Genomic DNA, 53,847 nt, shown 5'->3' with positions numbered 1-53,847 from the left:
AGGCTTGTAGCAAACCTAAGCGAACTACTAATTCAGTGATAATGACCAAGTCGTTATTCACGTCAGCTTTCTAGATTAAGAATTTGCCTGGCGGCCATAGCGCCGTGGAACCACCTGATCCCATGCCGAACTCAGAAGTGAAACGCGGTAGCGCCGATGGTAGTGTGGCATTCGCCATGCGAGAGTAGGACACTGCCAGGCACTCAATTTAAGAACCCCGCTCGATGAGCGGGGTTTTTAATTGGCTGAAATTCAGTAATTCGTCTGATAATTGACCCATCTGATCTCTTCTCCTCTGTTCTTATTGTTACTCTTCGCTGTTTTCTGGTTCCACAAATAGCCTGATGTTCCGCTTGGTACTCTTTCTTCGCTGAACCGCTGTCGCTTTGTTCGGTGGCTCTGGTGCCGCCATAACCCGTGAATCCTATGATCGCTTATACGTCGTGATCTCTTGCTTGGGATCTCTACTTCCTGAGTTAGCTGCTCCCTCTTTTTAAGCCGCAACCCCATCGTCCCTGCTTTTCTATTATTCCGAAGAGGGGTTATTGGCGGTACCAACATGCTGGAGCCGTGGTCGCTGCGTTGGGTCGTTGTTGTTTGGGGCAATAAGGAAATGGGAAGGGATGCTCGCAGGAACGCAGAGGTTCGAGGTTGATGGGGGATTTTCTGGTAGTTATTGAGCCTGCAGGAGTGAAGATTAAGGAGGGTGATTTGCTGAGTGCTAGGGGGAGTGGCAAGTCGTAGGCAAATAAAAAGCCCATGCAACATGGTTGCATGGGCTCGGTATGAATGGCGGAGGAGGTGGGATTTGAACCCACGGATGGTCGCCCATCGCCGGTTTTCAAGACCGGTGCATTCAGCCGCTCTGCCACCCCTCCGCAGCAGTGCGGCGAATATTACCATGCTGATCCGGCTTGTAAATCCCCGTCCGGTTCGATTGCTGGTTAATTGCGCTAAATGACATGAAAAAGTGGCAATCAGAGCGTATCAAGCGCTTTTTTGGCCAGATAGCTTGACTTGAAAACAGACTCAACCACTATAGTGGCCTCTATCATATCCTCTGCAAGATAACGTTATGACTATTAAAAATGCCCTGTTTTGCGCGCTGGCTGGTGTGACCCTGCTGGCGACGCCGGTACATGCAAGCGAGCTGACCAAAAGCGATGTCGAACAAATCGTTCGCGACTATCTGGTCAAGAACCCCGAGATCCTGGTCGAGATGTCCAATGCCCTGCGTGCCAAGCAGGAGAGCCAGCAGGCCGAGAGTGACAAGGCGCTGATCAAGGCTCACTCCAAGCAGCTTTATGCCAATCAGGATCCCGAGATGGGGAATCCGAAGGCGTCGCTGACCATTGTGGAGTTTTTCGATTACAACTGCGGTTACTGCAAACGGGCCCATCCGCTGGTCAAGAAGCTGATGGCGGAAGATAAAGATATCCGTTACATCTACAAGCAGTTCCCCATTCTGAGCGAGTCCTCCTACTTCGCAGCCCGTGCTGCGCTGGCGGTCCAGCTGGGTCAGCCTGACAAGTACCAGGCGTTCCACGAGAAGCTCTATACCCATCAGGGCCCGCTCGCTGATGAAGCACAGGTCAAGAAGGTGGCAGAAGAGGCCGGTGTTGACTGGAGCAAGGTGGAGGCCAAGATCAAGGATGGTAGTATTGACCAGAACCTCGGTACCAACCGTGCGCTGGCTGAAGCGCTCGGTATCTCCGGTACCCCGGCCTTCATCATCGGTGATCAGATCCTGCGCGGTGCCCCCCGTGATCTGGCCAGCCTGAAGGGGTTTATCAAGGACGTGCGTGCCGGCAAGAGCATTCAATAAGTAGTTGTCATGGTCGAGGACCCAGCGCCCCGGCCAGATACAGAAAGAGGGTCGGTATCACTACCGGCCCTCTTTTTTATTATGTCCTTTGGCACAAGTGGTCGTCGCGAAAGGACCATAACAACGTGCTCAGGACCCGGCCTGTTGGCCTCAGTAACAAGTATTAGCAGAGTCGTTCGGAGTCTATTGATAAATATTTCGCCTTGCAGAGGCGTGTCGTGAGCATTGCTTAATTCCGGTCAAGATTTTTTCTGCTGCTTGCCTTAGAATCGCCGCCCGTTGCAGGAGAAACCCCTATGTTAGTTGATATTTTACGGCTGGTTTTTATAGCCGGAGGCCTCGTATTTGTCTTCATGCTGGTGCAAGCCTGCTGGCGGAAGAAGCAGAGTGGATCCTTTGAGGCGACCCCCTTCTGGCCGGTGGCATTGATCGGTGGGGTTGCCAACTTCCTCGATACCCTGGGGGTGGGCAGCTTTGCGGTAAAGACCGCCTGCTACAAGCAGTTCAAGCTGATCGATGATCGAGTGCTGCCGGGTACCCTCAATGGGCAGTGCGTGCTGCCGACCGTGACTCAGTCGCTGATCTTCGTCGGCGCAGTAGCGGTGGAGCCGCTGACGCTGATCAGCATGATGATGGCCGCCGCAGTGGGCGCGGCCTGGGGCGCTCGCCATGTGGCCTCGTTTGATCGGCAGACCATCCGGTTGGTGATGGCTATCTCCTTGCTGGTCGTCGCAGGGCTTATCTTTGCCGGTCTGCTGGGTCTTTTCCCTGTAGGCGGTGATGCGATGGGGCTCAGCGGCTACAAGCTGGCGATCGCCCTGCTTGGCAATTTCATCTTCGGAGTGCTGATGAATGTCGGTATTGGCCTGTTTGCTCCCTGCATGACGCTGGTTTATCTGCTGGGGATGAATCCGCTGGCGGCGTTTCCGATCATGATGGGCTCCACCGCCGTGCTTAGCGTTTTCTCCGCAGGCACCTTTATCCGTAAAGGGGCATTCGATGCCAAGGCGGTGCTGGCGGTAGCCATCTTTGGCCCCATCGGTGTGATGCTGGCCGCCATGCTGGTCAAATCCATGGATATGGAGATGCTGAAGTGGCTGGTTGCCTTTATCGTCATCTATACCTCCTGGACCATGTACGCTTCCTGGCGGGCGGCGCGTCGCTCCCCTGTGCAGCTGACGGTGGAGAGCGCAGGCTAGCCTGTACCAGTGCCGCTTCGGCCTTGGCTCCCAGAAAGACATAGAGGCCAAGTGCCAGCAGCAAACCCACCGCGCACCCCATTACCCCGACCGCAGGCCAGAGCAGCTCGCTCTGGCCGAGCGAGCCTTTGAACAGCAGCAACAGCCCCTCGATGGAGACCGCGATCAGAATGGCGGCGATAAAGCGGGTGATGGTGCGGCGAATGGCGCTGTGGCGGAAGATATCCTTATGCAGCAGTACCTCCTCTTCCAGAATAGTCTTGCCCAGATCGAACACCGCCAGTGCCAGCGTCAGGAAGATGATGGAGCTAAAGGCGCCGAGCTGGTTCTGCTGCTCGCCGCACAATAGCTGGTAGAGCTGCTCCAGCCCGTGCCAGATCAGGGTGGCGACGATCAAAAACAGCGCCATGCTGAGCACCACATAGACCGCCTTGAACCAGGGCATGGCGCTGCGGCGCTCCCTGTCCCCCATCAACCAGCCAATCAGCTGATTCAGACAGACGGTGATCTCTCGTCCTTGCCCCTGGACGATAAGGTACAGCCGGTTATGGGCGGCCGGTGCCGCAGGCTGGATGCACATCGGCCCCTGATAGTGGTCAATGCTGACGACAAAGGGATACCCCTTGAGCGAGACAAGGGGGGCGCTGAGCAGCCCCTGCAGTAGCGGGGTCAACTCCTCCTGATACTCCTGATAGCGCCGCAGCACATCGATGGGGCTCATCTCTGCCATATGGACCTCGGTGACGTGGGCTCTTGTGGTGAATGTGCAAATTGTGGGCCTGCTTTATGACAGGGATGGCAGGGCAAGTTGCACCAGAGGATGACAAATCGGTGGATGACGAGGGGGTAATGCACCAGAAATGGGCGTATTGCCGCCCTGTGTGGTGATGGATCTGTAATAGAAAAGGGCCCATGACGGGCCCTTTGCGACAACCAGCGGCGATTTAGCCAGCCAGCTTGGCGAAGCTGCGCTCGGCGGCAGCCAGGGTATGTTCGATCTCCTTGTCGCCATGAGCCAATGACAGGAAGCCCGCCTCGTAGGCGCTCGGCGCCAGATAGACGCCCTCTTCCAGCATGAGATGGTAGAAGCGCTTGAAGCGTTCCATATCGCAGCGAGTGACCTGCTCGTAGCGGGTGATTTCGTTCTCGTCGGTGAAGAAGAAGCCGAACATGCCGCCCACATAGTTGATGGCGAGCGGGATACCGTGTTTGGCGGCGGCCGCTTTCAGTCCCTCGGCAACACGCGCAGTCTTGGCGCTCAGCTGCTCATAGAGGCCCGGCTCCAGCAGCAGATCCAGCATGGTGAGACCGGCAGCCATGGCCACCGGGTTGCCGGAGAGAGTCCCCGCCTGATAGACAGGGCCGGTCGGGGCGATGTGCTGCATCACCTTCTTCTTGCCGCCGAAGGCGCCTACAGGCATGCCGGCACCGATGATCTTGCCAAGGGTGGTGAGATCCGGGTCGATGTTGTAGTGACCCTGAGCACCGCGCAGGGAGACGCGGAAGCCGGTCATCACCTCGTCCAGGATCAGCAGGGCACCGAACTCGTCACAGATGGCGCGCAGCCCCTCCAGAAAGCCGGGGACCGGCGGGATGCAGTTCATGTTGCCTGCGACCGGCTCGACGATGATACAGGCGATCTCGCTGCCGTACTGGGTGAAGGCTTCACGCACCGAATCCAGATCGTTGAAGACGCAGGTCAAGGTGTGTTTGGCGAAATCGGCCGGAACGCCCGGGCTATTGGGCTGACCCAGGGTCAGGGCGCCGGAGCCGGCCTTGACCAGCAGGGAGTCGGCGTGGCCGTGGTAGCAGCCCTCGAATTTGACGATCTTGTCGCGGCCAGTGTAGCCACGGGCCAGACGGATGGCGCTCATGGTGGCTTCGGTGCCGGAGTTGACCATCCGCACCTGCTCCATAGAGGGGACGATCTGGCGCACTTTCTCGGCCATCAGCACTTCGATCTCGGTCGGCGCACCGTAGCTCAGCCCCTTCTCAACGGCCTTGATGACGGCGGCCTTGATGGCCGGGTGGTTGTGACCCAGCAGCATGGGGCCCCAGGAGCCGATGTAATCCACGTAGGCATGACCATCCACATCATAGAGATAGGCGCCATCGGCGTGATCGATGAAGCGGGGCGTGCCGCCGACCCCATTGAAGGCGCGGACCGGTGAGTTGACGCCACCCGGAATGGTCTGGCGGGCCTGTTCAAACAGCTGATCTGATTTTGACATGGATCATCCTTAATGGGATTTTGGTCGTCACACAAGGGATTGCAGCCGATTGAGACTCGGCAGGCCGGAGCATCAGGAGTATGCTTTGCGCTCTCGCCACCCGGACTCTCGGTCTGCTCCCGTGACAAAAATTTAACGGGCCGACTATAGCAGAAAGCCCCAGCCCTGGGCAGCCGAGCAACGCGCCGGGTGATCCTGATCTCAGCTAGCTGACGATATGGTTTTTCCAAGTTGGTGTAACAAGATGGCGCAACAAGCTCTCTCCTCTGAAGCCGATACCTCTTCGCGGGGGCCGCTTTCCCGCATTATCCGGCAAGACAAGATGCCCTTGCTGGTTCTGTTGCTGGCGGCGCTGGTCGGCACCCTGGCCGGACTGGTGTGCGGTCTGTTCGAATCTGGTGTCCACTGGCTGGCAGAACAACGTATCGCCTTGCTGGCAGACCGTCCCTGGTGGCAGCTCGGTCTGCTTGGCTTTGGCTTCAGCGCCTTGCTGGGATTTGTCGGTTACTTCCTCACTCATACCTTTGCCCCGGAAGCGGGCGGCTCCGGCATTCCCGAGATCGAGGGGGCGATGGACGATCTGCGCCCTGTTCGGTGGTGGCGGGTGTTGCCGGTCAAGTTCTTCGGCGGCATCTGCACCCTGAGTTCCGGCATGGTGCTGGGGCGGGAGGGGCCTTCGGTACAGATCGGCGGCAACCTCGGCAAGATGGTGGCGGATATCTTCCGGCTGCCCAAGGAGCATGGCCATGCCCTGTTGGCCGCCGGTGCGGCGGGCGGTCTGGCGGCAGCCTTCAATGCGCCGTTGGCAGGCATCCTGTTCGTGATGGAGGAGATGCGACCGCAATTCCGCTACTCCTTTCTGGCCATCAAGGCGGTGGGGATCTCCGCCATCATGGCGACCTTGATGTTGCAGAACATGAAAGGCCAGGGGGCGGTGATCACCTTGCCTCACTACGATGCGCCAGCCCTCAAGGCGCTCTGGCTGTTCCTCTTTATGGGAGCCACCTTCGGGGTGCTCGGTTTTGTCTTCAACAAGCTGGTGCTGGCCTGTCAGGATGGCTATCTGGCGTTGCATCAGAACAAGCGCCACCGTTTTGTAGCCATTGGCATGCTGGTCGCCGGAACGTTCGGTGTGCTGTCGCTGTTTGCTCCTTCGGTGACGGGCGGCGGCACCGAGCTTATTCCTCATCTGATGGGGGATGAGTATGCGATGGCGACCCTGTTCCTCATCTTCTCGGTGCGGTTGGTTGCGACCCTCATCTGCTTCTGCTCCGGTGCCCCGGGCGGGGTGTTTGCGCCGACCCTGGCATTGGGCACCCTGTTTGGCGTGGTGTTCGGCCATCTGTTTCATGCGGCGTTTCCGGAGCTTGGCATCGAGCCCGGCGCCTTTGCCATCGCCGGAATGGGGGCGCTGTTTGCTGCCACCGTGCGCGCCCCCATCACCGGTATCGTGCTGGTCACCGAGATGACCGACAACTATCAGCTGATCCTGCCGATGATGATTACCACGGTCGGGGCGACTCTGGTTGCCCAGTGGCTGGGTGGCCGACCCATCTATTCCCAGATCCTGGAGCGAACTTTACGGCTCGCCGCGCGTCAAAAGCGGGGTGATGGCAGTGCCACGGCCAGTTAATTTTTCCCTTTATCGCCTTTGGCCCCGGTCAGGGCGGTATAGTGAAGGGAGAGGCGCTGCCGTAAATAGCGTGATAACGGGATGAGGGGCTATGTCCAATCTATTGAAGTTATTGGTCGTGTTAGCCGTTGGCGGGCTCATTGGTTACTTTGTCGGTAACCGTCAGGAGCTGGCCCAGAGCAGTCTGTTGGTGGTACAGCAGGAGACGCTGGATCGTCAGGGCAAGGCCATCGGCCAGCTCAAGACCGAATTGGGGGTGAAAGATACCCAGTTGGCGACCCAGAAAGCGGCCTTCGAGCAGTTGCAGACCACCTTGAAGAGTCAGGAGGCGCAGGTGCAGGAGCTCAAGCGCCAGCTGGCCTTTTTCGAGCGGATCATGCGCCCCACCGGCGAACAGGTGGGGGTAGTGATCGACAACCTGACTCTGCAGGAGACCAGCATTCCCGGTCGCTACCACTACCGTCTAGCCCTGACCCAGCCCGCCAAAAAGCGGGAGCTGTTCCGTGGTCAGGTGCAGATCCGGGTCGAGGGGAGCCTGGCCGACAAGCCGAAGACGCTGACCGGTCGCGATCTCGGAATGAAGGTGAGCGAGTGGCGTTATGCCCTGCGTTATTTCCAGCTGCTGGAAGGGAATTGGCAGTTGCCGGAAGGCTTTGTGCCGGATCGGATCCGTGTCACCATCAACAAGGATGGCAGGCAACCGGCGCAAGAGCTGCTGGTTGAGTGGGGCGAGGTGATCAAGCCGCTGGTCGCCGCGCCGCCTGCTCCGGTTCCCGCTGCCGGTTAAACGTGGTGAATACTTGAACTGAATGGTCGGGTATTGGATAATTTCGCGGTTTCCATGTTTGTGGATCTAATGGTTGTGAGGTCAGTAATGAGTGCAGTAGCAGAAGCCCCGCTGCCCATCCAGATGACGGATGCGGCGGCCAACAAGGTGAAGAACCTGATCACCGAGGAAGAGAATCCCGAGCTGAAGCTGCGGGTATACATCACGGGTGGGGGCTGCTCCGGTTTCCAGTATGGCTTTACCTTTGATGAGAAGATCAACGACGGGGACACCGTAGTCGAGAAGAATGGCGTCACCATGGTGATCGATCCCATGAGCCTGCAATATCTGGTAGGCGGCAGTGTGGATTACACCGAGGGTCTGGAAGGTTCGCGCTTCACCGTGACCAACCCCAATGCCACCACGACCTGTGGCTGCGGCTCCAGCTTTTCCATCTGATCGGCGTTATCGGTCTGATGAAACGGCTCTCGGCAACGAGGGCTGTTTTTGTTTGTGGTGATCAGTGCGCTCCATCAAACAGCATTTCTCTGAAACAACAAAGGCGCCTTGATGGCGCCTTTGTTGTTTGCAGGATGGCTTAGCGGGAGCTTGCCGCCGCGACCAGCGGGACCCGGTTCACTGCCTTGCCCATGTAGGCGAGGGTGATGGTCACAATGATACAGGTGAAGCTCAGCCACATGTAGGGGAGGTAGTCGAGGGTGGCCACTCCCAGTACCCCGGCCATGAAGATGCCGTTGTCGCTCCAGGGCACCATGCCGCAGGTGAGGGTGCCGCCAAACTCGGCGTTGCGAGAGAGGTTCTTGCGCGCCAGTCCCAGTCGGTCGTAGTTTTTGGCCATGATCTTGGGGGTCAGGATCAGCGACACATACATGGCTGAGCCAAACACGTTGGCCAGAAACGCGGTACCGATGGTGTGGCTGGTCAGGCTGCCGACGCTGTTGATGCGCTTCTCGAAGGCGCTGGCGATCACTTCCAGAATACCGACCTTCTCCAGCAGGCCGCCAAACCCGAGACCGAAGATGATGACCGCGACCGAGCCCAGCATGGACTCCATGCCGCCGCGCCCGAGAATGTTGTCGATAAAATCGATGCCGGAGGTGATGGCAAACGGACTATAAGCCGAGTGCATTGCCTTGACCGGATCCATGCCCTGGAAGGCGATGGCCCAGATCAGGCCCAGCAGGGCGCCGAAGCTGATCACCGGGAAGGCGGGCTTGCGATTTGCCAGCAGGCCCAGCACCAGCACCACCGGCACTATGGCCAGCGGAGTGATGTTGAACTGGTTGTCGAGAGCCTCCATCACCAGATTGACCTGCTCCAGGCTGACATTACCCGAATACTGCATGCCCACCACGGTGAACAGCACGGCGGTGATGACATAGGAGAGCAGGCTGATAGGCAGCATCCCCTTGATGTGTTCCACCACGTCGACGTTGGACATGGTCGAAGCCAGCACTACTGAGTCGGAGAGCGGAGAGAGCTTGTCACCGAAGTAGACGCCGGAGAGCACGGCACCGGCTACCAGCGGCGCAGGCACGCCGAGGCTGTGGCCGATCCCCATCATGGCGATGCCGGCCGTGGCGGCAGAGCCCCAGGAAGTGCCGGTGGCCAGCGAGGTCAGGGAGCAGATGATCAAGGTTGCCAGCAGGAAGATGGACGGGTGAATCACCTTGAGGCCGAAGTAGATGATGCTGGGGACTATGCCGCCAGCAATCCAGGTGCCGACCAGAGCACCGACGGAGACCAGGATAAGGATGGCCCCCATCCCCTTGGCAACGCCGTCAACGGCAGCCTGCTCCAGGGATTTGTAATCGTGGCCGAGTTTGATGCCAAGCCCCATGATGACGAACCAGGCGATGAACAGCGCCAGCTGGATCGGCAGATCGAGCACGCTGGTGAACGAGAATGCCAGGGCCAGGAAAATGGCCAGACAGGCAAACACCTGTGCCATGCCCGGTAGTCGGATGTGGTTTTGTTGGTTTTGCATAGATACTTCCTAAACTCTTGCTCGCCAAGGTCACTCCCTCTCGTCCTGTGGATACATCGATCCCGAGGAGGCAACCCAAAAAGAGGCCGCAATCTACCACAAACCCGGCGGGTTAAAGCCCCATCAAATTGGCAAAAATGCACATTTGATTGAAAAAATCACAAATTAGTTGATCTCATAACCCGTTTTTGAGCGGCCTGTTGACACAAAGGGCCACATACGAAGCTTGCCCGTGACGCCACTTGCATCCCCAGCAGATGAAGATGATAATTATTATCAATTGTTGATTGGGGAGAAAACAATGCGCTGGATATTGCGGGGTATGATGTTGCTGGTGGCGGTGGCCGTACTCGCATGGGGTCAGGATAAAGAGTACGGCATCTGGAGTGCCGGTTTTCTGCTGGCTGCCTGGGTGATACTGGAGCCCGGATTGCGGCCCGCCTTGATCTTGCTGCCAGTGGCCGGGTTGACCGGTATCGTTACCCTGCTCTGGCAGCAGCCCTGGTTATGAGCTTTTGACGGGGGCCTGCTTGATCTTCTGCTGTGCCACCTTGAGCGATTCGACCACCAGCTTCTCCATTTCGGTGCGCTTGGCGTCGGTCAGGAAGTAGATCATGTCGACATTGTGGCGAATATAGTGGGCCGGAAGCTGGTTGAGGGTAAGGCAGCAGAGGTCGGCCATCTGATCGCTGTTGAGCTTTTGCTGCAGCCCCTGTTTCTCAATCTCCTTGAGCACCAGATGTTCGTAAAAGTTGTGAATGTCGGTATCCAGTATCATATGCGTTCCTTGGCATGACGATGAGCGGGGAGTCGTCAAAAGCATAGCCATAACAAGGAGTAAAAACAAAAGGCCCATCACTTTCGTGATGGGCCTTTTGTGTAATGAATGGTGCGAAGAGAGGGACTCGAACCCTCACATCCGTGGGACACTAACACCTGAAGCTAGCGCGTCTACCAATTCCGCCACCTTCGCACACTGATTTTCTCCAGCTGGTTTTTAAATGCGGTTGGAGCGCATTGCTCTGTGTTTACATGTCAGAAGCATGGTGCGAAGAGAGGGACTCGAACCCTCACACCCGAGGGGCACTAACACCTGAAGCTAGCGCGTCTACCAATTCCGCCACCTTCGCACATTCGGGTTTCCAGTCTGGATTTACATGCTGTCTGGATAAAGCATGGTGCGAAGAGAGGGACTCGAACCCTCACATCCGTGGGACACTAACACCTGAAGCTAGCGCGTCTACCAATTCCGCCACCTTCGCACATTGTGTTACCAGTTTTGATTTACATGCTGTCTGGAGAAGCATGGTGCGAAGAGAGGGACTCGAACCCTCACACCCGGGGGGCACTAACACCTGAAGCTAGCGCGTCTACCAATTCCGCCACCTTCGCACATTCGGGTTTTCTAGTTGGATTTACATGCTGCTGAATCAGCATGGCAGTATTGGTGCGAAGAGAGGGACTCGAACCCTCACATCCGTGGGACACTAACACCTGAAGCTAGCGCGTCTACCAATTCCGCCACCTTCGCATCACTGCGGAGGGGGATTCTATAGAGTTTTGGGGGAGCGTCAACAGCCAAAGGGGACTTTTTTCGCTGTTGACGCCCAAAGTGGCGCCAAGGGTACAAAACTTCAGCAATTAGCTGACGTTTGGCATTCAGTAACGGCCCAATGCGCTCTGATACATCCGTTCATACTGAGTGACCGAGTCAGGCCAGTTGAAGCGGGTACTCATGGCATTGCGCTGCACCTTGGCAAAGCGCTCTTTGTCCTGCAGAAAATAGAGCAGGCTGCGACGCATGGTATCGAGCAGGATAGCGGCAGTCGGATCGTTGAAGCAGAAGCCGGTGGCATGCTCGGGATCTGCATCCCAATCCACCACGGTATCTTTCAGACCACCCACGGCCCGCACCAGTGGCAGGGTGCCATAGGCGAGACTGTACATCTGGTTGAGGCCGCAAGGCTCGAACAGCGAGGGCATCAGGAAGAAGTCGGCACCGGCTTCGACCAGATGAGCCAGCCGATCGTCATAGGTGTTGATGAAGGCGAGCTTGCCCGGATAATCCCGGGCCATGGTTTGCAGTTGCGTGGCGAGCGCAGGATCGCCAGAGCCGACGATCACCACTTGTACCTGATGGTGGAGGAATTTCTCCAACGCAGGGAGCAGCAGGGGAACGCCCTTTTGCTCGGTCAGGCGGCAAACCATGCCGTAGATGGGCAAGTCCGCCACGGCCAGCCCCGCCTCCTGTTGCAGGCTCTCTTTGCAGATCTGTTTGCCAGCCATGTTGTCGATGCTGTAGGTCGCAGGCAGGAATTCGTCGAACTCAGGATCCCAGTCCTTGTAGTCGCAGCCGTTGAGGATGCCGCAGAGATCCGCCGCCCGTTGCTGGAAGATATGTGCCATGCCGTGGGCGCCGAGGTGAGTCAGCAGCTCCTGGGCATAGTTGGGGCTGACCGCATTGATCTTGTCGGCGTAGAGCACCCCGCATTTGAGCAGATTGACGTGGCCGTAGTCGTAGTTGATGCGGCGTTCGTAGTCGGCGATCTCGGGCATGGCCCAGAACTGCTCGCGGCCAAACACCCCCTGAAACGCCGCATTGTGAATGCTGATCACGCTGCGGGTCTGCTGGAAGAAGGGGTTGTGAGCGTGGCGGGTTTTCAGCAGCAGTGGCAGCAGGCCGGTGTGCCAGTCATTGCAGTGGGCGATATCCGGGGCAAAGCCAAGCTGCTCGCAGGCATGGAGGGCCGCAGCCGAGAAGAAGGCAAAGCGCTCGCCATTATCCGGATAGGCCTGATTGTTCTCGGCGTAGAGCTGGGGACGATCGAAATATTGCGGGCAGTCGAGCAGATAGACGCAGACGCCATCCAGCTCCATCTGGTAGATGCGATAACCGATATCCGGCAGCCCAGGGTGGGTTGGCAACCAGCGTGACGCCACTAATCTGGCCTCATCCCGTCGCTTTATCGTCTTGTAGAAGGGCAACATGATCCTGACATCATGCCCCTTCTGGGCCAGGTACATCGGCAGGGCTCTGGCGACATCGGCCAGGCCCCCGGTCTTGACCAGCCCCTCAACCTCCGAGGCAACAAACAGGATTTTCAGTGGGTTAATAGCCAACTCTTGCTCCCTTAGGTACCACCACGATACCGCCTTCGGATACGGTAAATCGCTCTCTATCGTGGTCCAGATTTTCACCGATAACGGTGCCGGGCGCAATTTCAACATTTTTATCAATGATCGCGCGCCGGATGGAGCACCCTTCACCAATCTTCACATCCCCCAGCAGCACGGACTCACTGATATGGCTGCACGCGCCGATATTGCAGCGGAAACCGAGGATGGAGCGCTGGATCTGGCTGCCCTGAATGAAGCAACCGGCGGAGATCAGCGAGTTGGCGATCTTCACCTTGCACTCGTCGCTGTCGATGAAGGTAGCAGGCGGCAGCGCCGGATAGTGGGTGTGCAGGGGCCACTTGCGGTTATAGAGGGAGAAGGGGGGATTGTCGGCCACCAAGTCCATGTGCGCTTGCCAATAAGAGTCGAGGGTGCCCACATCCCGCCAGTAGACGTGCGGTTTCTCGCCGGGGATGACGTTGGTGCTGTAGTCATAGACATAGACGGGGGCGCGCGGGTAGAGGCTCGGGATCACATCCTTGCCAAAGTCGTGGCTGGAGTTCTCCTCGGCGGCATCCCGCTTCAACTCGCGGCAGAGCGCATCGGTCTCGAAGATGTAGTTGCCCATGGAGACCAGCGCCTGGGCCGGATCGCCGGGAATGTGCTTGGGCTGCTTCGGCTTTTCCTGAAAGCCGATCATCCGCCCTTCGGTATCGACCTCGATCACCCCGAAGGCGCTCGCCTCTTCGATGGGCATGCGCAGGGCGGCGACTGTCATGGCGGCGTTCTTCTGCTTGTGGAAGGTGACCATCTGGCTCACATCCATCTTGTAGATGTGGTCGGAGCCGAAGATGCAGACATGATCCGGTTCGGCCCGCTCGATAAAGCCGAGGTTCTGGTAGATGGCGTCGGCGGTGCCGTCATACCAGCGTTTGCCCATCCGCATCTGGGCCGGGATGGGATCGATAAAGCGGTCGGTGATGCCGACGATATTCCAGCCCTTCTTCATGTGCAGGTAGAGGGACTGGGATTTGAATTGGGTCAGTACATAGATGCGCAGAAAGTCGGCGTTGACGAAGTTGTTGAGGACAAAGTCGATCAGCCGGTAGCTGCCACCGAAGGGGACGGAAGGCTTGCTGCGGGTGGTGGTCAGAGGCTGCAAGCGAGTACCTTCGCCACCAGCCAGGATCATGGTCAAAATGCCTGCCATCGTATTTCTCTCCCTGAATTAACAACATGAAAAGGTTTTCAATGTTCGGTATAAAAACACCCCTAAAGGGGTGGTTTTTATCGTGTGCTTAATACCTTATCAGATGCCGGATGGCGCTCTCTAGCTGTTTTATTGTGCGGCTTACACTTATTTACATTTTGCTCAGATAGACCTTGAATTTGGCATCACTGCTGATCACTTCAGTCCGTTTGAAGTGTGTCTCCAGTATAGGCTGGTAGCGCAAGAAGGCGTTGGCAACAATGGTCAGCGAACCATTTGGCAGCAAAAATTCCGGCGCCTTGGTCAGGAACTGCTCGGTTGCCGCATAGAAGGTTTTGAGACCCGCATGGAATGGCGGGTTGGAGACGATGTGCTGGAAACGGGTGGAGATATCCGAATAGACATCGGAAGCGGTGACCTTGCCCTGCAGACCGTTGATCGCCAGGGTGCGGCGGCTCGATTCGAGCGCCAGCGCGCTGATATCCACCATGTTGACCCGCAGATCCGGATTGCGCTTGGCCAGCACAGACCCAATCACCCCGGCGCCACAACCGAAATCGAGCAATTCGCCCGTCATCGGTGGCACGGCGGCCAGCAGCATCTGGGTGCCGAGATCCAGCTCGGCGGCGCTGAAGACGCCGGGCAGTGCCAGCACGGTCAGCTCGGTATCACCGGCCTTGCACTGGTAGCGGCCAAACCAGCTATCCAGATCGAACGGGGCGACCGGTTTGCTCAGCTCGCCATGATAGAGCGAGCAGCGGCGCGCCGAGTCACGTTTGATCGGCTTTTCGCCATAGGGGGCCAGCAGCTTGTCGGCGCCATTGATGCCGCCGCGGTTTTCACCGGCGAGGAAGAGATCGGCACCCGCTTCCAGCAAGGGGGTCATCATGGCCAGCAGATATTGTGCCTCAGCCTTGGCCTTGGGCATCAGCAGCAACAGGGCATCGAAGCGGGGGGCGCCACCGAGCTGGTGGTCGAACAGGATAGCCTCGCCGAGGGCGGCCTGCTGGCTGCGGTAGTAGCAGTAATCGGTGGTAAAGACGGTCAGGGTCCGGGCCAGGCTCGCCAGCTGGCGGGGGTAGTCATCCTCCAGCGCGCCACAGACAAGTAGCCGCTTGCCGACAAAGAGGGCTTGGTTTCGTTCCAGCATCTGGCTGACGGCACTGATAGGGCTGCTCATCGGGTCTCTCCACGCAATTTTGGGCGGCCATTATACATAGCCCCTTTCGCCTTGACATTTATGCCGTGTTCCCGAAATATGCCCAGACACCATTTTTTGACCAGAGATGACGAAATGCGGTTCAACGGGTTGAAACGAAAGCACAAAAAAAGCCTGAAATTCGGGCCTGCCGACGTTCGCGCGTAACCTCTCATCCCTGAGAAGCTTCAAACCCCGGTTGCGCACATCGTACCGGGGTTTTTTATTGCCATATGCGCGTCATTTAGGAGAAGGAGATCCCATGTTTCAAGGTTCAATCGTTGCGTTGATCACCCCGTTTCGACAGGGAAAGCTGGATGAAGAGGCGCTGCTGCGTCTGGTGGAGTGGCATATCGAGCAGGGCACTCACGGCATTGTGCCGGTGGGCACCACGGGGGAAAGTCCGACCCTGACCCACGACGAGCACTGCCGGGTGGTGGAGCTGGTGGTCAAACAGGTCGCTGGCCGTATTCCGGTGATTGCCGGAGCGGGCTCCAACAATCCGGTCGAAGCCATCGAGTACACCCTCCATGCCGAGCGGGTGGGGGCTGATGCCACTCTGCATGTGGCCGGTTACTACAACCGCCCCAATCAGGAGGGGCTCTACCACCACTTCAAGGCGGTCCACGACGCCACCGCCAAGCCGATCATTGTCTACAACATCCCGCCGCGCGCCATTGTCGATGTGCAGCCCGCCACTCTGGCCCGTCTGGCCGAGTTGCCGCGCATTGCCGGGGTGAAAGATGCCACCGGCGACTTGGCGCGCCCCTGGACCGAGCGCCAGCTGATCAAAAAGCCTTTCGCCTGGCTCTCCGGTGAGGATGCCACTGCGGTTGCTTACAACATCGGCGGTGGTCAGGGCTGTATCTCGGTGACCGCCAACGTGGCGCCCAAGCTGGTGGCCGAGGTTCAAAGTTTGGCGCTGGCTGGCAAGTGGCAAGAAGCGCGTGAGCTGCAAGACCAGCTGATTCCGCTCCATCAGGCGATGTTTGCCGAGCCGAGCCCGGCCGGTGCCAAATATGCCGCTTCCCTGCTCGGTTTCTGCAGCGAGGAGTGCCGACTGCCGGTGATGCCGCTGTCGGAGGCGACTCGCGAGCGCATTCGCAGCGCCATGCAGCAGCTCAACCTGCTGTAATGCAAAACGGGTGAGCCAAGGCTCACCCGTTTTGTTTTCGGCTTTTGTTTCCGGTCTTTATTTCCGACCTTTAGTACCGGTATGGCCACGCTCAGGCTGCGTGATGCAGCCGTGCGGCGATGGCCAGCTGCAACTCGACATACGCCGGATAGGGGAAGAGATCGGCCAGCTCGGCAGGCCACTCGTCATGCTCGTCCGACTGGGCTTGCAGATGGGCTTGCAGGTTGGTCAGGGCGGGTAGCCAGCGCGCTGGTTGTGGCAGCGCGGCCGCACTGCGGGCGACCAGATCGATCCCCTGGTACAGGGCCGCGAGTGCCTGCTGTTGAATGCCTTTATCCTGAGGATGCTCCAGCCAGAGCTGCTCGTGATGCTGCCAGTGGCGCAGCCCCTCGCTTACCCCCGTTATACCATCCATACCTTCATGTTCGACCAGCGCCTGCAGAGCCAGCGGTTTGCCGAGCCCGGCCAGTCGATAGCCGCGCTGGGCCTTGGATTGGGCGCCAAGGCGCAGCCCGCCGATCCTGGCAAGGCGCCGGGCCAGTGCAAACAGCGCCGCGGTAGCGCCTGATTTGAGCTCCAGTTCCAGCTCGTTGATGGTGGTGTTGCCCTGACTGCCGACTATCTCTCCCTGATCCCAGGCCAGCTCAATCTCGGCCCCCTCGAAGACGATCAGCCAGTGGCGGCGCAGGAAGTCGGTGCGAAACTGGGCGACCAGCTGCTGCTGAATGTGGTCACGCTCGGTCAGGGTCGGCCAAATTTCATCGGGAAAGGCCGAGAGGGTCGGCAGATCGCCGCTGACAGGGGCGTTGTACTCGGGTCTGGCATGCAGGCCGCCCACCACCTGACCGCGGCATTTGATGGTCTGTTCGGCAAAGGCATCGCAGCGGCGAATGCGCAGTCCCATCTCCAGCTGGCGCAGAGCCAAGGTCGGCGTATCGAAATAGACGTTGCCGAGCTGCTGTTGTGACGATTCTTTAATCTCAAGAGAATTCAGCAGGTTGGATAACTCGGCTTGAATGTCGCGGGCGACAAAAAACTTTATCTCGATCTCAGTTTGCATAGTCATTCCGGGCTGGCAGGCAACTTTGGGGGGCAGGATTCGGGTCGCGGGGATATAATGCCCGCGAGACGACTAGATTAATTCGCGGTTTAATTGAGGGCGCAGTTCGGTTACCATGCGCGCCTCATAAAATCGTATCGAGTGTTTTTTCACCGACACAGGTTTGGCCATGCCAGTAAATACTATTTTGGGGCTTTTTGCCAAGTCCCCCATCAAGCCGCTGCAGAAGCATATCGTCAAGGTTCACCAGTGCTCCCAGCAGTTGGTTCCCTTCTTTGACGCCGTTGCCGAAGACCGTTGGGAAGATGCCGAGAAGATCCGGCAGCAGATCGCCCAGCTGGAAAAAGAGGCAGATACCCTCAAGCGTGAAATCCGTCTGAAACTGCCTCGCGGCCTGTTCCTACCGGTTGCACGTACCGACCTGCTGGAGCTGTTGACCCAGCAAGACAAGATTGCCAACCGTGCCAAGGATATCTCCGGCCGCATGCTTGGTCGTCGCATGGAGTTCCCCGCCGAAATGCGGACGGATTTCATGGCTTACCTCAAACGTTGTATTGATGCGACCGCTCAGGCCGAGAAAGCGATCGGGGAGCTCGACGAGCTGCTCGAGACCGGCTTCAAAGGACGGGAAGTGGAAATGGTTGCCGAGATGATCCATCAGCTGGATCTGATCGAGGACGATACAGACACCATGCAGATCGGACTGCGCCAACAGCTGCAAGCTGTTGAGCACAATTACAATCCGATCGATGTGATGTTCCTTTACAAGATCCTCGAATGGGTAGGTGACCTGGCAGATCAGGCCGAGCGCGTAGGCGCCCGTCTGGAACTGATGCTGGCTCGTTCGTAATCGACTGACTGGGTAAACACTACTAATGGACATTATCGCGAATTACGGCACCACTCTGGTGCTCGTGGCGGCCTTGTTCGGCTTTTTGATGGCTTGGGGCATTGGCGCGAATGACGTGGCCAACGCCATGGGAACATCGGTCGGCACCAAATCCCTGACCATCCGTCAGGCGATCATCATTGCCATGATCTTCGAATTTGCCGGTGCCTATCTGGCCGGTGGCGAAGTGACGGCCACCATCCGTAACGGCATCATCGACAGCAATGCGTTTGTCGATAGTCCGGACCTGCTGGTGCTCGGCATGATAGCCTCCCTGCTGGCGGCCGGCGCCTGGTTGATCCTCGCCTCCTACTTCGGCTGGCCTGTTTCCACCACTCACTCCATCATCGGCGCCATCGTCGGTTTTGCGGTGGTGAGCATTGGCCCGGAAGCGGTGCAGTGGAGCAAGTTTGGCGGCATCGTCGGCTCCTGGGTCATCACCCCGGCCATCTCAGGTGTCATCGCCTACTTCATGTTCATCAGCGTGCAGAAGCTTATCTTCAACACCGATGATCCCCTGAACAACGCCAAGCGCTATGTGCCGTTCTACATGTTCCTGACTGCGCTGGTGATCTGTCTGGTGACCATCAAGAAGGGGCTGACCCACGTCGGTCTGCACCTGAGCGATGGCGAGGGCATTCTGCTCTCCATCGCCATCTCCATCGCAGTGGCGTTTGCCGGCTGGATCTACATTCGCGGTCAGAAGTACAACCCGCAGGATGACAGCAAGATGCACTTCGCCAACGTGGAGAAGGTGTTCGGCATCCTGATGGTGATCACCGCCTGTGCCATGGCCTTTGCCCACGGCTCCAACGATGTGGCCAACGCCATTGGCCCGCTCTCTGCGGTGGCCTCTATCGTGGCTTCCGGTGGCGAGATTTCCAGTCAGGCAGCCATTGCCTGGTGGATCCTGCCCCTCGGCGGTATCGGTATCGTGATCGGTCTGGCGACCATGGGCGAGAAGGTGATGGCGACGGTCGGTACCGGCATCACTCACCTGACCCCGAGCCGTGGTTTTGCCGCCCAGCTGGCGACTGCCGCGACCGTAGTGATTGCCTCCGGTACCGGTCTGCCCATCTCCACCACCCAGACCCTGGTCGGTGCTGTGATGGGTGTCGGTCTGGCGCGCGGTATTGCGGCGCTGAATCTGGGGGTACTGCGCAACATCGTGGTCTCCTGGATCATCACCCTGCCTGCCGGTGCCATTCTGGCTATCGCGATCTTCTACGTGCTGCAGGCCTGCTTCTCCTAATCGAAGCGGCATTCAGCAAAAAGCCCGAGTCATCGACTCGGGCTTTTTTATTGTGCGCGGGGGAGAGGTGCTGCTCCCTTTGCAATCTGCCTTAGAGGCTGGCGCAGATCTGCCACAGATCGTACTGTATAGCGGCGGCGGTCACTTCCCGACCCGCCCCCGGCCCCTGGATCACCAGTGGGTTGGTGCGGTAGCTGTCGCTCTCGATGGCGAAGATGTTGTCGCACGGCAAGAGGTTGGCAAACGGGTGATGGGGCTCCAGCGCCTCCAGTCCGACCCGCGCCTTGCCGTCATGCTCAAAGCGGGCGACGTAGCGCAGCACCTTGCCGAGGCGCTTGGCCCCTTCGAAGGCGGTCTGGATCGGGCCATCCAGCTCTTTCAGTCTGTCCATGAACTGATCGGCGGTCACCTTGCGCAGCGGAACGGGCACCAGATTTTCCAGCTCGATATCGGCGGAGTCGAGCTCAAAGCCTGCTTCCCGCGCCAGAATAAGCAGCTTGCGCCGCACATCCTGACCGGAGAGATCTTCGCGGGGATCCGGTTCGGTCAGGCCGTGCTGCCACGCCTCGTCCACCAACTCGGAGAAGGGGCGGGTGCCATCATACTGCTGGAACAGCCAGGAGAGGGTGCCGGAGAAGATGCCGGAGACCCCCTGAATGCGGTCGCCGCTCTGGCGCAGCATCTGGATGCTGGACTGGATTGGCAACCCGGCACCCACGGTGGCGTTGTAGCGCCACCGCACCTGATGGTCGCGGCAGGTTTGCTTGATGCGCTGGTAGAACTCGCTGTCGGCGGCACCGGCAAACTTGTTGGCGGCGATGATGTGAATGCCGAGCTGGGCAAAATCCGGGTAGTAGCGGCTCACCGTTTCGCTGGCGGTCATGTCCAGCGCAATCAGCGCATCGAAGCTGTGCTGTTCAAGTTGGGAGAACAACTCCGGCCAGATCAGCGGCTTGGGATTGAAGTTGTCCTGTACCTTGAGGGGGTTGAGCCCCTCTTCATCGAGCAGGCCCCCTTCCGAGCTGAACACCCCGTAGAGGGTGAGCGCCAGATTGAGCTCATGTTCGAGCCGTGCCTTTTCGCGGGCATAGAGGCTCAGCCAGTGGCCGCCGATATTGCCCTTGCCGAACACCACCAGTCCGACCCGGGTCGGGCGGCTGAACAGGGCGCTGTGCAGGGCGATGAGCAGCGGCTCCAGCACTACCTGACGCAGCACGGCCACCAGACTCAGGCCATCTCGGGCCACCTGTACGAACTCCAGTGGTTGATCTGCCAGCAGCTGATAGAAGCGATGACACTGTTCTGCGTTGTCGGTGACACCGGCGCCGACCAGCGCCACCAGACTGACCCCCTCTTTCTGAATGAGGCCGGTGAAGCTCCCTTGCAGCTGGAAGTCGCGCAGCAGCTCGAAGGCGCCTTGTGCCACTTCGAGGGTGTAGGCGAGGCGCAGGATCCGGCGATCCGGCTGGCGCTGCAGGGTGAGCGGGTTGAGGCGGTGGCGGGCCAGATGGGCCTCGATGGTGGCCACCGTCTGCTCATAGTTGGTTTGCGGCAGCACCTTCAGCTCGATGAGGGCGATCTGATCCACTGAGGAGACGATGCGGGCGCCACCGGAGCGGGGGGCGCGGCGCAGGATGTGGGTGCAGCCCTCGTCCGGGTTGTAGCTGCAGCGCAGGGTGAGGCGTTGGCGGCTGTCGGCCACCGGTTGCAGGGTGCGCGAGTGCAGCACCGAGGAGCCGAGACGGGCCAGCTCGTTGGCTTCCGCGAGGCTCAGCCGCTCCAGCAGGCGCGCTTCCTTCACCCGGCGCGGATCGGCGCTGTAGACACCGGCCACGTCGCTCCAGATGGTGGTGGATTCGCCGTCCGCTAGCAGTGCCAACAGGCTGGCGCTGTAGTCGGAACCGTTGCGACCGAGCAGCAGGGAGCGCCCCTCCATGTCGGCGGCGATAAAGCCGGTTACCACGATGCGACCGGCATGCTCCGCCAGTCGCGCCTTGAGCAGCTCGCTGGAGAGGGCGGTATCCACCTTGACCAGAGCGCCATCCTCGGCGCGCAGGAAACTGCGGGCATCGAGCCAGATAGCCTTGTCGCCGCGGCTGGTGAGCAGGGCTGCCAGCAGGCGCGCCGACCACACTTCGCCAAAAGCGAGCAGGCCGTTGCGGGCGAAGCGATCAAACTGTCCCTCCAGCGTTTTGGCGATCAGCTGCATGTCGTCGGCCAGCTGCTTGCTCAGATCGAGCTGCAGTTCACCCTCCAGCAGGCCGTCGATCAGGCTCTGCTGATAGGCCTGCAGGGCCGAGATGGCTTCACCGGCGGCTTCGTCCCCCGCTTCGGCCAGCTCCACCAGCTGGATCAGCCGGTTGGTGGTCTTGCCTGCGGCGGAGACCACGATCAGTTCATCCCCGCCCACCTGTTGTTCAACGATACTGGCGACCCGGCGATAACAGACCGGATCCGCCAGACTGCTTCCACCAAATTTGTGGACGTGACGCCGCTTCAATCCTGCTTCTGTGGCCACCGCGATCTCTCCTTGTTGCTGCTGTTCCATTACTTCGCTACCTGTTCTGCCTGCTGCGCCTGTTCAAAAGCCTGAGCCAGATCGGCCACCAGGTCTTCACCGTGTTCAATACCGACCGACAACCGCAGCAGCTGGGCGCTGATGCCTGCTGCCTGCTGCGCCGCCGTGGTCATGGCCCTGTGGGTCATGCTGGCCGGATGGGCCACCAGACTCTCCACCCCGCCGAGGGACTCGGCCACCGAGAAGAGGGTGAGGGCCGCGAGGAAGGCACGAATGCCCGCTTCGCTGCAATCGAGTTCAAAACTTAGCATGGCGCCGAAGCCGGACTGTTGACGGCGCGCAATATCGTGGCCCGGATGGCTCGGCAGGCTGGGGTGATAGATGCGTTTCACCAGCGGCTGCTGTTGCAGGAAGGCGAGGATGCGATCGGTGTTCTCCTGATGGGTGCGCAATCTGGGGGCCAGAGTGCGCAGACCGCGCAGGGTGAGGTAGGAGTCGAACGCCCCGGAGGTGAGCCCCAGACAGTTGGCCCACCACACCAGCGACTCGGCCAGTGCTGTCTCCTTGGCAATCGCCACTCCGCCCACCACGTCTGAGTGACCGTTGATGTACTTGGTGGTGGAGTGCACCACCACGTCGGCACCGAGGGCCAGGGGTTGTTGCAGCAGGGGGGAGAGGAAGGTGTTGTCCACCACCACCTGTGCACCCACCTCGTGGGCGGCGCTGGCGATGGCGCTGATATCCACCACCCGCAGCAGCGGGTTGGAGGGGGTCTCGACCCATACCAGCGCAGGCTTTTGCGCCAGCGCGGCGGCCAGAGCGGCCTCGTCACCCTGATCGACAAACTGCACCCGGTAGTGGCCCTTGGCCGCCAGATACTCAAACAGACGCCAGGTGCCGCCGTAGCAGTCGTGGGGGGCGATCAGCAGATCCCCCGCCTTGAGCAGTGCTGTGGTGACCAGATGGACGGCACCCATGCCGGTGCCGGTAACCACGGCGCCAGCGCCCCCTTCCAGCGCCGCCAGCGCGTCCGCCAGATTGGTGCGGGTCGGATTGCCGGATCGGGCATAATCGTATTGACGGGGCTCGCCAAAGTCGGCAAAGGTGTAGTTGCTGGAGAGGTAGATAGGCGGCACCACGGCACCGTGTTGCTGGTCTGTCTCAATCCCGGTGCGAACCGCCAGGGTGGCCTTGTGGGTCATATCACTCTCCTTGATGTCTCTTCACACGCCGGCATCTTGCTGCCACGCGCCATCCCGCCATTGCGGGCTCATGGACAATCACACTACGCCAGCTTAAAAAAGCCGTCAACACTTCCAGACGTCTAAATGGCTTTGCTGTTGGATTGCCATTAATTTCCTTAAGGGTTAAAATCCGCGCTCACGGCTAAATGAGAACAGGTGAGTCATGGGAACAGAGTGGAACGGCGACTACGTCAGCCCCTACGCGGAACACGGTAAGAAGAGCGAACAGGTCAAGAAGATTACCGTCTCGATCCCGCTCAAGGTGTTGAAAGTGTTGACCGATGAGCGCACCCGCCGTCAGGTGAACAACCTGCGTCATGCGACCAACAGCGAGCTGCTCTGTGAAGCCTTCCTGCACGCTTTCACCGGCCAGCCGCTCCCTTGCGACGAAGATTTGCGCAAGGATCAACCGGACAGCGTCCCGGCCGAAGCGCGCGCCATCATGGAAGCGCTGGGCAAAGAGATCGAAGATTTCGACAAGGAATAACCCCCAATGACGCGGCCCTGGCCGCGTCATTGCTATCTGCCATGTCCCGCTTCAGCCTGCGCCACTATCACCACCATGTCTGCAGCCATAGTCACGACTTTGCCCAGCTGGTGATCCCCCTCGACGGCCCCCTCGAGATCGAGGTGCAGGGCCGGGGGCGCCGGCTTGCCCCCGGTTCTGCCTGCATCATCGCTCCCGGCGAGCGGCACGACTACGCCGCCGATCCGGCGCTCTCGTTTCTGGTGCAGGAGAGCGACTGGCTGCCCGGCGATCTGGCGGCCCGCCCCTTTATCGAGCTGGATGAGCCCCAGCGCCACTACCTCGCTTTTCTGCACAGCATGGTGGCCGAGGGGCGGCAGGTGGCGGGTATGGAGCAGGTGTGGCTCTCCCTGCTGGCGGAAGGGCAGGGGATGCAGAGCGCTGCCACACCGCGCCTTGCCGCCCGCATCCTCAAGGTGCAGCGCCATATTGAGGCCAACCTCGCCGCCCCGCTGACCAATCAGCAACTCGCCGCCATCGCCTGCCTTGGCCAGAGCCAGTTCAAGCTCGCCTTTCGCCAGCAGCTGGGGGTGAGCGTCTCCCACTACATTCGCAGTCGGCGCATGGCACTGGCGCGAACCCTGCTTGCCGGTACGCAACTGCCCGTTGGCGAGATTGCCAGCCGCTGCGGTTACCAGAATCAGGGGGCCTTCAGCGAGCGCTTCCTGAGTGAGACCGGGCTCACTCCGTCCCTCTGGCGCCAGCAAAACGGCCACTTGCCATAACGAAACGGCTGATCGCCGAAGACGGGATGCTCTCTTTGGGCCATGCTGCGGGTCATGCAAGGTGCATGATAAACAGGAGCCGAAATGGAGACGATTAGCTGGCAGGATTTCGAGATGGTGGAGCTCCGGGTGGGCACTCTGGTGCGGGTCGAGCCGTTCCCCGAGGCGCGCAAACCGGCCTACAAGGTATGGGCGGATTTTGGCCCTGAACTGGGGATTCGCAAGAGCAGCGCCCAGATCACCGCTCTCTACCAGCCAGAGCAGCTGGTGGGCCGCCAGATCATCGCCGTAGTCAACTTCCCGACCAAGCAGATCGGCCCGTTTCAGTCGGAGTTTCTGCTGACAGGTTTCTATCGGCCGGATGGCGCCGTAGTGATGGCCATCCCCGAGCAGGCGGTGGAGAACGGCGCCAAGCTGGGCTGAGTTCACACCCGAACAGAGACAAGATAGGCGACCCCAAGGTCGCCTCTCTTTTTTGGTTTCTGCTGCGAGTCGTTACTTCAACAGGCTGAAGATCAGCGCCGATACCGCCAGCGAACCGGTCAGCAGGATAAAGCCGTTGGTCCAGCCGTGACGGAAGCGGGCCAGCGCCTCCACCTTGTAGATGGCAATCACCGGCATGATAAACAGGATCATGGCGATGACCGGGCCGGAGAGGGTCTCCATCAGTCCCAGAATGCCCGGGTTGATGACGGCGGCACCCCAGATGGCGAAGAACATCAGGGCGATACCCAGTTTGTCCGCCTTGGCCAGCGGCAGACCGGTGGGCTTGGCGATCAGGCTTTTCAGGCTTTCGCGGGCACCAAGGAAGTGGCCGAGGAAGGAGGAGCTGATGGCGATAAAGGCGATGAGTGGCCCCAGAGTCACGATCACCGGGTTGTCGGTGATGTTGGCGAGATAGGAGAGCACAGAGACGTTCTGGGCCTTGGCTTCGGCCAGCTGGGCTGGCGAGAGGCTCAGCACGCAGGAGAAGACGAAGAACAGCACGAAGCCCACCAGCATCACTGTGGTGTTGCGCAGGATCAGGCCGCTCTTGGCTTCTGCCTGCTCGCCATATTCACGACGCTGCACGTTGGCAAAGCCGGAGATGGCGGCGGCGTGGCTGAAAGCGAACACGGTGACCGGCAGTGCCAGCCAGACGGTATTGAGGAAGCTGACCCCCTCAAACGCGGTCACTTCCGGCCACTGCCACTGAGGGATCAGGTAGCAGGAGAGGGCCGCAAGAATGGCCGCCAGCGGATAGACCATAAAGGCGAAGGCGCGCAGCATCGCTTTCTCACCCGCCAGCATCACGGCGATCATGGCGAACACCAGCACGCCGGAGAGCATCACCCGATCCGGGGTCGCCATGCCGAGCTGGTTGACCATAAAGCTTTCCACCGTGTTGGTCAGCCCGACCCCGTAGATGAGCAGGATCGGGAAGATGGAGAGGAAGTAGAGCGCCGAGATGAGGCGACCGGCCATTTTGCCGAAATGCTCCTCTGCCACTTCGGTGAAGTCGGCGTGGGGGCGTGACGAGGAGAGCACGAAGCGCGCCAGCCCGCGGTGGGCGAGGAAGGTCATGGGGCCTGCCAGTACCGCGACGATAACGAGGGGCCAGATGCCGCCCAGACCCAGATTGATGGGCAGGAACAGGATGCCGGCGCCAACGGCGGTGCCAAACAGGCTGATAACCCAGTGGGTGTCGTGACGGCGCCAGCGGGTGGTGCTGGCAGTGGTGGAGCAGGAACCGGATAGCTCCTTGGTAGCCTCTACAGATAAACTCATTACTAATTCACTTTTTGTTAGTGTTTTAATCTGAGTTCATTGTGGTTTATCGGGATTTAATTCTCAAAAGGCGAGACTGAAACATATCACTGCCATTGCGGGGTTTAGCCAGCGAGATTGGGAATGGAATCTGGATCACAGAATGCAACAAAACTGACAATGGTTATTTTTGTGAAATATAAAACCAAAATTTGATCTTCACTCGTTTTTTTATTTTGGCTAATCAGGTGTTTTCAGAATTACGTGAAAAATCGCACCATTTCTCGCCGACCGATTGTGATGTTTCACTATCATTTTGCCGCTTTGCCAGCGTATCACGCTGTTCAAGAGCGCCTTGACCAGCGGATCACTCCGGTCATCACCCGGGGCAACTTCCCTGAAAAAGCAGGCGGCTATCGGGCCGCCTGCTTGTCTGGTGTGATGATATCGCTATCCGTCTAGTGGGCCAGAATGTTGCCCCAGGCGAGATCCGGATCCCCCATCACGATAAAGTCAGGGTTTTCCAGCGACTCGGTTTCGTTGTAACTGAGTGGCTGCAACGCCAGGCTGAGGATGCGGCCACCGGCCGCCTCGACGATGCACTGGGCGGCGGCGGTGTCCCACTCGCCGGTGGGGCCGAGCCGCACGTAGCAATCTGCCGCACCTTCCGCCACCAGACAGGATTTGAGGGAGCTGGAACCAAGCGGGATCAGCTCGTAGTTGATGGCCGGGTTGAGGCGGCGGGTGAGGTTCTCCAGCTTCTGGCGGCGGCTGATGGCTACTACCAGCGAGTCGGGCTGGTCATGCTCGTGATGCATGGCGCTGATGGGCAGTACCTCGCCATTCACCTCCTTGAAGGCGCCGTAGCCGCGCACCGCCCAGTAAAGCACGTTGGACTCGGGAGCGTAGATGACCCCGAGCACCGGCACATTGTCCCGCACCAGGGCGATCAGGGTGGCGAAGTCGCCGCTACCCGCGATGAACTCACCTGTACCGTCGAGAGGATCCACCAGCCAGTACTGCCGCCAGTTGGATCGCTGGCTGAAGGGGATGTCGGCCGCCTCTTCGGTCAGCACGGGAACGTGGGGAGTGAGCGCCGACAGTGCCTGTTTGAGGTAGGCATCGGCAGCAAGATCGGCACTGGTGACCGGGGTCGCATCCTCCTTCAGCTGACGCTCGAACTGACCGCCATGATAGATGTCGTGAAGGATCCTTCCGGCTTCGCGGGCAATCTCCTTGACCCCCGGCACCCAGGCCAACAACTCCTGCATCTCGTTATCCTCTGTCTGTTAACTGCCCGTCTGCGGGCTACTCTGCCTGCTCCGCCAGCCACTTCTGGGCCAAGAGCAGGGCACTGATGCTGCGCGACTCGGTGAAGTCGGGTCGCGCCAGCAATTCGTCGATCCGGTTGAGGGGCCAGGGGATCACCTCGAGGGGTTCAGGCTCGTCGCCGATCCGCTGCTCGGGGAAGAGATCCCGCGCCAGTAAAATGTCCATCCGACTGGAGAAGTAACCCGGTGCCAGCGACACCTGTTTGAGCAGGGTGAGGCTGTTGGCGCCAAAGCCCGCCTCCTCCATCAGCTCCCGGTTGCCAGCCTCGAAGGCATCTTCGCCCGGGTCGATCAGCCCTTTAGGGAAGCCCAGCTCGTAGGAGTGGGTGCCGGCGGCATATTCGCGCACCAGTAGCAGGGTCTGCTCATCGAACAGCGGCACCACCATGACGGCGCCACGATTGCCGCCGCGCATCCGCTCGTAGACCCGCTCTTCGCCGTTGGAGAATTTGAGGTGGAGGGACTCCACTCTGAACAGCCGACTCTCGGCCACGATATCGGCCTTGAGGATCTCCGGTTTGCTCTTGGGATGATCCAGTTGGTCGGCTGAGATGTGCTCGGGTTTGCTCTTGTGGGGGTCGCTCATCGGACGCTGGCTGCTCGTTAAAAAATCGTGCTTCAAGAGTAAACGACTCCCACACCGAACACCACGGGGCAGGGAGGGGAAAGGGGGAGGAAAAATCCGTTATACTGCCGCCCCGTTTTCCGAGATCCGCGATCAAGAGGCCCGATGTCACACTCCTGCTCCACCACCTTGCCCTGGCACCAGATAGATACCGTCTTGCTCGATATGGATGGCACCCTGATCGATCTGCATTTTGACAACCACCTCTGGCAGCAACTGGTGCCGGAGCGTTACGCCGAGCGGCTCGGTCTGCCGCTGGATGAAGCCAAAGCGCAGATCGATGTCCACTATCACGCCGTCAACGGTACCCTCAACTGGTACTGCGTGGATTACTGGAGCGAGACCCTGGGGCTCGATATTCGTGCCCTCAAGCAGGAGCTGCTGGCGAAGATCCAGTGGCGTCCCCACGCCATCCCCTTTCTGGCCGAGCTGCGCGCCGCGGGCAAGCAGCTGGTGCTTTTCACCAATGCCCACCCCGCCAGTCTGTCGGTGAAGGATGCGCAGCTGGGACTAAGCAACCATCTGGATCTGATGGTGAGTACCCACGAGCTGGGCTGGTCGAAGGAGAGCCAGCACTGCTGGCAGGCACTGGCACAGCAGCTGGCGTTCGATCCGGCCCGCACCCTGTTTGTGGATGATAGCGAGCGGATCCTGCGGGCTGCCGCCGACTATGGCATCGGCTATCAGCTGGCGATCCAGAATCCGGACAGCTGCAAGCCGGAGCAGAGCATCACCGCTTTTCCGGCGATCCGCGACTATGCCGAGTTGCTGCCGCTGGCAATCTGAGTCTGCTGAAACAAGAGAGGGCTGCATCGTGCAGCCCTCTCTGTATCTGAAACCTGGCGGTGAAAAAATCACAACTCCCGAAACGGGCGCCGTTTCTCCTCTTCGATGACGATCGCCTCCAGATTGGCGATCCGCTCCTGCAATTCTCTGATGATCATATCCTGCTTGCCGAGGCGGTCGGTGATGCGGGCATCCCCCATCTGATAGCGGGCCCGCTTGCCGAGATATCCGAACAATAGGCTGATAAATACGATCAGGACTATGCCTGTCCACATGGTCATGTCACGACTCCTTGTCGTCTATAAACGGCGAAAACGCTGATGAGGTCTGCTCTGTTTTCTCACAGCCGCCGGGCGGCCGCAATGGGGCCCATTGTCCCTTTGTGATGCAGTTGGCTATTGCTGCCAGAGTGGCCGGCCAAGCCAGAGCGCCCACAGGGTGAGGTGCAGCAGCACGATAAACCAGAAGACCAGCCGGTAGCTGCGCTTCTGGGTCTTGTGACGCAGCCACTGGCGGGCCACCAGAGCGCCCGGCCAGCCACCGCACAGCTCCAGCAGGTGAAGGCGGGATTCGGGAATGCGCCATTCACCGCGCACCGCCTGCCGCTTGTCCCAGGCGTAGGCGGCCACCGTGATCAGACTCATGGTGAGCAGCACTGCCAGCGGCCACCACTGCTGCTCGCCGAGGCCGAGCCAGAGGGCGGCGCCCAGTGGCAGCAGTGCCAGCGCCATCACTGGGCCAGCTCCCAGCAGCGCTCCTCATCCTGCTTGAGTTTGCGGATCACCTTGGCCGGATTGCCCACCGCCACCGAGTCGGCCGGGATGTCGCGAGTGACCACGGCGCCGGCGCCAATGATGGAGCGCGGCCCTATGGTGACGCCGGGGCAGATGATGGCGCCGCCGCCAATCCAACAGTCATCACCGATCCGTACCGGCTTGTTGTAGGCAGTCCAGTTGCGTCGTTCCAGATAGTTCATGGTGTGGGTGGCGGTGTAGATCTGCACGTTGGGGGCCAGCAGCACATTGCTGCCGATGTGTACTTCGCCCACGTCGAGAATGGTGACGTTGAAGTTGAAGAAGGTCTTCTCGCCGATATGGATGTTGCGGCCAAACTCGCAGGTAAACGGCGTGCTGATCCAGCAGGAGTCGGGGCAGTGGCCGAACAGCTCGCGGCAGATCTGCTGGCGCAGAGGGGCATCGCCTGCCGATGAACCATTGAGCCGGGCCAACAGCGCCTGACCGCGGATCCGGTCGTTCGCTATCTCCTCGCTCTGGCTATCCAGGGCCCCGCCTGCCAGTATCTTGTCCCAGTCGCTCGCCATTGCTACCTCCCCATGCTGCAAGAGCAGGCAGTATACGTGACTGTCAGGGGCGCCGTCAGTCTGTCACTTGTTGCAGGTGATCCCGGTCAACCTGCGGGCCAGACGAGGGGCAGGATCAGCAGGGCCGAGACGAAGTAGGGGAGCAGCACCCGCAGTCCCAGACTGCGACCACCGATGCCGAGAGCCAGCAGCCCCTTCACCAGCGAGTTGACCAGCCCGGCGAGCAGGATGCCGCGAGCGGCCACCTCCAGTGCCAGCTCTTTATGGGAGAGTTGGGAGAGCGACAAGGTGATGGCGTCCACGTCGGTGATCCCTGACACCAGCGCCAGCAGGTAGACCCCGGAGTTGCCCACCTTGCTCTGCAACAGGGTGGCCATAAAGCCGATCAGCGCCAGCAGCAGGCCGAACTTGATGGCGGTGGCCAGATCGAGCGGGTTGCTGGTTTCCGGCTGTACCGGGCTGTCGGTCAGCTCCTCGCGCTGGCGCCAGAACCAGAAGGCAAAGCCGTAGACAGTGGTGGCCAGCAGCAACAGGGGGGCGACGAGGCGCATCGCCAGTTCGCTGTGAATGAGCAGTACCAGCACCAGCAGCCGTAGCCACATGGTGGCCCCTGCTAGCAGGATGCCGGTAGCCAGCAGTCGCTCCAGCCCGCCCTGCTCCTTGTTGAGGCGAGCGAACTGCAGGGTGAGGGCGGTGGAGGAGGCCAGTCCCGCCAGTATGCTGGTGAGCACCAGCCCGGCGCGGGTGCCGAGCAGCCGCACCGCGAAGTGGCCACAAAACGAGATGCCGGCGATCACCACCACCATCAGCCAGATCTTGAATGGGTTGAAGGCATCGAGAGGACCCATCTCCTCGTTGGGCAGCACCGGCAGCAGCACCAGCGAGATAAGCAGAAAGCGCAAGGTAGCGTGGAACTCGGTTTCGCTCAAAAACAGCATCCCTTGCTGGATCTGCCCCTTCAAACCCATCAACAGGGCGGCCAGCACGGCGCAGGCCACCGCCTCGCTCGGGCTCAGCAGTACCGACATCAGCCCCAGCAGATAGGTGAGCAGCATAGCTACCGAACTGGTGAGGCCGAACTCCCCTTGCCAGCGCTGAGCCAGCCAGACCGAGAGGCCGCAGCCGATCACCACCGCCAGCAGGCCGAGCTGCGGCAGCCAGGGGCCCAGAGTCGGCAGCAGCAAACCGCATACCCCGCCGAGCAGGCCGATGAGGCCGTAGGTACGCATTCCGGCGATGCGCTGGTTATCCCCCAGCTGGCGCACCTGCCAGCCCCGCTCCAGTCCGATGATGAGGCCGATGGCCAGCGAGACCAGGGCTCCGTTGACCGGTTCTGCATTGATCCACATAACGACTTCCTTTTCGTCATCTGCCTGCCTTGTTCCCATGATGGCACAGCGAGCAAGGGGCCAGAGGGGCATGGCTCACAGAGTCTGCGTCCGGCTCCCGGTGCGGGTGGCTGAGTTGATATGAGCAAAAGAGATAAGCAAAGAGTTATTTCTTTCTTCTGGGCATAACAACTCCACGGCATGCTGTTCTCAACCCAACAAGATATGGAGTATCACCATGAAACTGCGAATGACCGCCCTGACCCTGCTCTCTCTGCTGGCATTTGGTCAGGCCAATGCCGCCGAGATCCGCCTGCTCAACGTCTCTTACGATCCGACCCGCGAGCTGTTTCAGGAGTACAACGCCGCCTTTGCCAAGGAGTGGAAGGCCAAAACCGGCGACGACGTGGTGGTGAGCCAGTCTCACGGTGGCTCCGGCAAGCAGGCCCGCGCCGTGGTGGATGGACTGGAGGCCGACGTGGTCTCGCTGGCGCTGGCCTACGATGTCAACGCAATCGCCAAGGCGGGGCTGACCGCTGCCGACTGGCAGAGCCGACTCGGCAACAACGCCTCGCCCTATACCTCCACCATTGTCTTCCTGGTGCGCAAGGGCAATCCCAAGCAGATCAAGGATTGGGATGATCTGGTGCGCAAGGATGTCGCCATCGTGACTCCCAATCCCAAGACCTCCGGCGGGGCACGCTGGAACTATCTGGCCGCCTGGGGCTATGCCCTGAAGAAGAGCGGCAGTGAAGAGGGGGCCAAGCAGTTTGTCGGCGATCTATTCAAGAACGTGAAGGTGCTGGACTCAGGCGCCCGCGGTGCCACCACCAGCTTTACCGAGCGCGGTCTCGGTGACGTGCTGCTGGCGTGGGAGAACGAAGCCCTGCTGGTGCTTGGTCAGGCGGGGGCCAGCGACAAGTTCGAGCTGGTGGTGCCTTCGGTCTCCATTCTGGCAGAGCCGCCGGTCGCGGTGGTGGACAAGGTGGCCAAGAAGCACGGTACCGAAGCGGTGGCCAAGGCCTATCTCGATTATCTCTACTCTGACGAGGGGCAGCATATCGTCACCAAACATCACTATCGCCCCAGCAACCCGGCGATCCTGAAGGAGACGGCAGCCCAGTTCCCGCAGCTTACCTTCTTTACCGTCAAGGATCTGGAAGGGGATTGGGAGAAAGCCCAGAAGAAACACTTCGCCCAGGGCGGTCTGTTTGACCAGATCTATCAGCCGGGTCGTTGATAGCTTCGTTATCCATCACTGAACTGGCCCCTGTGCCAGCCGATAGGAGCACCAAGATGAACAAGATCCTCCTGGTTCCCGGTCTGCACAACAGTGGGCCGGATCACTGGCAGAGCCGCTGGCACGATCATTTTCCCCAATGGCAGCGGATGACCGGGCTACCTTGGGACAAGCCGGACCTCAGGGTCTGGAGTGCCAAGCTGGCGAGCAAGCTGAAACGTCGCCGCAGCCGGGTCCATCTGGTGGCTCACTCTTTTGGCGCGCTGACTGCCATTGCGGCGGCCCGCTTGCAGCCGGAGAAGGTGGCCTCGATCTTTCTGGTGGCGCCCGCCGATCCCGCCCGTTTTGGCATTGCGGATGAGGCCTTGGCCGGGCCGCTGCAGGTGTCGGCCCAGCTGGTGGCCAGCCGCAATGATCCCTGGATGAGCTTTGAACGGGCCGAATACTGGAGCCGTCAGTGGCAGGTGCCGCTGTTCGATGCCGGTGAGGCGGGCCATATCAATGCCCAGTCAGGTCATGGGGACTGGCATCAGGGGTTGGAGCTGCTTGGCTCACTCTATCGCCGGGCCGAGCTGGTGGTTGCTCCGCAAGCGGCTTCGGCTATCAGAACTGTTGTTGTCTCTGCCATCGGCCCTTAACCAATGGCGGGATATGTTATCGGGTGAGCTGTTGCGAACCCTGCTCTTTGAATGTTGCGCTCCGTATTGCTCCATTTCTTAGGTCTTTTATTTATATAAAAGACCTTTTTTTATTTGGATCGCTCTAAAAGCCTTGTCCCACCGTTGTTAGACAAAAAAGTAATTAGCAAAGTCGCAAATGGTGTTTGTTGCTTAAAAGGAGAGTAAGCAGAATCGCTACATCTGATGTTTTTCATAACAAATGGAATCGTTATGCGATTTGGTTCTTACTCAGTCCTGCCGGGATTTGGCCCGACCCTCGGCTTTACTCTGCTCTATCTGGGCCTGCTGGTGCTGTTGCCGCTCTCGGCGCTGGTGCTGTTTGCCGCGAACAACCTCACGGCAGCCGAGTTCTGGCAGGTGATTGGTTCACCCCGGGTGCTCGCCTCCTTTCGCCTGAGCTTCGGGGCTGCCTTTGTCGCGGCGCTGCTCAACAGCCTGTTTGGCCTGATCCTGGCCTGGATCCTGGTGCGCTACACCTTCCCCAGTCGTCGACTGGTGGATGCGTTGATCGACCTGCCATTTGCCATGCCGACCGCCGTTTCCGGCATCGCCCTATGTGCCATTTTCGCCCCCAACGGCTGGATCGGCCATCTGCTGGCGCCGCTCGGCATCCAGCTCGCCTACAACCCCATCGGCGTCGTTATCGCCCTCACCTTTATCGGGCTGCCTTTTGTGGTGCGCACCCTGCAGCCGGTGCTGCGAGAGGCTGAGAGCGAGCAGGAGGAGGCCGCCGCCAGCCTCGGCGCCGATCGCTGGCAGACCTTTATCCACGTGCTCTGGCCGACCCTGATCCCGGCCCTGCTCACCGGCTTTGCGTTGGCGTTTGCCCGTGCAGTAGGGGAGTACGGCTCCGTCATCTTTATCGCCGGCAACCTGCCGATGGTCTCGGAAATCGCACCGCTGATGATCATGAGCCATCTGGAGGAGTACGACTATGCCGGCGCCTCTGCCATTGCCGTGGTGATGCTGCTGATCTCATTTATTTTGTTACTGCTAATCAACAAGTTGCAGGCCTGGAGCTGGTCTCGTATCGGAGGGAGCCGGATATGAACGCATCAACACTCGCCCTTGAAGTCGCCCCTGTGGAGGTTGCTCCCGTGCGCAAGGCACCTCCAGTGATCCGCGAACCCCAGTGGGTCAAATGGCTGCTCATCACGGTGGGTCTCGGCTGGTTTGCCGCCCTGTTGCTGCTGCCGTTGGCCACCGTCTTTATTCAGGCGCTGAGCCCTGGGCTGGCCTTCTTCTGGCACGCCATCAGCGAGCCGGATGCCCTGAGCGCCCTCGGTCTCACCGCACTGGTGACGTTCTGCGCCGTTCCACTCAATCTGCTGTTCGGGATCGCTGCGGCCTGGGCCATCGCCCGTTTCCGCTTCCCCGGTCGGCAACTGCTCATCACCATCATCGATCTGCCCTTCTCGGTGTCGCCGGTGATCGCCGGTCTGATGCTGGTGTTGATGTTCGGCAGCCGCGGCTGGTTCGGTGACTGGCTGAGCGAACATGACATCAAGATCATCTTCGCCACCCCGGGGATCATCCTGGCCACCACCTTCATTACCGTGCCCTTCGTGGTGCGCGAGCTGCTGCCCCAGATGGAGGCGCGTGGCCCGGAAGAGGAAGAGGCGGCCATCATGCTGGGGGCGAGCGGCCTGCAGATGTTCTGGCGCGTCACCCTGCCCGGCATTCGCTGGAGCCTGATGTACGGCCTGCTGCTCTGTACCGCCCGCGCGGTGGGGGAGTTTGGCGCGGTGTCGGTAGTTTCCGGTCATATTCGCGGCCAGACCAATACCCTGCCGCTGCATATCGAGATCCTCTACAACGAGTACCAGACCGGCGCCGCCTTTGCGGTGGCAAGCCTCTTGGCTCTGTTCGGGATCTTCACCCTGCTGGGTGAAACCTTGTTGGCCCGGCTGCGTGCCCAGCCCACCAAATCTCACTGAATCACCGTTTTAAAGAAGCAGCCATGAGCATTCAGGTTCAACAACTCAACAAGCATTTCAATCAGTACGCGGCGCTGGCAGACATCAACCTCGACTTTCACGACGGTGAGCTGGTGGCGCTGCTGGGCCCCTCCGGTTGTGGCAAGACCACCCTGCTGCGGATCATCGCCGGGCTGGAGCAGGCCGACAGCGGCAGCGTCATCATCCGGGGTGAGGACGCCTCGGATCTCCATGTGCGCGAGCGCAACGTCGGCTTCGTGTTCCAGCACTACGCCCTGTTTCGCCACATGACGGTGTTTGAGAACGTGGCGTTTGGCCTTAGGGTCAAACCGCGCAGCGAGCGCCCGGCCGAGGCAGCCATTCGAGCCCGGGTCAAGGAGCTGCTGGATCTGGTGCAACTCAGCCACGTGGCCGAGCGCTACCCGACCCAGCTCTCCGGCGGCCAGCGTCAGCGGGTCGCGCTGGCCCGCGCGCTGGCGGTGCAGCCCAAGGTGTTGCTCTTGGACGAGCCCTTCGGCGCCCTCGATGCGCAGGTGCGCAAGGAGCTGCGCCGCTGGCTGCGCGAGCTGCACGACGAGCTGCACGTCACCAGCCTGTTCGTGACTCACGATCAGGAGGAGGCGCTGGAGGTAGCTGATCGGGTGGTGCTGATGAACGCCGGACGGGTCGAGCAGATTGGCACCCCGGCCGAGGTCTATGACCAGCCCGCCAGCTCCTTCGTCCACAGCTTCCTTGGCAGCGTGAACCAGTTCCGCGGTCGGGTGGCGGAGCAGGGATTCGGTGTCGGCGAGCAGCTGCTCGGCGGGCCGTCGGCTTCTCATCTGGCCCACGGCAGTGCCGCCATCGCCTATGTCCGTCCCCATGAGCTGGAGATCTTGCCAGCCGATGCGCCGGGCGGGATCCGCGCCACCATTACCCGTCTGCTGCCCATGGGACCACGCATTAGGGTGGAGCTGCGTGGCGATGGAGAGACCAAAGGGGCCCACTACGAGGCGGAGCTGACCAAGGAGGCGGCCAAGCTGTTTGTCCCGGGTCAGGGGGTGAAGCTGGTGGCCAGACAGGCGCAGTTCTATCCCGATTATCAGATTTGATGCTGTGTTGCGGGCGGTGTGGCCGCCCGGTTCAGGCGCTCTGCCGGGGCATGATCCGGCCAAATAACAAAAATGAGAGGGGCGAGCAGATTGTGTCGCCCACTCTTCGCAGGAGGCGACAAGGTGAATTTTCAGCAGTTACGCATTATCCGGGAGGCAGCGCGGCGGGATTACAACCTGACCGAGGTGGCCAACGCCCTTTTTACCTCGCAATCCGGGGTTAGTCGCCATATCCGCGAGCTGGAAGAGGAGCTCGGTATCGAACTTTTTATACGCTACGGCAAGCGGCTGCTCGGTATGACCGAGCCTGGCAAGGAGCTGCTGGTGATTGCCGAGCGCATTCTCAATGACGCCAACAACATCCGCAAACTGGCCAGCACCTTTGCCAACCGCGACTCGGGCCGCTTGCTGGTGGCGACCACCCATACCCAGGCCCGCTATGCCCTGCCGCGGGTGGTGAAGGCGTTTCGCGAGCAGTTTCCGCTGGTACAGCTGGAGCTGCGTCAGGGCAGCCCGGAGGAGATAGTGCGGCTGGTGCAGACCGGCGAGGTGGATATCGGCATCAGCAGCGAGCAGCTCGACAAGAGCGAAGGGGTGGTGGCATTTCCCTACTACCGCTGGCACCACAATATCGTGGTGCCCGAGCAACATCCACTGGCTGGTGAGCGGGAGCTGACGCTGGCGGCGCTGGCCAACTGGCCCATCGTCACCTATCAAGCCGGGTTGACCGGGCGGGTGCGCGTGGATGAAGCCTTTGCTGCGGCTGGCATCGAGCCACAGATCCTGCTGACGGCGCAGGACTCCGATGTCATCAAGACCTATGTCGAGCTGGAGATGGGGGTCGGCATACTGGCCGACATGGCGTTCGACGCACAGCGCGATCAGGGGCTGGTACAGCTTGATGGCAGCCATCTGTTTGCCCCCCATACCGCCTGGATTGGCCTCAAGCAGGGGCAGTTCCAGCACAACTTTGCCTGGCAGTTTATCCAGCTCTGCAACCCCGAGCTGGCGCTGGCGGATATTCAGGCTCGCGCCATGGGCAGCGAGCCTGCCCTCGACTTCCAGATTTGAATCGGAAGAGAAGAGCAGAAGGGGAGCCAATGGCTCCCCTTCTTTATTGCCGGCAGATGAGATTGCCAGCGAAAACAGACGGCTTCATATGAATTTTTTCACTTAGGTTTGCCAGTTAATTTTGTTTGTTATCCGGTACTTGGATTGCAGGATGGAATAAGTGACTGACCAAAGTCGATCCATTCAGGATAAAGCATGCCGTATAGCTACCTATCACATCTGCGTTGCAGCAAGAGTGGCGAGATCCATGATGCCGACCAGCCCTGGCAACTGAGCCGGGCAGGTGCGCCACTGCTGGCCAGCTACGATCTCGATGCGCTGAAGCGAGCATGGCACCCGGCGGCATTGCTGGGGCGCCCGGCCAGCCTGTGGCGTTATCACGAGTTGCTGCCGGTTCGGGATCCCGCCCACGTTGTGACGCTGGGGGAGGGATTCACCCCACTGCTACGGCTGCCTACGCTGGGCAAGCAGATCGGTATTCCGGATCTCTGGATGAAGGATGAGAGCGTCATCCCCACCGGCTCCTTCAAGGCTCGTGGTGCAGCGGTGGGCATCTCCCGCGCGCGTGAACTCGGCGTCACTCACTTCGCCATGCCGACCAACGGCAACGCAGGGGCTGCATGGGCGCTCTACGGTGCCCGTGCCGGACTGCGCAGCACCATCGTTATGCCGCAGGCTGCCCCCGCCATCACTCGACTGGAGACCTCTCTCGCCGGTTCCCGTCTCTATCTGGTGGATGGCCTTATCAGCGACGCCGGTCGTCAGGTGGCGCAGGCGGTAGCGGAGCAATCCCTGTTTGACGCCTCAACCCTGAAGGAGCCCTACCGGATTGAGGGCAAGAAGACCATGGGGCTGGAGATTGCCGAACAGCTGGGCTGGACCCTGCCGGATGTGATCATCTATCCGACCGGTGGCGGGGTCGGCCTCATCGGTATCTACAAGGCGCTGCGCGAGCTGCAGGAGCTGGGCTGGGTCAAGGGCGCGTTGCCCAGACTGGTCGCGGTACAGGCGAGTGGCTGCGCGCCCATTGTGCAGGCGTGGCAACAGAGAGCCACCGAATCGAGCTTCTGGCCCGACTCCCAAACGCTGGCGTTCGGCATCAATGTACCCAAGGCACTGGGAGATTTTCTGGTGCTGGACGCCCTCTATCGCACCGAGGGTTGCGCCATCGCGGTGGATGACAAGGCCATCCAGAGCGAGATCCGCCAGCTTGCCTCTCGCGAAGGCAGTTTTGTCTGCCCTGAGGGGGCCGCCGCGTTTGCTGCTGCTCGTCAACTGCGCGAGGCTGGCTGGATCCGTGGGGGAGAGCAGGTCGTGGTGCTCAATACCGGTACCGGCATCAAGTACCCGGATGCGATCACTGTCCTGCCCCAGCGTCTGCAGCGTGACGGGAGGATCCCGGCATGAATCTGGATCTGCCCTTCATCCTCACGACGCTGCCCGCCTTCGGTAAGGCGGTCTGGGTCACCTTGCAGCTGGGAACCATAGTGATCCTCACTTCGCTGGCGGTCGCCCTGCTCAACGTCGCTCTGTTGAGCCTGCACAAGCGGCCGCTCAGCGCCCTGATCCGCGGATATGTCGAGCTGGCCCGCAACACGCCGCTGCTGATCCAGCTCTTCTTCCTCTATTTCGGGCTGCCTGCGCTCGGCTTGTCGCTCTCCGGGTTTACCACCGCGGTGATTGCCATGACCTTCCTCGGCGGTGGTTATCTGACCGAGGCGCTGCGGGCAGGCATTCAGGCGGTGCCCGCCAGTCAGCTGGAGGCTGGCAGGGCTATCGGCCTCTCCCGCTGGCAACTGCTGCGCCACGTGCAGTTGCCCCAGGCCTGGCTCGCCAGCCTGCCGGCGCTGTTTGCCAACTTCATCTTTCTGCTCAAAGAGACAACCGTGGCTTCGGCGGTGGCAGTGCCAGAGCTGCTCTACACCACCAAGAATTACATCGCCCTCTACTACAAGACCTACGAGATGCTGGCGGTGCTGACCTTGATGTGCGTGCTGATCTTTCTGCCGCTCTCCCTCGCTCTGCGCGTCGTTGAAAGGAGGCTGCAACATGGTCAGTTCGGTCACTGAATCGCTAATGCAGGCGAGGATCCCGATGTGGGTACTTATCTTCCAGCTGCCACCGTCTCTCGCCACCGGGGCGCAGGAAAGGAGGGCTCAATATGGCCAGTTCGATCTCTGAACAGCTGACGCAGGCGCTGCCACTGCTGGCGGTGGGCGCGGGTCAGACCCTCGCCATCTCGCTGCTGGCCATCCTGTTTGCCACCCTCGGCGGTGTCGCTTACGGCGTACTGGCACAACAGGGCGGCCGGTTGGTACGGGGGTTGCTGCGGCTTTATCTCGAGCTGTTTCGGGTGGTGCCGGTGCTGGTGTGGCTCTATCTCTTTTTCTTCGGGTTGCCGATCTTTTTCGGCCTCGATATTCCGGCCTTCTGGTGCGCTGTGCTGGTACTCGCCCTCTGGGGCGCCAGCGAGGTGGGAGAGGTGGTGCGCGGTGGCCTCAACTCCCTCGCCCGTGGTCAGCAGGAGGCCGGCTTGGCGCTCGGGCTCTCGACCTGGCAGCTCTATCGCCATGTGTTGCTGCCACAGGCGTTGCAGCGGCTGACGCCGCCGACCATCAACATCTACACCCGCATTATCAAGACCAGTTCGCTGGCGGTGCTGATCGGGGTGGTGGAAGTGATCAAGGTGGGCCAGCAGATCATCGAGCGCACCTATGGCTCGCTGCTTATTTACGGTCTGCTGTTTCTGTTCTTTTTTCTGGTCTGCTATCCGCTCTCGCTCGCCTCGCGCCGGCTGGAGCAACAATGGGGTAATGCGGTATGACACCTCTGCTTGAACTCGGTTCTGTCAGTAAACAGTTCGGCCCGAATCTGGTGCTGGATCGGATCAGCCTCAGCGTGCGCGCCGGGGAGGTGATCGTCATCCTGGGGCCAAGTGGTTGTGGCAAGAGCACCTTGCTGCGCACTCTCAACGGGCTCGAACCCATTCAGGGGGGCGAGATCCGCTTCGATGGTGTGTTGCTGGATGGTGCCACCGACTGGCAGCGGGTGCGCCAGCGGATCGGCATGGTGTTCCAGAGCTATCACCTCTTCCCCAACCTGACGGTGCTGGAAAATGTGCTGCTTGGCCCCCAGCAGGTGCAAAAGCGGGAGCGGGCAGAGGCGCTGCTGCAAGCCGAGCAGCTGCTGACCCGCATCGGCCTGTGGGAGCGGCGCCATGACTATCCGCGCCAGCTCTCCGGTGGTCAGCAGCAGCGTATCGCTATCGTGCGGGCGCTGTGCATGAACCCGCAGGTGATGCTGTTTGACGAGGTGACCGCTGCGCTGGATCCCGAGATGGTGCAGGAGGTGCTGGAGGTGATCCGCGATCTCGCCGGCAGCGGCATGACCCTGCTCATCGTCACCCACGAGCTGGCCTTCGCCCGGGCGGTGGCTGATCGCATCGTCTTCATGGATGGCGGCCACATTCTGGAGCAGGCCGCGCCCCACCAATTTTTCGACAATCCCAGGAGCCAGCGTGCGCGCCAGTTCCTCGCCAAGTTTTCTTATACAAATGTCATCAAACGAAAGGAGTCAGCATGAAAAAAATCACCTCGGTTCTGCTTAGTGCCTTATTGGGACTGGGTATCGCCAGCGGCGCTGCCCATGCGGCAGACGGTTCTCTCGACAAGATCAAGGCGCGGGACAAGCTCATCGTCGGCGTCTTCACCGATAAACCGCCGTTTGGCTACGTGGACGAGAAGGGGAACTACGTCGGTTTTGACACCGATCTCGGCCGCCGCTTCGCCAAGGATCTGCTGGGGGACGAGAACAAGATCGAGTTCGTGGCGGTGGAGCCTGCCAGTCGCATCCCCTTCCTGCAGAGCGACAAGGTGGATCTGATCCTCGCCAATATGACGGTGACCCCGGAGCGGCGTGAGGTGGTGGATTTCACCAACCCGAACCTGCGAGTGGCGGTACAGGTGCTGGTACCGGAAGGGAGTCCGGCCAAGAAGCTCGATGATCTGGCCAGCAAGACCCTGATCGTGACCACCGGCACCACGGCCGACATCTGGCTGACCCGTAACCACCCGGAGTGGAAGGTACTCAAGTTCGAGAAGAACACCGAATCTTTGCAGGCGCTGGCGCAGGGCCGTGGCGATGCCTACGCCCAGGACAACCTGGTACTGTTCAGCTGGGCCAAGGAGAACCCGGGCTATCGGGTACTGCCCGAAAAACTGGGCTCGGAAGATCCCATCGCCCCGGCGGTGAAGAAGGGCAATATCGAGCTGCGTGACTGGGTCAACGACCGTCTCGCCAAGCTGGGTGAGGAGAAGTACCTGCTGAAACTCTATGACCAGTATGTGCGTGACAAGCTGAGCCCTGATACCGATCCGAATGATGTGATCGTCGAAGGAGGAAAATGGCAGGGTTAATGGACAAACCCTGTTTTGAAGAGTGTGTTGAGTGTGTGAAGTAAGTGAAGAGTGAGGTCTTGGTTCCGTTGGTATGCAAACCGCAAGGTTTGATTTTTCCGGGCGTCCCCTGCTAGAGAGGACGCCCTTTTTTATGTGCCCAAGCGTGGGTTAGTGCACTTCATCCCACGCCATCTGCCAGTGGGAGCCGATGCCCGGCTCGTACTGGGTGGCGGTGGTGGTCCACTGCTGGCAGTAGCCGCTGTAGGGGAAGGGCTTGCACTGATAGACCTTGCCATTTTTCGGCTGCTGCACCTTGGTGCCGGCGGCATAGGATTTGAGCGAGTTCGGGAAGACGAAGTCGTATTCGACGCTGCTCTGCTCCTTGAACATCAGATCCATGGTCTGCTGGATGGTCTCGCCGCCCGCTTTCGGGGTGGCCTTGATCACCAGCTGGTGGTGACCAGCCTTGAGACCTTCCAGCGCCATGGTGAAGGTGTGGCTGCTGTCCCTGATGTCGGCACTGCTTTCACCCTTGGCGACGCCGCCGTGGTCATAGAGGGTGTTGGTGACGGCCAGATCGCCCTGTGCGGTGACTGTGAAATCGAGGATTGCCTTGCCGTTGTCCAGCACATAGTCGCTGGCCAGACCGCTGACGCTGATGCTGTCCACTACCGGCGGCTGCAGCTGTTGCAGATCAATCTCGACTCGATCCAGTTTGCTGTCTCGATGCAGATAGACGGGGTTCATACCGTAGACCGGATTGAACTGGCCATCGGCTCCTTGCTGACCGGCGCGGATCAGGCTCTGCTCGGCGTTGATCTTGCTGGCGAGTGCATGGGCCCAGCTGTTCTTCTGGCCCTGGTCGGCGGTGGTGATGGTCAGTACGGTCTGCAGATCGGGGCGCTCGCCGTTGGCATCAAATACCCGGGTCATCGCCTTGTCACCCACTGCGAGATCGATGGAGGGGTAGATGGTGCCTGCCTGACTCCACTCCAGCGGTGGCTGGCTGCCATCTTTGAACTTGGCATCGATGATGTTGTAGAAGCTGTTGCTGGTGTCGCCCACTTCCCACACGCCGAGGATCACCTGATAACCGGTGCGCTCCGGCAGCACGCACTGATGGGTCATCTCCTTGGGTGGCTGCACCATGTTGCCGTCGATGACGCAGAAGGGAGTCAGATCAAACGAGGCGCGGGTGAGCGGCTGGTTGGGGTTCCAGTCCTGCTTGGTGAGGTAGTAGCGCCAGTTGCGGGTGACATGGTTGGCGGTAAAGGTCCAGCTGATGGCGAAGGGGCCGGGCTGTACTTCACGCTTGGTCCAGCGGTCGCTGGTCTGGATGTTCAGCTCGCTCCAGCGCGGGCTGCCCGCCGAGGCGATTTGACCATCCTGCGGGCCGGTTTGCGGGAAGCCTGAGGGGCCCTCCACGCTCTGGGGCTCCCACTGCACGCCGCCACACTGGCTGTTGCCACCGGTTTTGCACAGGTAGTTGCGGCTCTCGGGCTGGCTGATGTAGCCGTGGGCCAGGGCGCTGCCGCTGGCCAGCAGGGCCAGCATCGCCGCGATGTGATTGAGTTGGATTTTTGCTGCCATACATTCCTCTGTTCGATAGATGTGGGCAGTCAGTTGGCCGGGGAGTTCCCCGATGCACACTTGCGTGTGGCAACCCCGCTATCCTGGACAAAACGTCTGTAGACCGGAGGCTTTGCGTCCCGACCTTTCGGTCAGTTTGCCAAATGACTAGATGGTTAGTGATGGGCCAAATGTTCGGCCATCACCATTGTGCACCGCATTGATTAATTATTTGAAGTTAAATGTTTAAATGCACCGTTCAACGGCACATGGATCATTCTAACTGACTGTTTTTAAATTGTTCTCTTATCTGTGAATGGCGTCGAATGCCGTTGAATATGCCGATAAGGTGCATGCTGATTGCGTGTTGTTGGCGTAAAAAAACCTGCCAGCTTGGCTGGCAGGTCGGGTGACAAGGCGACACAGATTGACGCCATCAATGACGGGCGCGCTGTTCTCCTGAGGGGGGAGATGCGGGAGCCATCATTGGCGCAGTGGAGGACTCCTTGCCCAGTTTGAACACCGCAAGCCGCTCATCCAGGCTGCGGGAGAGGCCGGCCAGCAGCTCGCTCTCCTGCGCCAGTTGCGAGGCGGACTGGGACATCTCCAGCGCCGAGTCGTTGATGCCGCTGACGTTGCGGTTCATATCCTCGGCCACCATGCTCTGCTGCTCGGCGGCGGTGGCGATCTGGGTTGCCATGTCGCTCACATGCTGGATATGGTTGACGATCAGGGTGAGATCCTGCCCCGCCTGCTGGGACTGGTTGACGCTGCTCTCTGCCAGTTTGCGGCTGGTATCCATGGCGTTGGCGGCGGTGACGGCCCGTTGCTGCAGCTGGGCAATGGTGCTCTGGATCTCTTCGGTGGATTGGCGAGTGCGGCTGGCCAGCTGGCGCACCTCGTCGGCCACCACGGCAAAGCCGCGGCCCTGCTCACCGGCACGGGCTGCCTCGATGGCGGCGTTGAGGGCCAGCAGGTTGGTCTGCTCCGAAATGGCGCTGATGACGGCGGTCACTTCGCTGATCTGCATTACCCCCTCCTTGAGCTGGTTGACCTGCTGGGTGGCCTGCTCCACCTCGGTGGCCAGCGCCTTGATGCCGTGCACGCTGGCGTGAACGTCGCGGTTGCCGAGCCCGGCTTCTCCGGTCGCTTCCTGGGTATCCCGCGCGGTATTTTCGGCGTGTCCGGCCACATCGGAGATGGTGGCGCTCATCTCGTTCATGGCGGTCGCGAGCTGGGCCAGCTGATCCCGCTGGCTGGTCACCGCCTGATTGGTCTGCTCGGCAGAGGCGGCGATGCGCAGGGCGGCATCCGCCACGTTGCGGGCCCCCTGGCTGGCCTCCAGCAGGGCGTGACGGATGGCATCGAGACTCTGGTTGGTACAGTGGGCGACCACTCCCAGCTCATCCTTGCCCTGTACCGGGATGCTTACCACCAGATCCCCCTTGGCGACCCGCTGCATGGCGTGGTTGATCTGACTGAGGGGGGAGACGATGGAGTGGGTGATGCGCCAGCCCAGCAGCCCCATCAGCAGGATCACGATGGCGGTGGCGGTCCCCATCTTCATGTATTGGGCCCAGATGGTCTGGTGGATGTCCTGCAGCAGCATGCCGGAACCGAGGATCCAGCCCCAGGGCTGATAGCCGGATACCATAGAGAGCTTGTCGGCGGTTTCACCCGACGGGCCGACCCACACATATTGCAGAGTGCCCTGTTTGCCCCCTTTGGCGATATCCACCATCTGATACCAGAACTGCCCGGCGGTAGCGGCGCCTCCTTCACCCATCTTCTGGCCGACCAGTTCGGGACGGATGGGGTGAACCACCATGGTGCGGTTCTCGTCGATGACGAACAAGTAGTTGTTGCCATCAAAGCGGGTGTTGGTCAGCAGCTTGCGCGCCTCCTGCTGGGCCTGCTCTGCCGGCAGGGTACTGGCCAGAAACTGGATCTGGCTCATGGCCTGCTCTAGTACCGCATTGAGCCGCGCCTCTCGCTCGCTCATCAGATTGCGCTGGAGCGCGTTGGCTGAGATAAGCAGCAGCGAGACAAAACCGACAAACGCCAGTGCGAGCAGCAAAATCAATTTGCGGCTCACGGTAATATCACCGAGCTTGAACATGACTAAACCCTCATTTCCCTGTTGATTTTATGTGGCTCTGTACCGCGGCAGCCAGTTCGTAAGAGTTAACAACTCATTTACTTTCAGTCTCTTGCTGAGCTTTCTCAAATGAGCGTTTTAACATCAGTATAGTCAGCAGAGGTTACAGCCCGCTTTCGGGTAGCATGTTGAAAAGGGTTTCTTCGCACGATTTGCCGAAAAATGTGAATAGCTTGGCATTTCACCAACCAGAACAGGGGCCATCCGGAGCGCTCCTGCGACAAGAGGGAATTTATGAGTTCGATTGCCAGAGAGTATTTTGACCAGCTCAATCGCGACTATCTGCAGGTTCACAGATGCAAGGAGGATCTGTTCTGGGCCACCTACATGGGCACCAGCGACGATCAGGCCGGGTTTACCGCAGCCGAGCAGGCCTACAAGGCCTTTTGCGCCAATCCGGAGCGGTTGCCGGAACTGCGCAAGATGCACGCCCTTGCCGAAGATGAGGAGTTAAAACGGGGTCTGGCGGGCTGGATCGCCTTCTTCGAGTGCAACGTCATCGAGGATCCCGCTGCCGCCGCCCTGATGGATCAGCTGGTAGCTGCCGAGGCGGACCTGTTTGCCCGCCGCAAAGGTCTGAAACTGACCCTGCTGGATGAGCAGGGCCAGCAGGTCGCAGGCAGCCTGCCCGCCGCCAGCACCTCGCTGGCCGCCAGCCCGAACGAGGCGGTGCGCCAAAGCGCCATCGCCATGTTCCACACCCTTGAGCAGTGGGTGGTCGGCAACGGTTTTCTCGAGGTGGTGGCGCTGCGCAACCGCTTTGCCCGCGCCATGGGCTATCGCGACTACTTCGCCTACAAGGTGCGCAAGAACGAACAGATGAGCCCGGAGCAGCTGTTCGCCATCCTCGATGACTTCATCGCCCGCACCGACGCCCGGTTGCAGCAGAGTCTGGTCGAACTTAAAGCGGCCAAAGGGGAGGCGGCCCTGTTGTCACACAACCTGCGTTACTTCGTCAGTGGCGATGTGACCCGCCAGCTCGACCCCTATGTGCCCTTCTCGCGGGCACTGCGGGACTGGGTCGAGAGCTTCCGCCGGCTCGGCATCCAGTATCGCGGTGCGACCCTCACCCTGGACTTGCTGACCCGGGAGGGGAAATACGAGAACGGCTTCTGCCACGGCCCGGTACCGAGCTTCTTCCAGCAGGGTGAGTGGATACCTGCTGTGGTCAACTTCACCAGCCTGGCCGATCCGGCGCAGGTGGGCAGCGGCTGGAGTGGCCTCAATACCCTGTTCCACGAGGGGGGCCACGCTGCGCACTTTGCCAATGTCACCGGCAACGCCCCCTGCTTCTCCCAGGAGTTCCCGCCAACTTCCATGGCTTATGCCGAGACCCAGTCGATGTTCTGCGACAGCCTGCTGGACGATGCCGACTGGCTCAAACGCTACGCCAGAAATGCGGCAGGAGGGGCGATCCCCGATGCGCTTATCAAGGAGATGATCGAAGCTCGTCAGCCGTTTCGCGCTTTTCACGAACGCCAGATCGCGCTGGTGGCCTACTTCGAGCGGGATCTCTACGCCATGGATGAGGCTGAACGCACTCCCGAGGCTGTGCTGGCTCTGGCCCGCAAGTGGGAGCGCAAGATCCTCGGGGTCGAGAGCCCGCGCCCGTTGCTGGCCATTCCGCACCTCCTTAATCAGGAGTCGGCCTGCGCCTATCACGGCTACCTGCTGGCGCTGATGGCGGTGGAGCAGACCCGCGCTTACTTCCTCAAGCGTGATGGCTACCTCACCGACAACCCGCGCATCGGGCCGGATCTGGCTGCCCACTACTGGGGGCCGGGCAATGGCATGACTCATGATGAGACCTTGCGGAGCCTGACCGGTGAAGGCTTCAGTGCCGTGCCGCTGGCCGAGGCGTGCAACCTGAGCGCCGCCGAAGCGTGGCAACAGGCGCAAGCCTGCATGGCCGCCGCGCAGCAGCGCCCCGCGGTGGGTGAGGAAAGCCCGCTCGATGCCCATATCCGGGTGGTACACGGCGCCGAGCTTATCGCCGACAACAGCGAGTCGGAGGCGCGCATGTTGGCCGATTTCGAGGCGTGGATTACCCAGCGCTACTTTGCTGGAGATGTCAGAGAGGAGCTGAGCTGCGTGCAGTAAGTGACGTGATGAAGGCAGGCTTGATATGAATAGGCTATTGGCAGGAGGGGCGACCTTCCTGCCATTCTTTTTTTTCATTATTCACGATTCATCAATGACTTTATTTCCGCAATTTTCACAGATGGCATGTCGTTCAAAGCGATCCATGTTGGCCAGAAAGGGGCCGGCGGCCCAGCCGGTAATGCAGTCTTTGATAAATGCAGTGCGCTTTTGCTCTGGTTTCACCTCTTTTCCATAGGATTTGTCGACCAGCACCACGACATGGTTGGTCTCGCGCTGACAACTCAGGCAGTAGCGTTGTTCGGTGGATGAAAGCAAGGGGGATCTCCTTGTCCAGAAGAGTGGGCAGCAGGTTGTTCGCCGCAGATATGTAACGTCCCCATTTGATTCCTTTTGCTGGCAGATCGTCAATCACAGCGGAGGCGAATTGTGCGCCATCTCCTGTGAAAAGGGGCGAGCCAACAAGGGTGATCATGAGGGGCCAGTCGGCCCCTCTTTTGTTTCCGTTTGTCACACATTGCCACACAAGCTTCCCCCTCTGGCAAAGTCTTGTGACCGGACGGGTGTGCAATGGTGCCATGAGCAGGGAGATGAGGCCCTGCCGCGATGGAACCAGGGAGCATGTTATGACGAATAAATGGATGTGGTGGCTGTTGCCGCTGCTGGCGGTCGGGGTCTGGTGGCTCGGTTATGCGGGGGATGCCAACGGGGTGTGGCCCTGGCGCCATGAGATGTTGCTGCTGACGGGCCTACTGGGGATGACCTATATGGTCATTTCGCTGTTGCTGGCGTTGCGCCTGCCGCAGTTGGAGGTGTGGTGTGGCGGTCTGGACCGGATGTTGCGATGGCACCGCCAGACGGCCATCGGTGGCGCATTGGCGCTGACCGCCCACTGGCTGGTGGTGGAGGCGCCCAAGTGGGCGGTCTCGGCGGGTTTACTGAGTCGTCCCGCGCGGCGTGGGGCCAGCGGTGCTGGGGCTGGCAATGACATCTCGCTCCATGCCCTTGGCAATACCCTGGGGGAGTGGAGTTTCTATCTGCTGATCGCGCTGGTGGTGGTGAGCTTGCTGGCGCTGGTGAGTTATGGCCGCTTTCGGCTGATCCACCGGCTGGCCCCGCTCATCTATCTGGCGGGCTGGTGTCATGGGCTCTGCCTGTTGCCTCAGGTGGGGGCCATGACCCCGGTGGGGGTATCAGTCTGGCTGGTTGGCGGGATCGGCGCTATCGGGGCCCTCTACTCCCTGCTGGGGCAAGTGGGGGCGCGGGATCGCCATCCGAGCTGGGTCATTGCGGTGCGGGCGCTGGCGGATCACACCTGCGAGCTGACCATGCAGCTGGAGCTGCCGCTCGCCCATTACCGCCCGGGCCAGTTTGCCTTCTTCGAGTTTGACGCCAAGGAGGGGCCGCACCCCTTTACCCTAGTGCGGGTGTCAGCGGATCGGCGCCAGTTGGTGATCGCGGTGCGGGCGCTCGGGGATCATACCCGTCAGCTGGTGGCAGAGGCGCGCGCCGGGGATGGAGTGGTGGTGACCGGGCCCTATGGCGCCTTTGTCGCCCCGCAAGGGGGAGGTAGAGCCCTCTGGCTGGGGGCCGGGATAGGTATCACGCCGTTCGTCTCCTGGCTGGAGGGGCTGGCTGACCGTGGGGAGCGGGGCGAGGGGATCACCCTGATCCAGTGCGCGCCGGATCTGGCGGGCGCCGTCTACCACCAGCGGTTGGCCGAGCTCTGTCATCGCACCGGTGTACGCTACCTGCTGCATCTGGACAAGGCGGCCGGGCGGCTGGATCTGGCCCGCATCGCGCAGGATGCGCCCGAGCAGGTGTGGTTTTGCGGGCCGGAGGGGATGGCAGATGCCCTGACCCGGCTGTTGCCGGACGGGCATCTGCATCGCGAGCTGTTTCGCTTTCGTTGAGCGCAGTTATTTGGCGCTGGCTGGCAACTGCTTGAGGGCGGCTTGTACCGCCGCCTCCAGCTGCGGATCCCGTCCAGCCACCATGTCAGCCGGAGTGAGGGGCACCTGCTGGTCCGGGAGCAGCTCCTGATTCTCGTAGAAGGTACCGTCCGGTTTGCGCAGCCCCAGGGTCGGAATGCCGTAGGAGAGGCCCGGGATCAGCCGGGAGTCGTGGCTGTAGACCATGGTGCCGGTGCCGGGCACCGGATCGCCGACGATGGGACCGACCTTGAGGGTGCGGTAGTACTCGGGGAAGGCGGAGCCTTCCGAGTAGCTGCCAGCGTTGACCAGCACCACCGAAGGTTTGGTCCACTGGCGAGTGGCGGCGTCGGTTTCCCCCTTGCCCTGACGGGGCCAACTGCTGGCCATCCCCTTGGCGCTGCCGCTGCCGGTCAGAAACTCCACCAGGGTATTGGCGAGATAGCCACCGCTGTTGAAGCGGACATCGACGATCAGCGCATCGCGATTGCGCTGTCTGCCGAGGGCATCCGCCACCACAGCATCGTAGACCTCGCTATTCATTGCCGGCAGATAGACGTAGCCGACCCGTCCTCCGCTCTGCCTGGCCACCAGCTCCCGCCGTTTCTCAATCCAGCGATCCTGTTGCAGCTGGTACTCCTGCTGTTTGTCGATGGCGGTGAGCACCACCTCGTCAGTTTGCTTGTTGCCCTCCTGCTGGAAGGTGAGGGCAAGCCGGGCGCCAGCCTGATGGTTGAGGGCTCGATCCAGCTCGGCCAGATTGGCAATCGGGACGCCGTTGATGGCGAGCAGGCGGGCGCCCGAGGCGATATCGCTCTCCTGATCCAGCGGGCCGCCAGAGAGCATGGCGGTGAGCATCACCCCTTGCTCGCCATCCTGCCAGTAGCCGCCAAGGCTGGCGGTCTCGTCCGCCATGCGCGGGAAGGGGGCGGGGCCACTGCCCCAGGTGTGGGAGACATTGAGCTCGCCAGCCAGCTCCGCCAGCAGGTTGCCAAAGTCCCGCGGGTTGCCGATGCCCGTTAGCAGGCGGCGGTAAGCGGTGACATAGCTATCCCAGTTCACTCCGTTCATATCGTCCAGATAGAACTCGTCCCGGGTGAGCCGGGCGATCTGATCGAAGGCGGCGGTCATGCGTTCCTGCCAGCGGCTGGTGTGCTGTAAGGCGAAGGGGGCGCTGGTGGTCTCGCCGGAGTCGAGGTGGATCCGGGTGATCTCCCCATCCCGCACCAGGGTCGCCAGGGTGCCCTGCTGGTTGAGGCTTGCCAGCGCTGGGCCGGGCTGTTCACCAAACAGTTCGCTGGTTTTGCCTTTGCGCAGATCCTGGCTGTAGCCCTTGATCTCGCTCTCGCTGTTGACTCCCATCTCTTCCACCAGATAGATCAGCTGGTCGCCGATGATGCGGCTGGCGAGCAGGGTGCCGGTGGGTTGCAGCAGCAGCGCTTCGCGATGGTTGAGACGATCGCTCTCAAAGCCGTATCCCCCTTTCGGCGGCTCCAGCTCGGCAATGGCATCGGCTCTGGCGGCGCGGCTGCTGTAAATGCCGAGCAGGTTGGTGACGAGGGGCTCGCCATCGGGCCCCAGTGCGCCAAATCGGGTCGATTGCCAGTAGAGGATGGCGCCATCCTGGCTCCAGCCCGGTTGCCCATCCTGATAGCCGTTGAGGCTGACATTGACCGGTTTGGCCTTGGGATTGGCCGTGTCGATCACCGCGATCTCCTGCTCTGCCGCATCGGGGCGGAAGGTGAGCGCCAGATGGCGGGAGTCGGGGGCAAAGGCGAGATGCACCTCGTGGCGCGAGGGGTTGAAGCTGGCAGGCACCAGCTCCCGCTGCTTGTTGCTCGCCAGATCCAGCAGATGGATGGCCTGGCCATCCACCACGAAGGCGAGCTGTTTGCCATCGGGGGAGAGCACCGGACAGCTGATCCCCTTGTCGGGAATCGCCAGCAGCAGACTCTCGGTCAGAGTGCCGGGATCGCTGAACAGCAGATCAGGGTCCCCCTTGCGCAGGCGATAGAGGGCGGCATGCCCCTGCTGCTCCGACAGATAGATGAGGGCGCGCCCCTGCTCGGCAAAGAGAGGGCTGGATTGCTCGCTCGGGTCACGAGTCAGCTGGCGCACCCGCTCCCGCTCGGGGTCAACGGCAAACAGGTTGCCCTCGCTCACCAGGATCAGCTCGTCCGCCTCTTCGCTGACCAGCGCTTCGTCTGCCAGGGTCAGGGCCTCGCTCGCCTCATCCGGCGTGCTCGCCACTTGCGGGCTGAGGGTCAGCTTGCGTGGCTCGCTGCTACCGGCATCGAGGCGATAGAGCTCGCCCAGCCATGACCAGACCAGATCGCCATTGCGAGAGGCGCTGAGCCCCCGTACCGGATGGCCCTGATAGTGGGTCAGCTGTTGCTCCTTGCCGCTGGCAAGATCCCGGCGCCAGACGTTGAAATCGCCGCTGCGCTCGCTCAGGTAAAAGAGGGTATCTCCCTTGTCGCTCCAGACCGGATCGGTGGCCGCCACCCGATCTTCGGTCAGCTGCTTGTGCTGCTTGCCATCAAACAGCCAGAGACGGGGCACCGCGAACGAGTGCTGATGCTTGCGAAAGGGTTGATCCGCCGCGGGCATCTGATAGGCGAGCCGTTCCCCGTGGGGACGGGCCAGGGTCGCAGGCAGCGGCAGATCGGCCTGCAAGGTGCCGCCGGTGATTGGGGTCCAGTAGAGCTCGCCCCATTGGTAGCCTTCCGCGACAAAATGGTCGGCATCGGGCGCCCCCAGGCGCTGGCTGCTCAGCAACAGCCGTTTGCCATCGGCGCTGAAGGCTTGCGGCAGATCGGTGCGCGAATCGCGAGTGAGGCGCACCATCTCGCCGCCGCTGGCGGGTACCACGAACACATCCTCGTTGCCGTAGAGATTGGCGGCAAAGGCGAGCTGTTTGCCATCCGGCGACCAGATTGGCCGCTGGCTCAGGTAGTCGCTGCCGGTGAGCGCCTTAGCGGGGCCACCCTCGGCACTGGCGACAAAAATGCGCCCCTGCCAGGTGAAGGCAAGCTGCTTGCCATCGGGGGAGATGGCGGGCTCGCGCAGCCAGAGTGCATCGGCGGCGACACTGGCGGGCAGCCAGAGCAGGAGTGGCGAGAACAGCAGGGTGGCGAGGCGGCACGAAGAGCGCATGGCATGATCCTGTCGGGGAGTGGAGTGTTATCTTCGCCGATCATTGCCCCGGGTGCCAGCGCGATAATTTTTTGTATCTTGTTGTTTTAACTGTTAATTACCAATGCCAAATGACGGCGTTCAAGGAAGATGGCCATACTGCGGCAAGATATGTTTTGCCGGGCATATTGAGTATTGATGGCGATCCAATATCATGGCGCTCGCTCGCCGCTCGGCGGGCATCGTTCAGATGATCTGGTAACAAGAAAAGCCCGCACCAGAGGCTTGTCGAGGGATGGAATGAGAGCCGTATTACTGTGTTTGTTGGGGCTTTGGCCCGCATTGAGTTTTGCCTTTACCGAAAAAGCCGATTTGGTGGTGGTCAAGAAGTCGACCTATAGCCTGACCCTGATGAAGGATGGCAAAGAACTGAAGCGCTACTGGATTGCTCTGGGCCCGGCGCCCAAGGGGCACAAGCAGCAGGAAGGGGATCAGCGTACGCCGGAAGGGCGCTACACCCTCGACTACAAGAAGACCAATTCCGGCTACTACAAAGCCATCCATATCAACTATCCGAACCTGGATGACATCAAGCGCGCCAATGAGCTGGGTGTTCGTCCGGGTGGCATGATCATGATCCACGGCCAGCGCAACAGCATTGGCAACCGCAGGGTTCAGCCTTCCAACTGGACCAACGGCTGCATCGCCATGCTCAACCACGAGCTGGATGAGGTGTGGGACGCGATTGATCCGGGTACGCCCATCGTCATCGAGCCCTGATCCCCTTGTGCACGCCCGCGACTCCGCGGGCGTTTTATTTCCCGCCAGTGATAACGTGACAGCGCTTGCTGTCCCGTGCTAGTTT

48 protein-coding genes, 6 tRNA genes, 1 rRNA gene and 1 riboswitch are annotated in these 53,847 nt (G+C 60.5%); of the genes, 28 read left to right on the top strand and 27 right to left on the bottom strand.

Annotated elements, in window-relative coordinates:
* The first annotated feature begins 86 nt into the window (after positions 1-86).
* Positions 87-201 (top strand): 5S ribosomal RNA (gene rrf / locus AB5Y99_RS15885).
* Positions 202-790: 589 nt separating this feature from the next.
* Here the strand turns inward: rrf and AB5Y99_RS15880 are convergent.
* Positions 791-878: transfer RNA gene (locus AB5Y99_RS15880), tRNA-Ser, on the bottom strand.
* A gap of 197 nt (positions 879-1,075) precedes the next feature.
* Here AB5Y99_RS15880 and AB5Y99_RS15875 point away from each other — a divergent pair.
* On the top strand, positions 1,076-1,825 hold the full coding sequence (locus AB5Y99_RS15875; RefSeq protein WP_368210111.1) for a DsbA family protein: 750 nt from the start codon (positions 1,076-1,078) through the stop codon (positions 1,823-1,825).
* A 296-nt stretch (positions 1,826-2,121) separates the two neighbouring features.
* A complete protein-coding gene (locus AB5Y99_RS15870) occupies positions 2,122-3,024 on the top strand; it encodes a TSUP family transporter (protein WP_368210110.1) in 903 nt (300 codons plus the stop codon).
* Here AB5Y99_RS15870 and AB5Y99_RS15865 read toward each other — a convergent pair.
* Complete coding sequence (locus tag AB5Y99_RS15865; protein WP_368210109.1) at positions 2,939-3,754, bottom strand: hypothetical protein; 816 nt, start codon at positions 3,752-3,754, stop codon at positions 2,939-2,941. The two genes, AB5Y99_RS15870 and AB5Y99_RS15865, sit on opposite strands and share 86 nt — an antisense overlap.
* A 214-nt stretch (positions 3,755-3,968) precedes the next feature.
* Entirely contained in the window at positions 3,969-5,255 is a 1,287-nt protein-coding gene (gene hemL, locus AB5Y99_RS15860) for a glutamate-1-semialdehyde 2,1-aminomutase (protein WP_368210107.1), read from the bottom strand.
* A 244-nt stretch (positions 5,256-5,499) separates the two neighbouring features.
* Here hemL and clcA point away from each other — a divergent pair, with 244 nt between their 5' ends.
* The 3 genes from clcA to erpA all read left to right on the top strand — a co-directional run bounded on the left by clcA (position 5,500) and on the right by erpA (position 8,113).
* Positions 5,500-6,888, top strand: a complete 1,389-nt coding sequence (gene clcA / locus AB5Y99_RS15855) for a H(+)/Cl(-) exchange transporter ClcA (RefSeq protein WP_040067313.1) — start codon at positions 5,500-5,502, stop codon at positions 6,886-6,888.
* Between the two features lie 91 nt (positions 6,889-6,979).
* Positions 6,980-7,675, top strand: coding sequence for a DUF6776 family protein (locus AB5Y99_RS15850; protein WP_005343032.1), 696 nt, complete (start codon positions 6,980-6,982; stop codon positions 7,673-7,675).
* Between the two features lie 87 nt (positions 7,676-7,762).
* Positions 7,763-8,113 carry an iron-sulfur cluster insertion protein ErpA gene (gene erpA / locus AB5Y99_RS15845; protein ID WP_005340225.1) on the top strand — a complete coding sequence of 117 codons (351 nt, stop codon included), beginning with the start codon at positions 7,763-7,765 and terminating at the stop codon, positions 8,111-8,113.
* A gap of 139 nt (positions 8,114-8,252) precedes the next feature.
* Here the strand turns inward: erpA and nhaC are convergent, their stop codons facing one another.
* The gene (nhaC, locus tag AB5Y99_RS15840) at positions 8,253-9,662 is read right to left on the bottom strand and encodes a Na+/H+ antiporter NhaC (RefSeq protein WP_047438574.1); all 1,410 of its coding nucleotides are present in this window, start codon (positions 9,660-9,662) and stop codon (positions 8,253-8,255) included.
* A gap of 301 nt (positions 9,663-9,963) precedes the next feature.
* On the opposite strand from nhaC, the gene AB5Y99_RS15835 reads away from it, so the two are divergent.
* Complete coding sequence (locus tag AB5Y99_RS15835; RefSeq protein WP_088870233.1) at positions 9,964-10,173, top strand: hypothetical protein; 210 nt, start codon at positions 9,964-9,966, stop codon at positions 10,171-10,173.
* Here the strand turns inward: AB5Y99_RS15835 and AB5Y99_RS15830 are convergent.
* The 9 genes from AB5Y99_RS15830 to rsmC all read right to left on the bottom strand — a co-directional run bounded on the left by AB5Y99_RS15830 (position 10,168) and on the right by rsmC (position 15,169).
* Complete coding sequence (locus tag AB5Y99_RS15830; protein WP_005343036.1) at positions 10,168-10,440, bottom strand: late competence development ComFB family protein; 273 nt, start codon at positions 10,438-10,440, stop codon at positions 10,168-10,170. The two genes, AB5Y99_RS15835 and AB5Y99_RS15830, sit on opposite strands and share 6 nt — an antisense overlap.
* A gap of 109 nt (positions 10,441-10,549) precedes the next feature.
* Positions 10,550-10,635: transfer RNA gene (locus AB5Y99_RS15825), tRNA-Leu, on the bottom strand.
* 71 nt (positions 10,636-10,706) lie between these two features.
* A tRNA-Leu gene (locus AB5Y99_RS15820) sits at positions 10,707-10,792 on the bottom strand.
* Positions 10,793-10,838: 46 nt separating this feature from the next.
* Positions 10,839-10,924: transfer RNA gene (locus tag AB5Y99_RS15815), tRNA-Leu, on the bottom strand.
* Between the two features lie 44 nt (positions 10,925-10,968).
* A tRNA-Leu gene (locus AB5Y99_RS15810) sits at positions 10,969-11,054 on the bottom strand.
* Between the two features lie 53 nt (positions 11,055-11,107).
* Positions 11,108-11,193, bottom strand: a tRNA-Leu gene (locus AB5Y99_RS15805).
* 128 nt (positions 11,194-11,321) lie between these two features.
* The gene (gene glgA / locus AB5Y99_RS15800) at positions 11,322-12,782 is read right to left on the bottom strand and encodes a glycogen synthase GlgA (protein WP_005343039.1); all 1,461 of its coding nucleotides are present in this window, start codon (positions 12,780-12,782) and stop codon (positions 11,322-11,324) included.
* Positions 12,772-13,989: a glucose-1-phosphate adenylyltransferase gene (gene glgC / locus AB5Y99_RS15795; RefSeq protein ID WP_139439847.1), complete on the bottom strand. Its 1,218-nt coding sequence runs from the start codon at positions 13,987-13,989 to the stop codon at positions 12,772-12,774. Before glgC ends, glgA begins: the two co-directional genes overlap by 11 nt.
* 151 nt (positions 13,990-14,140) lie before the next feature.
* Positions 14,141-15,169 carry a 16S rRNA (guanine(1207)-N(2))-methyltransferase RsmC gene (rsmC, locus tag AB5Y99_RS15790; RefSeq protein WP_368210106.1) on the bottom strand — a complete coding sequence of 343 codons (1,029 nt, stop codon included), beginning with the start codon at positions 15,167-15,169 and terminating at the stop codon, positions 14,141-14,143.
* Between the two features lie 280 nt (positions 15,170-15,449).
* Here rsmC and dapA point away from each other — a divergent pair, with 280 nt between their 5' ends.
* On the top strand, positions 15,450-16,322 hold the full coding sequence (dapA, locus tag AB5Y99_RS15785; RefSeq protein WP_201914314.1) for a 4-hydroxy-tetrahydrodipicolinate synthase: 873 nt from the start codon (positions 15,450-15,452) through the stop codon (positions 16,320-16,322).
* Between the two features lie 91 nt (positions 16,323-16,413).
* Here the strand turns inward: dapA and AB5Y99_RS15780 are convergent, their stop codons facing one another.
* On the bottom strand, positions 16,414-17,382 hold the full coding sequence (locus AB5Y99_RS15780; protein ID WP_368210105.1) for an inorganic triphosphatase: 969 nt from the start codon (positions 17,380-17,382) through the stop codon (positions 16,414-16,416).
* A 169-nt stretch (positions 17,383-17,551) separates the two neighbouring features.
* Here AB5Y99_RS15780 and AB5Y99_RS15775 point away from each other — a divergent pair, with 169 nt between their 5' ends.
* Together AB5Y99_RS15775 and AB5Y99_RS15770 are read left to right on the top strand one after the other, a co-directional pair.
* A complete protein-coding gene (locus AB5Y99_RS15775; RefSeq protein ID WP_005340244.1) occupies positions 17,552-18,232 on the top strand; it encodes a TIGR00153 family protein in 681 nt (226 codons plus the stop codon).
* A gap of 25 nt (positions 18,233-18,257) precedes the next feature.
* A complete protein-coding gene (locus AB5Y99_RS15770; RefSeq protein WP_005343043.1) occupies positions 18,258-19,523 on the top strand; it encodes an inorganic phosphate transporter in 1,266 nt (421 codons plus the stop codon).
* 91 nt (positions 19,524-19,614) lie between these two features.
* Here the strand turns inward: AB5Y99_RS15770 and AB5Y99_RS15765 are convergent, their stop codons facing one another.
* Together AB5Y99_RS15765 and metB are read right to left on the bottom strand one after the other, a co-directional pair.
* Positions 19,615-22,071 (bottom strand): bifunctional aspartate kinase/homoserine dehydrogenase II, encoded by a 2,457-nt coding sequence (locus AB5Y99_RS15765; RefSeq protein WP_368210103.1) that lies wholly within the window; start codon positions 22,069-22,071, stop codon positions 19,615-19,617.
* Complete coding sequence (metB, locus tag AB5Y99_RS15760) at positions 22,071-23,243, bottom strand: cystathionine gamma-synthase (RefSeq protein ID WP_368210102.1); 1,173 nt, start codon at positions 23,241-23,243, stop codon at positions 22,071-22,073. Before metB ends, AB5Y99_RS15765 begins: the two co-directional genes overlap by 1 nt.
* 205 nt (positions 23,244-23,448) lie before the next feature.
* On the opposite strand from metB, the gene metJ reads away from it, so the two are divergent.
* The 3 genes from metJ (at position 23,449) to AB5Y99_RS15745 (ending at position 24,959) form a co-directional block, all read left to right on the top strand.
* Entirely contained in the window at positions 23,449-23,772 is a 324-nt protein-coding gene (gene metJ / locus AB5Y99_RS15755; RefSeq protein WP_005340251.1) for a met regulon transcriptional regulator MetJ, read from the top strand.
* 41 nt (positions 23,773-23,813) lie between these two features.
* The gene (locus tag AB5Y99_RS15750; RefSeq protein ID WP_368210101.1) at positions 23,814-24,536 is read left to right on the top strand and encodes a helix-turn-helix domain-containing protein; all 723 of its coding nucleotides are present in this window, start codon (positions 23,814-23,816) and stop codon (positions 24,534-24,536) included.
* 84 nt (positions 24,537-24,620) lie between these two features.
* Positions 24,621-24,959, top strand: a complete 339-nt coding sequence (locus AB5Y99_RS15745; protein ID WP_033113988.1) for a tRNA-binding protein — start codon at positions 24,621-24,623, stop codon at positions 24,957-24,959.
* A gap of 72 nt (positions 24,960-25,031) precedes the next feature.
* Here AB5Y99_RS15745 and AB5Y99_RS15740 read toward each other — a convergent pair whose 3' ends face one another.
* The 3 genes from AB5Y99_RS15740 to nudE form a co-directional block, all read right to left on the bottom strand.
* Positions 25,032-26,303, bottom strand: a complete 1,272-nt coding sequence (locus AB5Y99_RS15740; protein WP_128834888.1) for an aromatic amino acid transport family protein — start codon at positions 26,301-26,303, stop codon at positions 25,032-25,034.
* Between the two features lie 437 nt (positions 26,304-26,740).
* Positions 26,741-27,553 (bottom strand): 3'(2'),5'-bisphosphate nucleotidase CysQ, encoded by an 813-nt coding sequence (gene cysQ, locus AB5Y99_RS15735; RefSeq protein ID WP_005357849.1) that lies wholly within the window; start codon positions 27,551-27,553, stop codon positions 26,741-26,743.
* Between the two features lie 37 nt (positions 27,554-27,590).
* Positions 27,591-28,199: an ADP compounds hydrolase NudE gene (gene nudE, locus AB5Y99_RS15730; RefSeq protein ID WP_058056503.1), complete on the bottom strand. Its 609-nt coding sequence runs from the start codon at positions 28,197-28,199 to the stop codon at positions 27,591-27,593.
* Between the two features lie 144 nt (positions 28,200-28,343).
* On the opposite strand from nudE, the gene yrfG reads away from it, so the two are divergent.
* Complete coding sequence (gene yrfG, locus AB5Y99_RS15725; RefSeq protein WP_058056502.1) at positions 28,344-29,024, top strand: GMP/IMP nucleotidase; 681 nt, start codon at positions 28,344-28,346, stop codon at positions 29,022-29,024.
* A 68-nt stretch (positions 29,025-29,092) separates the two neighbouring features.
* Here the strand turns inward: yrfG and AB5Y99_RS15720 are convergent, their stop codons facing one another.
* From AB5Y99_RS15720 to AB5Y99_RS15705, 4 genes are all read right to left on the bottom strand, one after another.
* The gene (locus tag AB5Y99_RS15720) at positions 29,093-29,305 is read right to left on the bottom strand and encodes a hypothetical protein (protein WP_040067337.1); all 213 of its coding nucleotides are present in this window, start codon (positions 29,303-29,305) and stop codon (positions 29,093-29,095) included.
* Positions 29,306-29,419: 114 nt separating this feature from the next.
* The gene (locus tag AB5Y99_RS15715; protein WP_058056501.1) at positions 29,420-29,758 is read right to left on the bottom strand and encodes a DUF1294 domain-containing protein; all 339 of its coding nucleotides are present in this window, start codon (positions 29,756-29,758) and stop codon (positions 29,420-29,422) included.
* Positions 29,755-30,345: a sugar O-acetyltransferase gene (locus AB5Y99_RS15710; RefSeq protein WP_368210098.1), complete on the bottom strand. Its 591-nt coding sequence runs from the start codon at positions 30,343-30,345 to the stop codon at positions 29,755-29,757. The genes AB5Y99_RS15715 and AB5Y99_RS15710 overlap by 4 nt, the downstream gene beginning before the upstream one ends.
* Before the next feature lie 86 nt (positions 30,346-30,431).
* Positions 30,432-31,694, bottom strand: coding sequence for an MgtC/SapB family protein (locus AB5Y99_RS15705; RefSeq protein WP_368210097.1), 1,263 nt, complete (start codon positions 31,692-31,694; stop codon positions 30,432-30,434).
* A 217-nt stretch (positions 31,695-31,911) separates the two neighbouring features.
* Here AB5Y99_RS15705 and AB5Y99_RS15700 point away from each other — a divergent pair, with 217 nt between their 5' ends.
* The 11 genes from AB5Y99_RS15700 to AB5Y99_RS15650 all read left to right on the top strand — a co-directional run bounded on the left by AB5Y99_RS15700 (position 31,912) and on the right by AB5Y99_RS15650 (position 42,107).
* The gene (locus AB5Y99_RS15700) at positions 31,912-32,913 is read left to right on the top strand and encodes a sulfate ABC transporter substrate-binding protein (protein ID WP_201944712.1); all 1,002 of its coding nucleotides are present in this window, start codon (positions 31,912-31,914) and stop codon (positions 32,911-32,913) included.
* Positions 32,914-32,969: 56 nt separating this feature from the next.
* The gene (locus AB5Y99_RS15695) at positions 32,970-33,551 is read left to right on the top strand and encodes an RBBP9/YdeN family alpha/beta hydrolase (RefSeq protein ID WP_368210095.1); all 582 of its coding nucleotides are present in this window, start codon (positions 32,970-32,972) and stop codon (positions 33,549-33,551) included.
* 252 nt (positions 33,552-33,803) lie between these two features.
* Positions 33,804-34,643 (top strand): sulfate ABC transporter permease subunit CysT, encoded by an 840-nt coding sequence (gene cysT / locus AB5Y99_RS15690; protein ID WP_368210093.1) that lies wholly within the window; start codon positions 33,804-33,806, stop codon positions 34,641-34,643.
* On the top strand, positions 34,640-35,530 hold the full coding sequence (gene cysW, locus AB5Y99_RS15685) for a sulfate ABC transporter permease subunit CysW (RefSeq protein WP_043850030.1): 891 nt from the start codon (positions 34,640-34,642) through the stop codon (positions 35,528-35,530). The genes cysT and cysW overlap by 4 nt, the downstream gene beginning before the upstream one ends.
* A gap of 23 nt (positions 35,531-35,553) precedes the next feature.
* Positions 35,554-36,621, top strand: coding sequence for a sulfate/molybdate ABC transporter ATP-binding protein (locus tag AB5Y99_RS15680; protein ID WP_108613814.1), 1,068 nt, complete (start codon positions 35,554-35,556; stop codon positions 36,619-36,621).
* Between the two features lie 123 nt (positions 36,622-36,744).
* Positions 36,745-37,692, top strand: coding sequence for an HTH-type transcriptional regulator Cbl (gene cbl, locus AB5Y99_RS15675; protein WP_216959546.1), 948 nt, complete (start codon positions 36,745-36,747; stop codon positions 37,690-37,692).
* Between the two features lie 195 nt (positions 37,693-37,887).
* Positions 37,888-39,099: a threonine synthase gene (locus AB5Y99_RS15670; protein ID WP_368210091.1), complete on the top strand. Its 1,212-nt coding sequence runs from the start codon at positions 37,888-37,890 to the stop codon at positions 39,097-39,099.
* Positions 39,096-39,761 carry an amino acid ABC transporter permease gene (locus AB5Y99_RS15665; protein ID WP_040067357.1) on the top strand — a complete coding sequence of 222 codons (666 nt, stop codon included), beginning with the start codon at positions 39,096-39,098 and terminating at the stop codon, positions 39,759-39,761. Before AB5Y99_RS15670 ends, AB5Y99_RS15665 begins: the two co-directional genes overlap by 4 nt.
* A gap of 92 nt (positions 39,762-39,853) precedes the next feature.
* Complete coding sequence (locus AB5Y99_RS15660) at positions 39,854-40,516, top strand: amino acid ABC transporter permease (RefSeq protein WP_108613817.1); 663 nt, start codon at positions 39,854-39,856, stop codon at positions 40,514-40,516.
* Positions 40,513-41,274: an amino acid ABC transporter ATP-binding protein gene (locus AB5Y99_RS15655; protein WP_236662430.1), complete on the top strand. Its 762-nt coding sequence runs from the start codon at positions 40,513-40,515 to the stop codon at positions 41,272-41,274. Before AB5Y99_RS15660 ends, AB5Y99_RS15655 begins: the two co-directional genes overlap by 4 nt.
* Positions 41,271-42,107, top strand: coding sequence for a transporter substrate-binding domain-containing protein (locus tag AB5Y99_RS15650; RefSeq protein WP_040067363.1), 837 nt, complete (start codon positions 41,271-41,273; stop codon positions 42,105-42,107). The genes AB5Y99_RS15655 and AB5Y99_RS15650 overlap by 4 nt, the downstream gene beginning before the upstream one ends.
* A gap of 150 nt (positions 42,108-42,257) precedes the next feature.
* Here AB5Y99_RS15650 and gbpA read toward each other — a convergent pair whose 3' ends face one another.
* Both gbpA and AB5Y99_RS15640 read right to left on the bottom strand, forming a co-directional pair.
* Positions 42,258-43,679, bottom strand: coding sequence for an N-acetylglucosamine-binding protein GbpA (gbpA, locus tag AB5Y99_RS15645; RefSeq protein ID WP_041209043.1), 1,422 nt, complete (start codon positions 43,677-43,679; stop codon positions 42,258-42,260).
* Between the two features lie 65 nt (positions 43,680-43,744).
* Positions 43,745-43,830: riboswitch (cyclic di-GMP riboswitch) on the bottom strand.
* A 264-nt stretch (positions 43,831-44,094) separates the two neighbouring features.
* Positions 44,095-45,777, bottom strand: a complete 1,683-nt coding sequence (locus tag AB5Y99_RS15640; protein ID WP_368210088.1) for a methyl-accepting chemotaxis protein — start codon at positions 45,775-45,777, stop codon at positions 44,095-44,097.
* Positions 45,778-46,050: 273 nt separating this feature from the next.
* Here AB5Y99_RS15640 and AB5Y99_RS15635 point away from each other — a divergent pair, with 273 nt between their 5' ends.
* Complete coding sequence (locus AB5Y99_RS15635) at positions 46,051-47,916, top strand: M3 family metallopeptidase (protein WP_323892794.1); 1,866 nt, start codon at positions 46,051-46,053, stop codon at positions 47,914-47,916.
* Positions 47,917-47,997: 81 nt separating this feature from the next.
* Here the strand turns inward: AB5Y99_RS15635 and AB5Y99_RS15630 are convergent, their stop codons facing one another.
* Positions 47,998-48,234: a hypothetical protein gene (locus AB5Y99_RS15630; RefSeq protein ID WP_323892791.1), complete on the bottom strand. Its 237-nt coding sequence runs from the start codon at positions 48,232-48,234 to the stop codon at positions 47,998-48,000.
* A 308-nt stretch (positions 48,235-48,542) separates the two neighbouring features.
* Here AB5Y99_RS15630 and AB5Y99_RS15625 point away from each other — a divergent pair, with 308 nt between their 5' ends.
* On the top strand, positions 48,543-49,829 hold the full coding sequence (locus AB5Y99_RS15625; RefSeq protein WP_368210086.1) for a ferric reductase-like transmembrane domain-containing protein: 1,287 nt from the start codon (positions 48,543-48,545) through the stop codon (positions 49,827-49,829).
* Positions 49,830-49,835: 6 nt separating this feature from the next.
* Here AB5Y99_RS15625 and AB5Y99_RS15620 read toward each other — a convergent pair whose 3' ends face one another.
* On the bottom strand, positions 49,836-53,003 hold the full coding sequence (locus tag AB5Y99_RS15620) for a S41 family peptidase (protein ID WP_368210085.1): 3,168 nt from the start codon (positions 53,001-53,003) through the stop codon (positions 49,836-49,838).
* A 279-nt stretch (positions 53,004-53,282) separates the two neighbouring features.
* Between AB5Y99_RS15620 and AB5Y99_RS15615 the strand changes: the two genes are divergently transcribed.
* Positions 53,283-53,762: a murein L,D-transpeptidase family protein gene (locus AB5Y99_RS15615; RefSeq protein ID WP_042084254.1), complete on the top strand. Its 480-nt coding sequence runs from the start codon at positions 53,283-53,285 to the stop codon at positions 53,760-53,762.
* The last annotated feature ends 85 nt before the right edge of the window (positions 53,763-53,847 follow it).

This window comes from Aeromonas sp. R4-2, assembly GCF_040908295.1.
In the GTDB taxonomy this organism is placed as follows: domain Bacteria; phylum Pseudomonadota; class Gammaproteobacteria; order Enterobacterales; family Aeromonadaceae; genus Aeromonas; species Aeromonas veronii.
Note: the sequence above shows the minus strand (reverse complement) of the source record. Positions and strands in the feature narration are given on the sequence as shown.

Excerpts from the sequence above, each read along its gene's own strand:
- AB5Y99_RS15745 (WP_033113988.1), top strand. The coding sequence starts at position 24,621 with ATGGAGACGATTAGCTGGCAGGATTTCGAGATGGTGGAGCTCCGGGTG.
- AB5Y99_RS15870 (WP_368210110.1), top strand. The coding sequence starts at position 2,122 with ATGTTAGTTGATATTTTACGGCTGGTTTTTATAGCCGGAGGCCTCGTA.
- AB5Y99_RS15635 (WP_323892794.1), top strand. The coding sequence starts at position 46,051 with ATGAGTTCGATTGCCAGAGAGTATTTTGACCAGCTCAATCGCGACTAT.
- yrfG (WP_058056502.1), top strand. The coding sequence starts at position 28,344 with ATGTCACACTCCTGCTCCACCACCTTGCCCTGGCACCAGATAGATACC.
- AB5Y99_RS15620 (WP_368210085.1), bottom strand. The coding sequence starts at position 53,003 with ATGCGCTCTTCGTGCCGCCTCGCCACCCTGCTGTTCTCGCCACTCCTG.
- AB5Y99_RS15710 (WP_368210098.1), bottom strand. The coding sequence starts at position 30,345 with ATGGCGAGCGACTGGGACAAGATACTGGCAGGCGGGGCCCTGGATAGC.
- AB5Y99_RS15875 (WP_368210111.1), top strand. The coding sequence starts at position 1,076 with ATGACTATTAAAAATGCCCTGTTTTGCGCGCTGGCTGGTGTGACCCTG.
- AB5Y99_RS15765 (WP_368210103.1), bottom strand. The coding sequence starts at position 22,071 with ATGGAACAGCAGCAACAAGGAGAGATCGCGGTGGCCACAGAAGCAGGA.
- nudE (WP_058056503.1), bottom strand. The coding sequence starts at position 28,199 with ATGAGCGACCCCCACAAGAGCAAACCCGAGCACATCTCAGCCGACCAA.
- AB5Y99_RS15615 (WP_042084254.1), top strand. The coding sequence starts at position 53,283 with ATGAGAGCCGTATTACTGTGTTTGTTGGGGCTTTGGCCCGCATTGAGT.
- AB5Y99_RS15775 (WP_005340244.1), top strand. The coding sequence starts at position 17,552 with ATGCCAGTAAATACTATTTTGGGGCTTTTTGCCAAGTCCCCCATCAAG.
- AB5Y99_RS15670 (WP_368210091.1), top strand. The coding sequence starts at position 37,888 with ATGCCGTATAGCTACCTATCACATCTGCGTTGCAGCAAGAGTGGCGAG.
- AB5Y99_RS15740 (WP_128834888.1), bottom strand. The coding sequence starts at position 26,303 with ATGAGTTTATCTGTAGAGGCTACCAAGGAGCTATCCGGTTCCTGCTCC.
- AB5Y99_RS15865 (WP_368210109.1), bottom strand. The coding sequence starts at position 3,754 with ATGGCAGAGATGAGCCCCATCGATGTGCTGCGGCGCTATCAGGAGTAT.
- AB5Y99_RS15830 (WP_005343036.1), bottom strand. The coding sequence starts at position 10,440 with ATGATACTGGATACCGACATTCACAACTTTTACGAACATCTGGTGCTC.
- metJ (WP_005340251.1), top strand. The coding sequence starts at position 23,449 with ATGGGAACAGAGTGGAACGGCGACTACGTCAGCCCCTACGCGGAACAC.
- nhaC (WP_047438574.1), bottom strand. The coding sequence starts at position 9,662 with ATGCAAAACCAACAAAACCACATCCGACTACCGGGCATGGCACAGGTG.
- AB5Y99_RS15850 (WP_005343032.1), top strand. The coding sequence starts at position 6,980 with ATGTCCAATCTATTGAAGTTATTGGTCGTGTTAGCCGTTGGCGGGCTC.
- erpA (WP_005340225.1), top strand. The coding sequence starts at position 7,763 with ATGAGTGCAGTAGCAGAAGCCCCGCTGCCCATCCAGATGACGGATGCG.
- AB5Y99_RS15770 (WP_005343043.1), top strand. The coding sequence starts at position 18,258 with ATGGACATTATCGCGAATTACGGCACCACTCTGGTGCTCGTGGCGGCC.
- AB5Y99_RS15650 (WP_040067363.1), top strand. The coding sequence starts at position 41,271 with ATGAAAAAAATCACCTCGGTTCTGCTTAGTGCCTTATTGGGACTGGGT.
- AB5Y99_RS15665 (WP_040067357.1), top strand. The coding sequence starts at position 39,096 with ATGAATCTGGATCTGCCCTTCATCCTCACGACGCTGCCCGCCTTCGGT.
- AB5Y99_RS15705 (WP_368210097.1), bottom strand. The coding sequence starts at position 31,694 with ATGTGGATCAATGCAGAACCGGTCAACGGAGCCCTGGTCTCGCTGGCC.
- AB5Y99_RS15835 (WP_088870233.1), top strand. The coding sequence starts at position 9,964 with ATGCGCTGGATATTGCGGGGTATGATGTTGCTGGTGGCGGTGGCCGTA.
- dapA (WP_201914314.1), top strand. The coding sequence starts at position 15,450 with ATGTTTCAAGGTTCAATCGTTGCGTTGATCACCCCGTTTCGACAGGGA.
- gbpA (WP_041209043.1), bottom strand. The coding sequence starts at position 43,679 with ATGGCAGCAAAAATCCAACTCAATCACATCGCGGCGATGCTGGCCCTG.
- AB5Y99_RS15750 (WP_368210101.1), top strand. The coding sequence starts at position 23,814 with ATGTCCCGCTTCAGCCTGCGCCACTATCACCACCATGTCTGCAGCCAT.
- AB5Y99_RS15625 (WP_368210086.1), top strand. The coding sequence starts at position 48,543 with ATGACGAATAAATGGATGTGGTGGCTGTTGCCGCTGCTGGCGGTCGGG.
- cysW (WP_043850030.1), top strand. The coding sequence starts at position 34,640 with ATGAACGCATCAACACTCGCCCTTGAAGTCGCCCCTGTGGAGGTTGCT.
- clcA (WP_040067313.1), top strand. The coding sequence starts at position 5,500 with ATGGCGCAACAAGCTCTCTCCTCTGAAGCCGATACCTCTTCGCGGGGG.
- glgC (WP_139439847.1), bottom strand. The coding sequence starts at position 13,989 with ATGGCAGGCATTTTGACCATGATCCTGGCTGGTGGCGAAGGTACTCGC.
- cysQ (WP_005357849.1), bottom strand. The coding sequence starts at position 27,553 with ATGCAGGAGTTGTTGGCCTGGGTGCCGGGGGTCAAGGAGATTGCCCGC.
- AB5Y99_RS15720 (WP_040067337.1), bottom strand. The coding sequence starts at position 29,305 with ATGACCATGTGGACAGGCATAGTCCTGATCGTATTTATCAGCCTATTG.
- rsmC (WP_368210106.1), bottom strand. The coding sequence starts at position 15,169 with ATGAGCAGCCCTATCAGTGCCGTCAGCCAGATGCTGGAACGAAACCAA.
- AB5Y99_RS15660 (WP_108613817.1), top strand. The coding sequence starts at position 39,854 with ATGGCCAGTTCGATCTCTGAACAGCTGACGCAGGCGCTGCCACTGCTG.
- AB5Y99_RS15695 (WP_368210095.1), top strand. The coding sequence starts at position 32,970 with ATGAACAAGATCCTCCTGGTTCCCGGTCTGCACAACAGTGGGCCGGAT.
- cysT (WP_368210093.1), top strand. The coding sequence starts at position 33,804 with ATGCGATTTGGTTCTTACTCAGTCCTGCCGGGATTTGGCCCGACCCTC.
- AB5Y99_RS15700 (WP_201944712.1), top strand. The coding sequence starts at position 31,912 with ATGAAACTGCGAATGACCGCCCTGACCCTGCTCTCTCTGCTGGCATTT.
- hemL (WP_368210107.1), bottom strand. The coding sequence starts at position 5,255 with ATGTCAAAATCAGATCAGCTGTTTGAACAGGCCCGCCAGACCATTCCG.
- AB5Y99_RS15655 (WP_236662430.1), top strand. The coding sequence starts at position 40,513 with ATGACACCTCTGCTTGAACTCGGTTCTGTCAGTAAACAGTTCGGCCCG.
- AB5Y99_RS15680 (WP_108613814.1), top strand. The coding sequence starts at position 35,554 with ATGAGCATTCAGGTTCAACAACTCAACAAGCATTTCAATCAGTACGCG.
- AB5Y99_RS15640 (WP_368210088.1), bottom strand. The coding sequence starts at position 45,777 with ATGTTCAAGCTCGGTGATATTACCGTGAGCCGCAAATTGATTTTGCTG.
- metB (WP_368210102.1), bottom strand. The coding sequence starts at position 23,243 with ATGACCCACAAGGCCACCCTGGCGGTTCGCACCGGGATTGAGACAGAC.
- AB5Y99_RS15780 (WP_368210105.1), bottom strand. The coding sequence starts at position 17,382 with ATGCAAACTGAGATCGAGATAAAGTTTTTTGTCGCCCGCGACATTCAA.